The following is a 45,539-nucleotide window of genomic DNA, read 5'->3' on the forward strand; positions in this document are numbered from 1 at the left end:
AGGGAGTCGTCATCCCCGCTTGCGGGGATCCATAGATATAGAATCAAAAGCTGGACTCCCGCGAGCGGGAGTGACGATGGAAATATAAAAACCTAAATCAATAAGGGCCGCACAGAAACGACCTTTAATTTAATAATTAACGAATCATTATCTCTCGCACTTCTGGCCGCACTAACTCACCAGAAAATTCCTCTGCAGACATTTTTTGTTGGCGCCCACTCGCTGTTGCAGGGCATGTACCCGTTGCTCGTAATTGCAGCGCAGCGGCAAGCAATGCTTCGTTCGGGTCGCCCAATTCGCGCGTCAAATCATCGGCCACTTTACAACCTTTGACTTTATCCAAACCGTTATCGGTACTGGACGGAATAAAGCCGTCACTATATTCACCAAAACCTTTGGCATTAATCGCTTTAAATTGAATGGTGTAATAGGTGGTGCCGCAGTTTGGCTGCGGTAAAAAGCCATAGGGTTTGCCGCAGGTGGTATCGCCAATTAAATACACACTCACACCAATACCGCGCAAACTGTTGATAACCAATTCACTTGCCGAGCAAGTGCCTTTAGTCGCCAACACATACACACGCTGTAAATTCAGGGTAGGCAAGGTTAAAGATTTATTTAAACCATAAAGCCCAGTATCCAAAAAGCCCCAGGGATCTTCTTTAGGGCTTTTTGAATTAGCAACATCTTGATAGAACACTTTATTGCGCGTGTTTGCCCCTGCAATCATATAACCCACTTGCGCAGCAACCGAGATGTAACCACCGCCGTTGTAGCGCATATCCACCACCAGATCAGTCACACCAGAATTTTTCAGTGAGTTCACAGCAGTGACCCATTGATCTTGCGCATCAGGAATAAATGTATTGAATTGCACATAACCCACCTTGCTTCCGTTATGGTTAATGGTTTTGGCAACCGAGACGGAATCGGTCGGCAGCGAAGCCGAATCCAAAACAACCTTGCGCGTGGTACTAGCCCCTTGATCGAGAATTTCAAATTCATGCACCGCGTTAATCTGCGAGGGATAAAGTGCATCAACTAGTGTATTAATATTAACGGTTGCAACACTTAAGCCATCGATTGCAATAATTTTTGCACCGCGCTTGATACCTTTATTGGCAGCGGGCGATCCGGTATCGCTATAGGTTACATAAATGGTACGCGGAACATCCCACTCGGTTTTCAGGTTGAGGCCGTAACCGTAGGTAATACCAGCAACCCAAGCCTCTTGATTTTCAGTGGGTTCATAAAAATGAAAGTTATCTTTAGGCGAACCTGATGCGGTTTTTTTACTGGAAACCAAACGCTTAAAATAGGCTTGCGGTGTATCACCGTTGTTAGGATTTACATCCGGCAAATCTTCAAACCACAAATAGGTTTCGTAACTCCAGGAGCGCAAGAAATTTTTCTCTTGCAAGCTACTGCCTTTTTTATCAGGAAAGGGAATGCCGGTAATTTTGCTCGCACCTACACGCGGTGCCGCACAATAGTGTGCAAAACTATTTGATGACTTATAAACTCCCGCTTGCCAAGCATCCGTATTACCGCCATTAGAAATTGGATTACCGCCGCCATCTCCACCGCCACCTCCGCAGGCAGCCAATAAACAGGAGAGGCCAAACGCGAGGCTGAACTTGGCCAAACGAGTGGATGTAAGCAACACAGAAAACGAAGGACGCGAGGTGACACGCAAGTATGAAGAGGATTCTTTCACGAGAGATTTCCTTAATATCCTATAAGCCCGAGTGCGATATGCCAACGGGTAGCTGCAGGATAAAAGAAAATGGCGGATAAAACTATGCCGCAACGCAGACATCATTGAATGGCTGACACACATCCCTGTGTGACGCACAAATTAGAGCTGAGTGGTTACTACAGGCGTCAAATAGACTTTTTTGGTGGAGATATTCGTAGCCTTACCGATAATATCGATTTCACCTTTAAGTCGGATATCTGCTGACGATGCCCCCATCAGCAAATTGATCTTGCCCGGTTCCAGCACAAAATCCATATTGCGATCATAGAAACCCAACTGATTCGCCGAGAGTGTAAAGGTCACCCGCGCCGATTGATTAGGTGCGAGGCTGACACGCTTAAAGCCACGCAATTGTTTTACTGGCTGAGTCACACTCGCAACTGGATCATTGGTATAAAGCTGCACGATTTCATCGCCTGCACGCTTGCCTGTATTGGTGATAGTTACGCTAATATCAACCGATTCATTGGCACTGAGCTTGGTTTTGCTCCACTGCATATCTTTATATGCAAACTGCGTGTAACTCAAACCAAAGCCGAATGGATAAAGCGCATCAGTTTTATCAAATGCATAACCACGTTTTGCTGCAGGCTTGTAATTGTAATAAACCGGCAAGTGACCAACGGAGCGCGGCACACTCACCGGCAATTTGCCACCGGGATTTACCTCACCAAATAAAACACGCGCAAGTGCATGACCGGTTTCTTGGCCCAGATACCAGCCTTGCAAAATAGCCGGTGCGGTTTCAGCCAGCTTGCTAATCGCCAGCGGACGCCCACCGATCAACACCACCACGGTTGGCTTGCCAGTTGCCAATACAGCATCAACTAATTGTTGCTGCTCACCCAACAACTCCAAGCTAGTGCGATCCCCCAGATGGCTTTCAGCCCAAGCCTCGCGCGAAGTTGCTTCGTTATCGCCCACCACTACAATCGCCACATCACTTTTTTGTGCTGCGGCAACGGCTTTGGCAATCATGCCTTTGGTGTCCGCAGGTGTTGCGAGCACCACCTCATCTGTATGCCAGCGCTGTTTGGAGCGTGAATTTGCTGCCGCAGAATCCGCATCGGACGCCCATTTTTCAATCGTCAACAAGGTACCTTTTTCATGATGAAGAGTTACCTCAGTGCCAAGATATTCTTGCAAGCCTTGCAAAATACTGACGGTTTTTTTCGGCACATCGCTGTAGCCACCAAGCAGGGTTTCGTCTACATGCGGACCAATCAAAGCAACTGACTTTAATGCGGACTTATTCAGCGGCAGAATATTTTTTTCATTTTTCAGCAGTACGATGGATTTCTCAGCGAGCATTTGTGCAAAAGCAACATGCTTGGCATTGCCGATAAACTCTTCAACGCCCTCTTCTTTCACATAAGGGTTTTCAAACAAACCGAGCATGAATTTTTCATGTAATACACGCGCAACGGCGGTGTCGAGTTGTTTTACGCTGAGCTTCTTATCTTTTACCAATTGCACCAGGGTTTTGTAAGCATCGCCGTTTGGCGTCTCCACATCAACACCCGCAGTCATGGCCATAAGCGCCGCTTCAGATTTTTCTGCCACCAGATGATGGCGGGAAATTAATTCAGCAATGGCAAAATAGTCACTCACTACCACACCATCAAAGCCCCACTCGCCGCGCAAAATATTTTGCAGCAAATCGACATTTGAGTGTGAGGGGATGCCATCGATTTCGTTGTAGGATGCCATCACACTGCGCGCGCCACCCACCTTGATTGCTGCTTCAAATGGCGGCAGAAAAATTTCGCGCAAGCCGCGTTCACCAACCGGCGCAGGCGCTGTATTTAAACCACCGACAGGCTCACCATGACCAGCCAAATGTTTTAATGTTGCAATCACGCGATTAGGAGCAATACCTTCACCATCACCTTGGAAACCTTTCACACTGGCGACCCCCAACTCAGTGACCAGATAGGGATCTTCCCCCATGGTTTCTTCAATGCGCCCCCAGCGCGGGTCGCGTGCCACATCCAGAATAGGTGTTAATGCTTGATGCACGCCCACGGCACGAATTTCTTGCGCGGCTATTGCGTACATATCGTGAATTAATTGTGCATCCCAGGTGCTGGCCAAGCCTATCGCCTGAGGAAAGCTAGTGCCGTTGCGCGCGGCAAAACCGTGCAGGGCCTCTTCATGAAAAATCGCGGGAATACCCAAACGAGTATTTTCCACTAAATATTTTTGGATTGCATTGGTAAAAGCAACGGTTTGTGCCGGCGTCTTATTAATCGAGATAGTGGCTTTATTTTCAGCGGGGCGAGCCACCTGCCCAATACCCAAACCTAAAATATCTTTTGCATGCTCACCGGTAAACACGCCCGCGTCTGTTTCCAATTTTTGGCGATCTGCCCAGACTGTTTGCAATTGCGCCGCTTTTTCTTCCAGGGTCATACGCTTGAGCAAATCTTTTACCCGTGCATCGATGGGTTTTTCTGGATTTTTATACACCGGCTCTGCCGCTACAGTCGTGGCACTAGCCAAGGCTAGCACCATGCTTGCGATACCTATTTGATAAAACTTTTTTGTCGTTGTGTTCATTGGGTTTTGACCTCGTGTGGTTAACACTTTTACTCATTATTTAGTAAATACACTCTTGCCATTAGCAACAGCGCCTTTAGGGCAACCGTAACAACATCCTTTTTTATTTTTTATTAGATTAAAAAAAAGCCGCCAAGCATCTGGTCAGTAATGAGTCGATGTTTAGCGGCTAAGCTTTGCTAGAAAAACCGGTTAACCCAAAACAATCAGGGTTAACCAATAGGGATTTAACAACCAGAATTAACGAATGTAACGATTGATTACGTTTTCGTATAGCTCCTGACGACCACTTTGCAGAACAATCTCGCCACCTTTATTACCCAAGTCAGCCAGTTGTTGCAAAGTCAGTTTGCCTTGCTCGTAAGCCGCGCCGTTACCTGAATCAAATGATGAGTAACGCTCTTTGCGCATACCTTCCAACGGCGATTGTTGAATCAGGCTATCAGCGATTAACAATGCGCGAGCGAAAGTATCCATACCACCGATATGGCCGTAGAACAAATCGATAAAGTCAGGGGAGTTACGACGCGCTTTTGCATCGAAGTTAACACCACCACCTTGCAAACCACCTGCGCGCAAGAACACCAACATCATCTCCACAGTTTCGTTGATGTTGTATGGGAATTGGTCGGTATCCCATGCGTTTTGGTAGTCGCCGCGGTTAGCATCCAATGAACCCAACATGCCAGCGTTTGCTGCTGCTTGCATATCGTGGCACATGGTGTGGCCAGCCAAGGTCGCGTGGTTAGTTTCCAGATTCAATTTAAAATCCTTATCCAAACCGTGGTGACGCAAGAAACCAATTACTGTTTCTGCATCGAAATCGTATTGATGCTTTGAAGGCTCCATTGGTTTTGGCTCAATGAAGAAATAACCTTTAAAGCCTTGGCCGCGGGCGTAATCGCGAGCCATAGTCAGGAAGCGCGCCATATGCTCTTGTTCGCGCTTCATGTCGGTATTGAGCAAACTCATATAACCTTCACGACCGCCCCAGAACACATAGTTCTCACCGCCGAGTGCGATGGTTGCATCAATCGCATCTTTCAATTGCGCGCCGGCATAAGCCACTACGTTGAAATCTGGATTGGTGGAAGCGCCGTTCATATAGCGTGGGTTAGAAAACAGATTGGCAGTGCCCCACAATAATTTCACACCAGAAGCTGCTTGCTTTTGTTTGGCGTATTCAACGATGGTTTGCAAACGCTGGGAAGTTTCTGCGCGAGTAGCGCCTTCATCGATCAAATCTATATCGTGGAAGCAGTAGTAAGGTGTGCCGAGCTTGGTGATAAATTCAAATGCCGCGTCCATTTTTTCGTGTGCGCGCGCCACTGCATCAGCAGTTGATGACCATGGAAATACTTTAGTGCCTGGACCGAACGGATCGTGACCAGCGCCACAAAAACTGTGCCAGTAACAGGTGGCAAACTTGAAATGCTCTTTCATAGTTTTGCCTGCCACTACACGATTTTCGTCGTAGTATTTAAATGCTAAAGGATTGTCAGAATCAGCGCCTTCGAAACCGATTTTGCCAACACCAGGGAAATATTCTTTGCTACCGATAACAACGCTCATAATTTTCACCTTGAGGATTTTTTTACTAAAACACTATTCAAAAAAATTGTTTATCGCGACTTAATTTTTCACCGAATTATTGCGGCAAAAAGTGAACCCAGTTTTGATAAGCATCCTGATACTGCGCAAGCAATTCTGCCTGCGGTTCAACCACGCTCAAGCGGGTCAAACCGGTAAAAGCTTCTGTTGCTGAAGCGTAATAACCACTGCCCAACGCCGCCGCGCGCGCTGCACCTTCGGCGCCGTCGGTTTCAAACATTTCAACGGCTGCTTGCGTGGTATTGGCAAAGGTTTGGGCGAACACATCGCTCAAAAACATATTGCCTTTGCCCGCGCGCACCACATCGCAACTACCGCCCAAGGATTTCAACACATCAAAACCCTGATTGAGAGAAAACACGATTCCCTCTTGCGCGGCGCGCACCATGTGGCCTAAACCGTGGCGATTAAAATCGAGGTTGCGCAGCTGCGCGCCCAGATTTTTATTTTGAAAAATACGTTCAGCGCCATTGCCAAACGGATGGAATAGCAATCCTTCACTCCCTACCGGCACCGCTTGTGCCAATGAATTTAACTGCGGATAAGACGGTGTTGCACCCGCCTCACCCAAAGTTTGACGCAACCAGGAGTACAAACGGCCGCAGCCGTTTACACAAACCAATACACCGTTGCGATTTTTTTCTTCGGTATTGGTAACGTGTAAAAACGTATTCACGCGAGATTCCACATCTGCTGCGGGCTGATCGGTCACACCGTAAATCACACCCGATGTTCCAGCAGTTGCCGCCACTTCACCCGGCTCCAGCACATTCAAGCTAAAGGCATTGTTGGGCTGATCGCCAGCGCGATAACAAATTTTTACTCCCTCGCGCAAACCTAATTCAGTGGCAGCACTTGCACTGACATGAGATTGCACACCAAAACTCGGAACAAGATCAGGGATCAAATCACTGTCCATTCCCCAGTGCTCCAATAGCTCAGTGGCAACACGGTTTTGTTTGAAATCCCACAGCGTCCCTTCTGACAATCCAGAAGCCGTTGTATTGATCACGCCAGATAATTTCATCGCAACAAAATCACCGGGCAGCATAATTTTATGAATGCGCGCAAAAATATCCGGTTGGTTTTGTTGCACCCAGCGCAACTTTGCTGCGGTGAAATTGCCGGGCGAGTTGAGCAGATGACCAAAACAATAATCTGCCCCCAATTCCGCGAGCGCCGCATTGCCCAGCGGTACCGCGCGGCTATCGCACCAGATAATCGACGGGCGCAGCACTTTTTGGTCTTTGTCTACTACTACCAAACCATGCATCTGGTAGGAGATACCAATCGCATCAATTTGCTTGGGGTCAAAACCTGCGCGCGCAACCAAGCGCGAAAACCCCTGACGGATACAGTCCCACCAGGTATCGGGATGCTGTTCGGCAAAACCCACTGCGGGGCTGTCGATCGCCAATTCAGACTCAGGATAGGAAAGCGCGCCCAGACTCTTACCTGTGTGGCCATCCAACACCGATAACTTGACTGAAGAACTGCCGACATCAATACCAAGAAACAACATAAAGGCTCGCTAATTCAGAGGGTTAATGCGCCCGACCAGTTTTGTCGCAGCGCGATTTGCAAGGTTCAGCACAGGCCTTGTTTAAAACTTGAGCATCCCCATAAACCATATGAACAGAATAGCTTATTGTCCATCTGACAACAAGATAAAAGAGTGTAAATATTTATCAGCACTACATTTTGAGCACCAGAAACAAGCATTGGACGGCAGGCAAATCGCAAAACTGCCGCTATAGTGCACAGAGACAAGGCAGGCTATGGCGCAAAAAACGCGTTAACATGCGCCTCTCGACCATTTTTACACCGGCTTATACAATGCCCATTAAATGAACCTATCGGTCAAAGCTCTACCAACCAAAAGAAACAATCATTCAAGCGCAAGCCCTGAGGACATTGCACGTGCCCAATACCCATATTCCCGGCAGCCAACACTCCCCCGATGCATTAAGCCTAGCGGAGAATGTCATTAAAGCACTCTCTATCGACAACCTGGTGTTTGGGTTGGAAGACGATGATTTGAAAATTCTGCTGGTCAAACAAACTGACCCGCTGCACCAAGGCAAATGGGCACTGCCGGGTGGATGGATTCGCTACGACGAAAATCTGCGCGATGCAGCCTACCGCCTACTGGAAGAATTAACCGGTGTACGCGATCTGTTTTTGGAGCAACTAAAAACCTTTGGCCGGGTTGACCGCTTTCCGAGTGAGCGGGTAGTAACTATTGCTTACTACGCACTGGTGAGTGCAGATAAGTTTTCACTGGTGGCAGGCCAGAGCGCTGCGGATGTGAGCTGGCAAAGCGTGAATAACTTGCCCGAACTGGTGTATGACCACGCCGAGATTATCGAACATGGGCTAAAAGTACTGCGCCACCAAGTTTGCCACCAGCCAATCGGCTTTAATTTGCTGCCCGAAAAGTTCACCCTGCTGCAACTTCAAGCGCTGTATGAGGCAATCCTCAATACCACGTTAGATAAACCCAACTTCCGCCGCAAGATCATGAAGATGAACCTGTTGTCGCCCTGCAATGAAAAACAGCAAGGCGTGCCACATCGCGCGGCAAGCCTTTATCGCTTTGATGCCGAGGCCTACAAACACCTCAGCGAGTCAGGTTTCGCCTTTGAAATCTAACCGGAACAGATTTAACTGGCAGTTTACAATTCGCCATATAGTCATTTAAACCTTATTGCTTTAGTATCTCTTCACTCTGAAATGCCAGTTCACGAGACTGGCATCTTCTCTGTCTCCGACCTCAAACACCTCTCGGCAGCTGCCCGCCATCCGGCAACTGTGATATGGTCGCGCCGTCGAACCAGCGGCAATAACAAACCAGCCCGCAAGGCCGGTATAAAAAGATAATTCAATAATAGGTATATCCATGAACGAGACCTCCAGCGCGAATCAGGCGAATACGCCGTTTATTATTCTCATTAGTGTCATCGCCACTATCGGTGGCTTTTTGTTTGGCTTTGATAGTGGTGTTATTAACGGTACGGTTGATGGACTGCGAACCGCGTTTAACATCAATACCGCCGGCTTTGAAGTTTCATCCATGCTGCTCGGTTGTGCGGTGGGTGCATTCTTTGCTGGTACCCTTGCCGATAAATTTGGGCGCAAAATTATCCTGATCATTTCTGCGGTATTGTTTATTGTGTCGGCTTGGGGCTCAGGCGTAGCAACAGGTTCGATAGAATTTATTATTTATCGCATTTTGGGTGGCTTAGCCGTAGGTGCCGCCAGTGTGATGTGCCCGGCTTATATCAGCGAAGTTGCGCTGGCGAGATATCGCGGCAAACTCAGCTCGGTGCAACAAGTTGCCATTATCACCGGCCTCACCGCTGCGTTTGTGAGCAACTATTTCCTCGCCAAAACTGCAGGCTCATCGCTATCCGTATTCTGGTTAGGCTATGAGACCTGGCGCTGGATGTTCTGGATGGAACTGATCCCTGCCGTTATCTTTTTTGTGGCACTGCTATTTATCCCCGAAAGCCCGCGCTTTTTGATGGCTTCCGGCCAAAAAGATAAAGCAAAAACTGTGTTGATCAAACTCTACGGCACAGCTGAAGGCACCGCAAAAGTCAGCGAAATCGAAGCATCTTTAGCGTCCGACCATCACAAACCACGCCTGTCCGACATTATCGATAAAGCCACCAAGAAAGTTCGTCCGATTGTTTGGATTGGTATTGGTTTGGCAGTTTTACAACAATTTGTCGGGATTAACGTGGTGTTTTACTACGGCTCAGTACTCTGGCAAGCGGCAGGTTTTTCCGAATCTGACTCGCTGTTAATCAACGTAGTCTCCGGTGTGGTCAGTATCGGCGCCTGTTTTATCACCTTTTTTGTGGTCGACAAAATTGGCCGTAGACCGCTGCTTTGGATCGGTTCGCTGGGCATGACCATTACCCTGTCGCTGGTCGCCATTGCCTTTTACGGCGCGCCGCTCGATGAGCAAAATAAACTGATCCTCTCCACCGAAATGGGCACCCTGGCACTGATCGCCGCCAACCTGTACGTGATTTTCTTTAACGTATCCTGGGGTCCGGTAATGTGGATCATGCTCGGTGAAATGTTCCCCAACCAGATTCGCGGTTCTTCCTTGGCGGTTGCTGGCTTGGCGCAATGGGGCGCAAACTTCCTGATCACCTTTACCTTCCCCTATCTGCTCGCCTCGTCACTCGGCTTGCCTGGCGCCTATGGCATTTACGCTTTCTTCTCCGCCTTCTCGATTTTCTTTGTGCTCAAGCTGGTCAAAGAAACCAAAGGCAAAGAACTGGAACAGATGGAAGGCTAAACCGGCAAGGGACGCACATCATCCCACAGCAACAAAAAAGGCGAATCCGCAAGGGTTCGCCTTTTTTGTTGGGGTAAATTGTATTGGAAAAATTGCTTACACTTCTTAAACACTGCAGCTGGTATACAAGCAAATCCAACTTATGGTTTAATTGACCACAACAATAACACCATAAACAGAGAACCATGCCATGCACCAGATCCAACGCTTGATCCCGCTGCTTTTTGTCACCCTCGGACTCACCGCCTGTGGCGGCGGAGGTGGAGGTAAATCACCTTCATCTTCCAGTCCTGCATCATCAACACCAGCCTCATCGGTTGCACCTAGTTCAACGGCAGCATCCTCAGTTGCGCCGTCATCTACCCCTGCATCATCTGTGGCGCCCAGCTCAGTAGCGCCCTCGTCCACGCCTGCCTCATCTATCGCCGCCAGCAGCTCAAGTGCTGCTGCGACTGTGCTAAACCTGAGCATGACCAGCGGCTGGCGCGGCAACGGCACCGGTAATAGCGGCATCACTTACAACAGCGATGGAGTCAGTTTTACCGCTAGTGGCGACAATATCGGCGCAGTGACCGATATAGCCAAACCTATCCTGCTGGAAGATGCAGTGATCAGCATGGTGGTAAATGTCAGCTCGGAATTCAAAGCGAGCGGAGCCAGCCTACAAATTTTTGCGCAGATCAAAGGCGGCAGCTGGCCGGGTGAATGGAATTGCTGGTCAGGCAATGAAACACTGACCGCAGGTGCAGACAGCACTATCACCTGTACCGTGAAAGAAGATGATAAAAAATTCAATCAAACAGATAGCGACGTGCAAATTGGTGTGCAAGCCAAGAACGCACCAACCGGTGTAGTTACTATCAAAAGCACCAAGATAACACTCGCCAGCAGCCAAACCAGTTCGGCAGCAACCAGTAGCACCGCCTCCAGTGCAACCAGTGTTTACTCAGCCAATGTAGATAGCCTGCATGCACTGGCAAGCTTTCCAATTGGCGCCGCCGTCACCAACAATGACTATGCTGCCTACAACATTCTCACCAATGCCTCTGAAAAAGCTGTGGTGGAAAAACATTTTGATCAGATGACCGCAGGCAACATTATGAAGATGAGTTACCTGCAACCAACGCAAGGCAACTTTACCTTCACCAACGCCGATGCCTTTGTGGATTACGCAAAAAGTAAAAACATCAATATTCACGGCCACGCTCTGCTCTGGCATTCAGACTATCAAGTGCCTGGCTTTATGAAAAACTGGAGCGGTTCTGCGGCAGATTTCATCGCTGCGGTAGAGACCCATGTCACCACCATTGTCACCCACTACAAAGCCAAGGGTAATCTGGTGAGCTGGGATGTAGTGAACGAAGCGCTGAACGATAGCAGCCCATCTAACTTCCGTACCGACTCAGCTTTTTACAGCAAGAGCGGCAATAGCGCTGTGTACATCGAAAAAGCATTTCAAGCGGCGCGCGCGGCCGATGCCAATGTGACGCTCTACTACAACGATTACAACATCGATCAAAACAATGCCAAAACCACCAAGTTGATTGAAATGCTGACTGACTTCCAAGCGCGCAATATTCCTATCGATGGCGTCGGCTTCCAGATGCACGTATTTATGGATTACCCATCCATCGCCAACATCAGCGCCGCAATGAAAAAAGTGGTTGATAAAGGCCTGAAAGTAAAAATTACCGAATTGGATGTGGCAGTAAACAACCCTTACAGCGGCAGCTGGCCGGGCAACAAAGTCAGCACCTTTAACAATACCGTTGCACTGGCACAAAAGAAGCGTTACTGCGAAATTGTGAAAGCCTATTTGGATACAGTGCCTGCAAATTTACGCGGTGGTATTACTGTGTGGGGCACCACCGATGCCAATACTTGGCTGAACGATTTATTGAAATCGCCAAGTCAATACAACGGTGAAAAAATTGCTTGGCCATTATTATTTGATAGTAACTACAACGACAAACCTGCACTGCGTGGATTTGCCGATGCATTACAAGGCACAGCGTGCAACTAAGAATTTAACCGTGTTTTAACCTTCATCCCTTTTGGGCAGTTACGCAAGTGGCTGCCCATTTTTTATCTATGCCCGAGGTAAATATATGAAAGCAAAACAACTGACTGGTTTTTTAGCTGCCAGCTGCTTGTCATTAAGTGCGCTTGCCAACGACAACCAAGCAATAAACTTTTATCAATTTACCTATGAAGGCAAAGATGCCGTTTTTGCACAAAAACCGGCGCAGGGCCAATTCCAAAATCCAATTATTGCCGGTTTTTACCCTGACCCTAGCATTACCCGCGCAGGTGATGATTATTATTTAGTGACATCCTCTTTTTCTTATTCCCCCGGTGTGCCCATTTTTCACAGCAAAGATTTGGTAAACTGGAAATCGCTCGGTCATGTATTGGTTACTCCGAAACAACTACCACTCTACAAACAACAAACATCACGTGGCATTTATGCACCAACCATTCGCTATCACAATGGTACTTTCTATTTAATTACCACACTCGTGGATGTGCGCGGCAATTTTATTGTCACCGCTAAAAATCCTGCAGGCCCCTGGTCTGATCCTATTTTATTACCGGAAGTGGGCGGTATAGACCCGGATATTTTTTTCGATGACGATGGCCGCGTATACATCGCCCACAACGATGCTCCTATAGGTGAACCACTCTACGAAGGTCACCGCGCGATCTGGCTGTGGGAGTTTGATCTTGAGAAGAAAAAAATTATTAAAAACTCGGGCCGCATGATTGTAAATGGCGGCACCGATCTGGCAAAAAAACCGGTATGGATTGAAGCGCCACACATCTACAAAATTAACGGCTGGTACTACTTATTGTGTGCAGAAGGTGGCACTGGTTACGATCACAGTGAGGTCGCATTTCGCACCAAAGATCTCAGCAAACCATTTGAACCCTACTCTGGCAACCCCATCCTGACCCAGCGCGATTTAGATATCAATCGCCCGAACCCTATCACCACCGCGGGTCATGCAGATTTAATCCAAACCAAAGAGGGAGAGTGGTGGGCAGTCTTTTTAGCCACTCGCGCCTATGACAAAACTGCGTACAACACCGGGCGCGAAACCTTTTTATTGCCGGTCAACTGGAAAGATGGATGGCCAATTATTTTGGAGAAGAGCAAAGAAATCCCCTATCAAACAACCGCACCCAAAATTACCTCAACCACCAAAGATGCAGAGCCGACCACAGGTAATTTTATCTGGCAGGATAATTTCTCCAGCAAAACACTACAGCATCAATGGGTCAGCTTGCGCACCGCGGATTCACCTTTTTATAAACTGCAAAAGAATAGCATTCAGTTACAAGCATTAACTATAGGGTTGGACGAACTGGAGCAGCCAGCTTTTCTCGGCCGCCGCCAGCAACACACTCAATTCGCCGCCAGCACCGCGCTGGATATTCCAGCAGAAAAAGCCTCCGCAGGCATAGTCGCATTACAAAGCGAAACCGCACATTATTATTTCGGCGCAACGACCAGCAACGGCAAAACGCAATTATTTATTGAGCAAGCCAACCAAGGTGCACCCAAGGTCATCAAGACACTAGTCCCTACCGATATTGGCAAACGTTTAACACTGGAAATTACCGGCAACGCAGGCAAGATAAATTTTTATTACCACAATAAAGATGGCAATAAAAAACCGGTACTGGAAAATGCAAACGCAAAAATCCTGAGCACGGAAGTTGCCGGTGGTTTTGTTGGGACATTGTTAGGTATTCATGCGAGGGCAGAATAATGCGCAGATTTTTTCTCTTCTGTATTTTTTTATTGCTTGCACCAGCCAGTTTCGCACTGGGTGAAAAATCCTGGCTGAGCACATCAGCTGGTCACAACCTGGTGCTGACCGATAACAACAGCAGCGCCGAATTGATTATCGATAACAATGAATTCCCCGGCGTGCTGCGCGCCGCAAAAAATTTACAGACTGATATCGAAAAAGTCAGCGGTAAAAAGCCGGCGCTCACCCATCTCATCGGCGATAAAAAATCATCGCTGGTAATTATTGGCACACTCGGCAAAAGTAAATTGATCGATCAATTGATTGCCGCAAAAAAAATCGATGTGAATAAAATTCGCGACCAATGGGATGCCTATCACGTCGAAGTCATCGAACAACCGTTCCCGCAGGTACAGCGGGCACTGGTGATTGTCGGCGCCAACAAACGCGGCACCATGTACGGTATTTACAGCTTGAGCGAACAAATCGGCGTATCGCCTTGGTATTGGTGGGCCGATGTGCCGGTAAAAAAACAAACCGCTTTGTACATTGATAAAAATGTGCATGTGAGTGAAATCCCCAAAGTGAAATATCGCGGCATTTTTCTCAACGATGAAGCGCCCGCACTCACCAATTGGGTGACTGAAAAATACGGTAACTACAATCACCAGTTTTACGAAAATGTATTTGAATTATTACTGCGTTTAAAAGCGAACTTTTTATGGCCAGCGATGTGGAACAACGCCTTTGCCGATGACGACCCACAAAATATGATTCTGGCCGATGAATACGGCATAGTCATGAGCACCTCGCACCATGAACCGATGATGCGCGCCGACAAAGAGTGGAACCGCTACGGCAAAGGCCCGTGGGAATATTCAAAAAATCCGGAAAATTTGTACAACTTCTGGGTCGATGGAACCAAGCGCAATAAGCCCTATGAGAGTATTTACACCTTGGGCATGCGCGGCCAACAAGATGAACCGATGAGCGAAGGTGAAAATATCGATTTACTGGAAAAAATTGTTCGCGACCAACGCAACATTATTAGCGATGTATTTGGTAAAGATCAGCTTACCAAAGTACCTCAGGTGTGGGCGCTGTACAAAGAAGTGCAAGGGTTTTACGAGCGCGGCATGCGCGTGCCCGATGATGTAATCCTGCTCTGGTGCGATGACAACTGGGGCAATATTCGCCGATTGCCGTCACCCGCTGAGCGCAATCGCGCGGGCGGCGCAGGTGTTTATTATCACTTTGATTATGTCGGTGGGCCGCGCTCTTATCGCTGGATCAATACAGTTTCCATCGCCAAAATTTGGGAGCAAATGCATCTCGCTTACGCCTATGAGGCGAATCAAATTTGGATTGTGAATGTGGGCGATTTAAAACCCATGGAGTACCCGATTGAATTTTTCCTCAACATGGCCTGGAACCCGGAGGCTTGGCCGAAAGAGCGCATTCCAGAATTTGCGACACTCTGGGCCGAGCGCGAATTTGGCAAACGACATGCGCAGGAAATTGCGGCGATTATGACCGGCTATACACGCCACAACTTGCGTCGCAAACCCGAATTGCAAGACGCCACAGTTTACAGCCAACTCAACTACGCTGAAGCCGACCGGGTGACGGCAGAGATAAAATCCTATACCGCGCGAGCAGAAGCGCTCTACGCAAAAATCCCGAAGGAACAGCGCGATGCGTTCTATCAACTCGTGCTCTTCCCTGCCAAAGCGAGCGCGATAGTCACCGAGCTTTACGATGCGCAGGCGAAGAACCATCTCTATGCGCAGCAGACCCGCGCCAACACCAATGAATATGCCGATAAGGTGCGCAGATTATTCGCCGCCGATGCAGCACTGGAGCAGGAGTATCACCAACTAAATGGCGGCAAGTGGAATCATTTTATGTCCCAGCCACATATAGGCTACAGCCATTGGAATAACCCGCCAGAAGATACGCTGCCAGTTACCCACCACTACCAGCCGCATAACTCGGCCGAAATGGGCATAGCCGTAGAAGGTGTAGCATCCGCCTGGCCAAGCCCCGGCAACTACCAATTGGGGCGTTTTGACCCTTTCGGCCAACAACAAAGAACCATTGAACTGTTCAATAAAGGTAAAGAATCGTTCGTCGCTACTGCCAAAGTGAGTGCACCTTGGATTATACTTAGCCACACTAGTATACAAGTTAACTCTGTGGCGCAACTTCAGGTATCCATCGACTGGAGCAAAGCCCCCAGCGGAGAAGCTTCCGGCAACATACAAATTGCAGGTACAGGTTGGGGCAGCGCCAGTATTGCGATTAAAGCGTTTAACCCCGGCATCAAAAAACGTGCACTAAAAGGCTTTGTCGAAGCAGACGGTTATATCGCAATTGAGGCGGAACATTATCAACGCAAAGGCGACGCCCGCGATGACAAGGGGGCAACGCTGAGCTGGGAGAAAATCCCTGAGCACGGGCGCACCCTGTCATCCATGTCGGTTTATCCGATTACTGATACTCGCTTTGCAGTGGCGGAACAGGCGCCCTATTTGGAATATGAGATTTACCTGACACGCGCAGGCACATTTTCGCTCATCGGATTATTTGCGCCCAGCTGGCCGATGATGCCGGGGCAAGGTTTACGCTACGCGATTGCGATTGATGACCAACCAGCGCAGATAATCGATTTAACCGCCGATATGAGCAGCGCCACTTGGGACGAAACCGTGCGCACTAACGTACGCACCAGCCGCAGCGAACACGTGTTTAACAAGCCCGGCACGCACAAGCTGCGCATTTACAGCCTCGACCCGGGAGTGACGCTGCAGAAAATTATGATTGATACCGGCGGCCTGTTACCCAGCTATTTGGGGCCGGAGGAGAGCCGCTTTTACTAACTACATTTAACCAGCAGTAGAGAAGCCATTGAATGAAAATTGTTGATGCGAAAGTGATTGTCACCTGCCCCGGCAGAAATTTTGTCACACTGAAAATTACTACTGATCAGGGCGTTTACGGCATCGGCGATGCAACACTCAATGGCCGCGAAAAAAGTGTGGTCTCTTATCTGGAGGATTATTTAATCCCCGCATTAATTGGCCGCGATCCACAGCAAATTGAAGACATCTGGCAATTTTTTTATCGCGGCGCCTATTGGCGTCGCGGGCCAGTGGGCATGACTGCGCTGGCGGCGATTGATGTCGCGCTCTGGGATATCAAAGCCAAGCTGGCGAATATGCCGCTCTACCAATTGCTTGGCGGAAAAAGCCGTGAGCGCATCCTGACCTACACCCACGCTAACGGCAAAGATTTGGACTCCACGCTCGATGCTGTGCGCAAAGCGAAAGAAAAAGGCTATCAGGCAATTCGCGTGCAGTGCGGCATTCCCGGCATCGAAAAAACCTATGGTGTTGCCAAAGGCGATAAAAGTTATGAGCCGGCAGATGCGGATTTACCTTCGACCGAAGTCTGGTCCACCGAAAAATATTTGAATTTTATTCCCGAAGTATTTGCCGCTGTGCGCAAAGAATTTGGCCGCGACATTCACTTGCTGCACGATGTGCATCACCGTTTAACGCCAATTGAAGCGGCGCGCCTCGGTAAAGAGCTTGAGCCTTACCATTTGTTTTGGATGGAAGATGCAGTGCCCGCCGAACATCAGGAAGCCTTTAAACTAATTCGCCAACACACCACCACACCGCTGGCCGTGGGCGAAGTATTTAACTCAATTCACGATTGCCGCGAGCTGATCCAGAATCAATTAATTGATTACATACGCACGACCATTGTGCACGCTGGCGGTATCACCCATGTACGCCGCATCGCCGATTACGCCAGCCTGTTTAATGTGCGCACCGGCTTTCATGGCGCAACGGATTTATCGCCTGTGTGCATGGGCGCTGCGCTGCATTTTGATTACTGGGTACCTAACTTCGGCATTCAGGAGCATATGGCTCACAGCGCACAGATGGATGAGGTATTCCCTCACGCCTATCAATTTGAGCGCGGCTTTTTTACCCCAGGCGAAGCGCCGGGGCACGGTGTGGACATAGATGAAACGCTCGCCGCCAAATATCCCTACAAGCGCGCCTGCCTACCTGTGAATCGGTTGGAAGACGGAACGCTCTGGCATTGGTAAGATTGTGCTGGCAAACAGCAAAACACAATCCACAACGAGACAATAATTATGACAACACAACAAATCCTGATGTCTAGCCTCATCGCTGGCAGCTTGCTCATCAGCGGCTGCCAAGATAAAACCGCACCTGAGACTAGCACTGCAGCTGCTTCATCCGTTGCTGCTGTAGCGCCCGCACCAACACCAGCAGATCCAGCGCAATTTATCGGTCAACCACTCATCAGCGAGATTTACACCGCCGATCCATCTGCCCATGTGTTTAACGGCAAAATTTATATTTATCCCTCACACGACATAGATACAGGCACCACCTCTGAAGGAGATGGCGATAAATTCGATATGAATGATTATCGCGTGCTCTCTATGGATAGCGCCGATGGCACCGCGACCCTGCACGATGTAGCACTGAAACTGGAAGATGTACCCTGGGCCAGCCGTCAACTTTGGGCGCCTGACGCGGCGGAAAAAGACGGCAAGTACTATTTATTTTTCCCTGCTAAAAACAAAGAGCAGATTTTCCAGATCGGCGTCGCCACCAGCGACTCGCCTACCGGCCCATTCAAAGCCGAACCCGAGCCAATCAAAGGCAGCTTCAGCATCGACCCAGCCGTATTTAAAGACGATGACGGAGCCTACTACATGTACTTCGGCGGCATCTGGGGCGGCCAATTACAGCGCTGGGCCAGCGGCAGCTATGTTGAAGAAGATAAATATCCAGCAAGTAATGAACCCGCCTACAGCCCGAAAATCGCCCGTATGAGCGACGACTTGCTGCAATTTGCCGAAACGCCAAAAGATGTGCAAATCATCGACGGCGGCGGTGTTCCGCTGCTGGGCACAGATACCAATCGCCGCTTTTTTGAAGCAGCTTGGGTACATAAATTTAACGGGAAATATTATTTATCCTACTCCACCGGCGACACCCACTTTATCGCCTACGCGATTGGCGACACCCCCTACGGCCCCTTCACTTACAAAGGCATGGTGTTAGCACCAGTTTTAGGCTGGACCAACCATCACTCAATCGTGAAGCACAACGACAAATGGTATTTGTTCTACCACGATTCACAACTGTCCGGCGGCCAAACCCACCTGCGCAATGTGAAAGTGACTGAGCTAGTTCACAATGACGATGGCACCATTAACACCATTGATGCCTATCTCGACTAGCGTCTACTGCACTGATGCAACAACCCGGAACCCCGCCCGATTAAATCCGGCGGGGTTTTTATTATTTGAAAGTCAAAACACAAAAATTGACTTTTGTCATACTAGGTGAATATTATTTGAACGCCAGCAAATGTCTTATCAATGGCAAATAGCCCTAATAATAATTACTCACACGAGACTAATTCCATGCGCAATCTTCTCATCAAACTGCTAAAAACATTACCCTCAGTTGCCCTTGTTTGCTTCCTATCGCCACTCACTAGTCAGGCGCAAAACACGCTTAATCCTAATTATTTTTATTTGGTCAAAGGCGAGTTAATTGGCCGCAGTATTTCACTCGGCGATCCCAGCAATTGGAGCACAAGCTTGCAAGGGCGCGAGGGAAAATCAGCAAGTAGCAAAGTGGCTGTAGCCCCAACCGACTTTAAAGCGAAAGGCGATGCTATTCAAATAACTTGGTCGCGCAAAAAAATGCAAGGGAACTTGGGGCTCTATGGTAATGCAATTGATTTATCCAAGTTTAAAGACGCTGCATCATTAACTATTGATATGCGTGTCGATGTTAAACCAGATAAGGACGTAAAAATCGGACTGGACTGCGGCTACCCTTGCCGTGCCGAACTGAGCATCAATAAAATGATCAAAACCATGCCCAAGGGTGAATGGTTTTCTCTGCCACTTCCACTGAATTGCTTTCAGAGCGACAATTTTGACCTGAGTAAAATTGTTGGCCCGTTTAGCATTGGAACAGAGGGAAAGTTTACTGTAAGTATCACCAATATCCGCATAGAAAAATTGCCGGATGGTGACAAAGGCTGCGCCGCTAACGAGTAAGTACAGACAGAAAGGGCGCATATCAGTTTTTCTGAATGCGCCCCTACAACCCCAATTGAGTCAGCTATTAGGGGGATGTATTAAAATTATTCCGCTTTACAGTTATCCGCTATATATCGTGTGTGCGTAGGCATAAAATCAATGCACTTATTGATGACCTGCTCGTACGCTTTGAACCTTTCTGCCAGCTCAGCCAAAGGCATTGAATCTACTGCCGGATGGTACTCTTCCGCTTGAATCCCCTGCCCCTCAAAAACGGCGAGCCAACTCGGAGTGCTAAATAACTCCTCGTTTTCTCGATAAATTCGCCCAGTGGAAACATAAAGTTTGATTTTCTCGCGCAAATATTCAGGTATTTCCATGCTGCGACAATAGTTCCAAAAATCAGAATCTGTGCGTTCAGTAGCCTTGTAATGCAAGATTAAAAAATCACGAATGCGCTCATACTCAAAAACCGTATTTTTGTTATATAGCTCTGCACCGTCTTCCATAAAACGCCGCGATGGAAACAAATTAATCAACTTGGAAATTGCTGTCTGAATCAAATGGATGCTCGTAGATTCCAACGGCTCCAAAAAGCCGCTGGAAAGGCCGATTGCAACACAATTTTTATTCCAAAACTTCACGCGGCGACCCGTTTTAAAGCGAATCACACGAGGGTCAGCGATGACGGCGCCATCCAAGTTTTTTAACAGTACTCCTGTTGCCTCATCGTCGCTCATGTACTGACTTGCATACACATGCCCGTTTCCAGTTCTATGCTGTAACGGTATACGCCATTGCCACCCAGCTGTGTGCGCAGTAGCGCGAGTGTAAGGAATTGGCTCTTCAATTTTCTCACAAGGGGCAGCCACTGCACTATTACAAGGAAGCCAATGCGACCAATCTTCAAACCCGGTTTTGAGCGCGCCTTCAATTAACAGGGCACGAATTCCAGTGCAGTCGATAAAGAAATCGCCTTCTATGACAGCACCACCCACAAGAGACAATGATTTTATATAACCACTATTTTCACATAGCTCAACCGAAGAAATTTTGCCTTCTGTACGAACAACGCCACGAGCCTCTGCATAACCTCGCAAGAATTGCGCATAACGGCCCGCATCGAACTGAAATGCATAACCAAAATCAGACAGAGGTGAACCATTGATATTGAGCGGTCGAGTAAACTTTTTGTGCCGCGCCGCCATGGTGGCAATAGAGTAACTTTCCAAACTCGAGGCTAATCCGCTACTTTTTAGTTTTAGCCAGTACTGATGAAATGGAAACGCATTTATGTCTTCACCATAAGAACCAAATGGGTGAATATAACTCTGACCTATTTTTTTCCAGTTAATAAACTCAATCCCCAACTTAAATGTTGCCTGAGTTTTTTTCATGAATTCATTTTCGTCAATTTCCAGAATTTGATTAAACTTTTGGATATGAGGAATTGTTGCCTCGCCCACACCAATAGTTCCAATCTCTTCCGACTCGACTAGATGCACATCATAATTAGTACATCCCAGCACCTTACTAAGCGCCGCGGCAGTCATCCAGCCCGCTGTACCACCACCGGCAATGACTATTTTTTTAATTTTATTATCACTCATAATATCCACACTGAAATCCAGAGTAAGGGTAGTTACTTAAGTATTGCGTACTTACCTAAAATCTCATCTTCATCAGAAAGTTGGGCAGCCAGATTTGAATTCACCATGCGCATTTGACCCAAACGCTTAACAACCAATTCCAAATTGCAGCCATTTAATAGAACATCGTGCTTTTCAGGCCAATAGTTATTCCCCAACAACAACGATACCCATGAGCCAGGCATCCAAGTTTCGTATTCTTCGAACGCCAACTTGCCTCGCTCTTTAAATAGGCTAAGTTTTCGCTGTAGCTCAGCGGTGCGCGGAATTTTGCTAGTGCAAGACCAAAACCCAGAAGATTCGGCGGCACCTAATAATAAATTGAGCTGCTGATAATCCAGCACTCGAGCATATTCATCGGATGTCAACTGATTATATTGTTGCGCAGAAAAATCGTTCACACCCGCAGCGGAATACAAATCAATAAAGCGTAAAACACCACTTTGTACATGATGTAAATAAGAAAAGGTAAGCTCGGTAAAATTACCCGCAGCGGCACCTATTGCAAGGCAGTTTTTTACCCAAAATCTTTCCCTTCTGCCAGGCACGATAGTCAATGGCTGCACAGCATCCGACAACTCAACACCAGCGAAATTTATTGCAGCGGTCATTGCTGCATCATCAGACTCATACTCGCTGTTATAGGTTAGCGAGTACAACGTTTTATCTTTCAATGGAATCGATTTTAGCCAGCCCCCGCGACACACTGACAAATCAGTACACAATCCTGACTTGGCTGCACCGCCTACAAGATCGATCTGCTTATTAACGGGCAATTCTTTATCCCATTTTAAAAACTTATCGCCTGGCAACTGCCGCACTAAAACCGAATCACTGCCACTACAATCAAAAAAGAAATCTCCACCAACCACTTCGCCAGAAGTCAGCACTAGCGCTTTAATATTGCCATCGGCATCAAGATTTAAATGATCCAATTGGCCGCAAATCACTTCCAAGTGTTTTCTCACAGCACATGTTTGCATCAACTGGCTATATTGCGAAAGATCAACATGCAAGGAGTAATCTAAGTTAAAACCCTGCTCAACTAAGTCTTTATTGAGAAACCCAAACTTTTTTGCTGCGGCAGCTTGCGCGGCTAAAGAGTACGCATCAAAAGCCGTTGTATCACCGCATTGATGTAACAAAACTGCATATTGATGAAAATCAATACCATCAAGCATGCTGCCGTAATTACTAAAACCATGAATAAAGTTTTGCCCCGGTTTGGACCAATTTTTATACAGTGCTCCAAGCTTAAACGTGGCCGATGTTTGCCCCATAAGCTCCCGCTCAGAAATCCGCATACTGGCATGAAACCGGCGTAAAGAAGTAAATCCCGAGTCAGCGATCGAAGGCTCTTTCGTATTCACGCCAGGGTTAACAAGCACAACTTTGAGAACATCTACCGTATAAGCATTTGTAAGCGCGGCAGCCGTAACCCAGGCGCTCACGCCTCCGCCATAAATAACAAGTCGATGAGAGGTCATTGGCGCCCTCCGTATAAACTCATTAACGCCCTCGGACGCCCATTTGTTTTAGCTTGATGCTGCTCTAGAAATACGTGATGCGCAGGCATTTGCATCGCAGCGCGATCAATAAGCGCCTCTATTTCCAACATTGTTTTTTCCAACTGTGAATTAGTCATCCAATTAACGCGTGGGTCATAAGCACTCGGCACCACTCCCTGCCCGAGATATACGGCAACCCAACTAGGCTCCAAAAATAATCCCCCCTGATATTCAACCACATGCCCACGCTCGCGAAACAGCGCCATTTTATGAGCGAGCTCATCGGGAATTGACATGTTTCGGCAATAATCCCAAAAAGGAGCATCGTTACGCTGGGTCGCATGATAGTGGAGAATAAGAAAGTCCCTGACTCGCAAATACTCCATATCCATTAAACGGTTAAACTCATCGACTCCGGCTAAATCAAATTTTTTGTCTGGAAAAAACTCTATCAACTTCATTATTGCAATTTGAATTAGATAGATACTTGTCGATTCAAGCGGCTCGAGAAATCCACCCGACAAGCCAATTGCAACGCAGTTTTTATTCCATGCTTTTTTTCGCTTTCCAGTAGTAAATTGTAGAAACTTAGGATCGGCAATCAACTTTCCATCGATATTACTCATCAAGGTATCGCAGGCGTCTTGATCAGTTATAAACTCACTGCAATATACATGGCCATTACCCGTGCGATGGCGGAGCGGAATCCGCCAACGCCATCCAGCAACTTGTGCAATTGCCTTCGTGTAGGGCAATAGCGCCCCGTCCAACTCGGAAGGCGCAGCAACAGCTCTATTGCACGGCAACCAGTGGCTCCAGTTTTCATAGCCTGTTTTAAGTGTTTGCTCTATGAGAACTCCGCGAAAGCCAGAACAATCAATGAAGAAGTCGCCGCCGATTACCGCTCCAGTTTCAAGCTGCACCGAGCTAATTTCGCCATTATCGCGCTGATTAACTGCAACCACTTTTCCTTCTTCACGGACGACCCCAAGGTTTTCACTGTATTTTCTTAGGTAGGATGCATACATACCGGCATCTATATGGAAGGCATAAGAATAGGTCGAAAAAACTGACCGCTCATCACTCATGGGGAACATAAACTTTTGTTGTGCTGCTGCAACAACAGGGAGCGAATAATAATCTATGGACTTACCCAATCCCTGAAAATGCTGCCTTAGCCAGTAATGATGAAATGCAACGCCATTGATTTCCCGGCCATACTCACCAAATGGGTGAATATATGCATCGCCCATCTTGCCCCAATTAGAAAACTCAATGCCCATTTTATAGGTTGCATTGGTTGCCGCCATAAATTCAGCTTCATCAATTCCAAGGGTTTGGTTAAAAAAGCGCAAATGCGGCAGCGTTGCTTCACCCACGCCGACAGTACCAATAGCCTCAGATTCAATTAATGTAATAGCGTAGCTTTTATTTTTGAGAAAGTGAGCAAGCGCAGCCGCTGTCATCCAACCAGATGTTCCTCCACCAATAATTACAATTTGTTTTATTTGTTCTTCCTGCATGGACTAACCCCACTAAAGAATTGTTATAAGCAAAAAAAAATGCACACGGCAATAATGCCGTGTGCATCCTTAGCTCTCAACATCAACAATCCTGAATTAGAACTGACCCTTCAAGACAATTGAGAAACGACGATCATTGATAAAGTAGTTACGAGGAATAACCGAACCTTCTTGAGTAACTTGCATTTTGGTCCAAGTAACCTCATCCATCAAGTTCGAACCTTCCAAACCAATTTTGAAGTTGTCATTGATAGTATAGAAAATCGAGCCATCTAACTGACCAGACGCCTGAGCATAAATTGGCAGCTTAGTAATAACGTCACGTGTAGTTAACAAATAATCTGAGCGCCAGTTATAGGCCAAGCGAACAGATAAATCGTCTTTTTCATACATACCCACGATGTTATAGGTAGTTTCCGACATGCCTTGCAATGGCAAATCACTAAAGGCCGGAGTGAAGCCAGCATCAGCGCTACCCGGTGGATTTGCAGGGTCAATGTTGCTGTTTGGCGATGTACCACTTACATCCAACAGAGTTAAGTTCAATTGCAGACCTAAACCATCAAACGGTGCTGGCAACATATCATAAAACTGCTGATAACCCGCTTCAAAACCAGTAATAGAGGCATCAACATCTTTGTTAACCGGCAAATCCATCAATACGTTGCGAGTAACGCCATTGTTAGTTACTGTGGTTTCCACTGCTTCATTAGCAAAGAAGTTGCTCATGTCTTTGTAGAAAACACCAGCAAAGACAGAGCCAGCATCCGCAAAATACCATTCAACCGCAGCATCGTAATTAGTAGACTCCATTGGTTTTAGGTTGGGATTGCCTCCACTACCCTTGTACTCAAAGGTTACATTAGTTGGCGGTAAAGATTCACTAGGGCGAGTTAATGTAGGAGTTGCACTGATGGAGGTGTAATTACGCAAGTTACCGATATCAGCAAATGAAATAGCCTCCGAGACCGCAAAACGCGCTTGCACATCATCAGCTATTGAATAACGCAAGTTAAGACTAGGCAAGGCTTTAGTAAATGAAGCAGTAACTGTGCCGATGCTAAGGGCGCCATTGCTGAATTTTTGATCTTCTGCAAGTTGAGCCGTATTACAGCTTACACATTTCGCAATAGCATCGGATAGATTAGCATCCCACTTAGCAGGTAATGCGTTACCGCCAGTAGACTCCGTCTCAACTTTAACTAAACGCACTCCGACATTACCGGTCAAACGCTCTTCGCTATCTGCAAAATTAGCCTGCAGATAAATAGCTTGGTTGCGCTCAGTCGTATTGGTCAACTCGGCCAAAGTATAAAGGCCGCCATCGTGGGCGGCATCTCTGTAACCTGCCGGTTTATAACCAAACGGCCTAGTTGCCGCAAGAAAATTGTCGTAATTAGTAATTAGAGCCTCGGAGGCAGCCAAAAATTGCCCGCCCTCTACACCGCTCTTATTGCCCTTACGGAAATGGCCACCTGCATAACTAAACTGATCGAAAGCAATATTATGATCGTAAGAAACACCATTTTTGCTGTTACCGTCCCACGGAGTATTATCCTGTAAGCCAGTAAAATACTTGCGGCCATTCTTTGGTTCCTCCCCCGCCCAGTTCTCAGAGAGATTACCCCAATTGTATTGCGACCATTTAACGTCTTGCTGGCGCTCTGAGAAGCGGACACCAGCCTCAACAGATTGCAGCCAGCCATTATCAACTTGATATTCAGCATCTAACTTAATCGCAAACTCGTCGCCTTCGCTGTCTTCAAGGTGATCCATTGCTGAACGCCAATAATAGTTGGCAGGATCAGTAAAAAATGCCTCCGAGCTAACGCCAGCATCAGGTGAAGTCATAAACACAGTAGGACGATCAGAGGTGAAATCGAACTCAGTATTGGCACGCACACCGCTCTGGATACTCAGATCGATCGAATCAGTGGATGCTTTCACATACTGCACATCACCAGTCAACTTCAACTCATCTGACGGAGTGAACTCAAGACGGAACGAAAAGTCTTCAACCTTAGAATTGGTATCTGAAAAGCGTGAAGTGGTGGTGTAGGAGTCAACATTGTTGACTTCACCCTTAGTCACATAAAGCCCATTGGCTGAGAGATTGGAATAAGTGCCAATTTTATCGTCTGACTCTATGTTGTGCTCTAACCAATTGCGGCCAGAATCAGAGTAGACATATTCAACTGTAGCAAGCAATGTATCATCAGGATTGCGCCATTGCCCTACCAAGGATCCGCCATTACGCTCGCGTTCCTGAATTGCCGAGGTAATACGACCATTGATCGGAGCAAAACGTGTGATCGTTTGACCATCTACCATAACATTGGTGTTTTGAAATCTCTCTTCTGCTGTTAACTCTCCATTGCCATCAATGTTATTACCAACCTGTCCATAAGCAACCCCATCAGTGCGACTAGTTAACTCAGAGGTAGCCAAACTAATCAAGAAACCAAACTCCCCTGCATCGGTATCCCATCGATCACTGAACAAACCTGAGATGCTTGGCTTTGTCTCTTCAGACAAGTCGGCGTAGTTGGCTGCAGCGCTAAATGCTAACTGACGATCCGAAGAGTCGAACGGCTTACGGGTATTCAAATTAATTGTGCCGGAAATCCCGCCTTCAATCATTTTAGCGCTTTGACTTTTAAAGACTTCAACCTTCGCCATTAACTCTGGCGGAACATCTTGAAAGCTAAGGCCGCGACCGCTGTTAGCCGAAAAAGAGTCACGACCATTAAATTCACTGCGAGTTTGCGGCAGACCACGAAGAGTCACACCGCTACCTTCGATAGAAAAGTGGTCAGGGTCATTTCTACCAGCAAAACGCTCGATAGAAACACCAGGCACACGCTGCAGTGACTCGAGAACACTTTTATCAGGCAATGAACCAATGTCAGATGCAGAAATAGCATCAACAACAGTCGATGACTCACGTTTTATATCTTGTGCGTTTTGCAAGCTTGCACGCACACCGGTAACCAAAACCTCTTCGGTGGCACTGCTATTAGCTGGCGCATCTTGCGCGAAGGATGGTGCACCCATCGCCATAATGCAGACAGCCAACATAGATTTCTTGAACTTAGTAGCTTGTTGTGGATCTTTTTGATTCTTATGGAAAACCATAGCCAACCCCTTGTTTAATATTATGATCAGGTAATTTTTATCGTGTCTCGCATGCCCTGTCAGGCAATAAGGACTTATTGAGTTTGTATCAAGAGCCTCATTAGTCAAATCATCTTGCGTTGATGCAGACAAAAAACAGCAAGATAACCACATCCTAACCTGCAAACCACATTTGTGTCCATATGACTATAAGCCAAAAAGGCACATTTTTGATTGATTATTTTGCAAATTGACAGCGCTATCAATTGAGATGCCGCAAATCAATTATCTATGATTAATGGTTTTGCAAATAAAAAAGCCCACTTCGATGAGCGGGCCTTTAAATAACAGAAAAAATGATTTCTATGCCAAAAAAGGATGGCGCAACACTATAGTTTCAACTCGATCAGGGCCAGTCGAGACAATATCGATTGGCGCCTTAATCAGCACTTCCAAGCGGCTAATATAGGCGCGGGCGTTAGCAGGCAATTCAGCCAAAGTTTGAGCACCCACGGTAGATTCGCTCCAACCAGGCATTTCTTCATAGATTGGCTTGATACCAGCCCAGCCATCCGCATCGTATGGCATACCAACAATAGGATTGCCTTTGGCATCTTGATAGCCAACACAAATTTTCACGGTTTCCAAACCATCGAGCACATCAAGTTTGGTAAGGCAAATACCCGTAACACTGTTAATGCGATTAGCATGACGCACAGCAACCGCATCAAACCAACCACAGCGACGCTTGCGCCCGGTAGTGGCGCCAAACTCATGGCCTTTTTTGCCCAGATACTCACCAATCTCACAACCCAACTCAGTAGGAAACGGACCTGAACCAACACGGGTGGTGTAGGCTTTGGTGATACCGAGAACATAATCGAGATACAGCGGGCCGAAACCTGAACCCGTGGCGGTACCACCAGCGGTGGTATTGGACGAGGTCACAAAGGGATAGGTGCCATGATCGATGTCCAGTAGTGAACCTTGCGCACCTTCGAATAGAATACTTTCACCATTCTCACGTGCAGCATGAAGAAACTCAGTTACATCAGCCATCATCGGCAATAATTGCTCAGCCCAGAGTTTGCAATCAGCCATGACGGTATCGAAATCAACTGCTTCCACTTTGAAATAGTTGGTCAGTACAAAGTTGTGGTAGCTGAGAATCTCTTTGAGCTTAATAGCAAAGCTATTTAAATCAACCAAGTCACCCAAGCGCAAGCCGCGACGCGCAACCTTGTCTTCATAGGCTGGGCCAATACCGCGGCCAGTAGTGCCGATTTTCGCATCGCCACGCGCCAGTTCACGCGCCTGATCCAAGGCAACGTGATACGGCAAGATTAACGGACAAGCGGGCGACAGACGCAAATTTTTACGCACTGAAACACCGGTCTCCTCCAAGCCTTTGATTTCTTTGAGCAGAGCTTCAGGCGATAAGACCACACCATTACCAATCAGACAGGTAACGCCTTCGCGCAAAATGCCAGAGGGAATCAAGTGAAGTACGGTCTTTTTGCCATCGATCACCAAGGTGTGACCGGCATTGTGGCCGCCTTGAAAACGCGTCACCAGGGAGACCTGATCGGTCAACAAATCCACGATCTTGCCTTTACCTTCGTCACCCCATTGGGTGCCTAATACCACGACGTTCTTGCCCATGACTGGTTTAACTCTCTGTGCTGAATAAAAAAAGAAAATTGACGAATTTAAAGTGCTACGACCTGGTAGCGGCCATCAAATAACAGTAATTGGCGATCACAACCCAACTCGACAAGATTAGCGCCATGATTGACTGCGATAACCCGCTGACCTTGCTGACGCAGGGCTTGAATCATCTGCCACTGTTGCGCATCACCCGTTTCAATCACGGCGATGGCAGGAACACCAACTTTGGTGAGCAAACCCAATTTACTGATAGCGGTGATATCGACCGCAAAACCTGTGGCAGGACGGGCGCGCCCAAACACCTCGCCAATATGATCGTAACGACCACCGCTAGCGATAGGATTGCCATAGCCAGGTGCAAACGCGGCAAAAACCAAACCGGTTAAATAGTGATAACCGCGCAGCTCGCCCAAATCAAAATACAACTCAGCAGCGGGATAGCGCTGCTCGATAATACGCGCGACCTCATCCAACTGATCGACCGCCACTTGTGCAGCCTTTACGCCATTAAATAATTCGCGTGTTTTATGTAAGACTGTTTTATCGCCTGCCAAGGTTGGCAGCACTAAAAACAACTCGGCTTTGGCAGCTTCAGTAATATTGGTAGCAACCCAAGCGCGAATCTCGGTTGTCGCTTTGCGCTGCAACAACTCAAAAAAAGTATCTTCCTGGATTTTGCTCAAACCGGCATCTGCCGCAATCGCGCGATAAATTCCGACATGACCTAAATCGATATGCAAGCGAGGCAAACCCGCCACCTGCAAGGACTCTAACAAGAGTGAAACCACTTCGATATCCGCTACCACACCCGGCTCACCATAAAACTCAAGCCCAGCTTGAATAGGTGTGCGAGTTGCTAACGGATTTTTAGGCCGTGTGTGAACTACATGGCCGGCATAACACAGGCGATTGGCGCCGGTGTGATTAAAACTGTGGGCATCCATGCGCGCGGTCTGCGGGGTGATATCGGCACGAATGCCTAAGGTGCGACCACTCAATTGATCGGTCACCTTAAAAGTAAGCAAATCAACGTCGCGCCCCAGGCCGATAAGCAGTGAATCGGTATACTCCAGCAGCGGCGGGATAACCATGTCGTAGCCCCAAGTGCTGTACAAATCCAGCAAGCGGCGACGCAAACTATCTATGGCTTTGGCCTCGGCGGGGAGAATTTCCTCCACTCCGTCCGGTAATAGCCAACGATCAGCGTAGGTCATAAGCGACTCTAGTTAAATACAGGTTAGGTGCAGAGTTGAATGCGAATCAGGTAAGCACACATAAAAAAACCGAGCGCCTGGCTCGGTTGCGGCATTTTAACACTGTTTGGCGGGGGAATTGTAGGCCAATTACAACAAGTTAATCCCCCCAAAACCAAATCGCCCGCAGAGCGGGCGATTGGATAAAAAAACAAGGCCTAGTTTTTACCCTTGGGATCTTTCAAGTAGCGGAAAAAGTCGCTTTTGGGGTCAACCACCATCAAATCTTCTTTACCACTAAAACTCTGACGATAAGCATTCAGGCTGCGCACAAAACTATAGAACTCAGGGTCTTTGTTGTAGGCGCCAGCAAAAATAGCCGCCGCCTTGGCATCACCTTCACCGCGGATACGCTCTGCATCGCGATAGGCATTTGCCTCAAGAATAGAAACCTGCTTGTCGGCATCTGCACCAATCACTTCAGCCTGCTCTTTACCTTGCGAGCGATATTCACGCGCTTCTTTTTCGCGATCCGCCGCCATGCGCGCAAATACAGATTGACTGGCTTCAGCCGGGAAATCGATACGTTTTACCCGAATGTCTTTCACTTCAATACCGAGTAACTTTACCGCATCAACATTGATGCTGGCAGTGATTTCACTCATCAACTCGTCACGCTTACCCGAGACCACATCGTGCAAAGTGCGGCGACCAAACTGGTTACGAAGCCCATCCGCCACACGTTGTGACAAGCGGTTTTCAGCGATCATTTCATCGCCGCCGGTAGCTTTGTAGTAAGTCTCAACATCACTCACCTGCCATTTGATGAACGAGTCCACCATGATGCGTTTGTTCTCGACGGTAAAGAAACTTTCAGTGGCCATATCGGCAGTCAATAAACGCCCGTCAAACTTGCGCACTTTTTCTGCAAAAGGCAGCTTAAAGTGCAAGCCAGGTGGCACATCAGCCTTCACTAAACGACCAAACTGCAACACTACGGCGCGCTGATATTCAGTCACCACATACATCGAGTTCGAACCGACCACCAATGCGATCAATATAACAACGATGGAAACGATACCTTTCTTAGACATTAGCGCATCTCCCGACGAAGAAGGGGCTTGGTCGCGTCAGCTGGCTGCGCCGTGCGACTATTAAAATTCTCAGACTGAACTTGAGGTTCACTCGCCTGCGCGCGATTACCCATGCGATCCAAAGGCAAATAAAGCATGTTGTTACCACCAGCCACATCAACCATCACTTTGGATGAGTTCGCCATCACTGTTTCCATGGTTTCCAGATACAAACGCTGGCGCGTCACTTCAGGCGCACGCTTGTACTCAGCCAATAAGCTTTCAAAACGATCTGACTCACCCTCTGCCCGCGCAACTACTTCGGCGCGATAGGCTTCAGCCTCTTCGATCATACGCTGAGCGCGGCCGCGAGCCTCCGGGATAATGCCGTTGGCATAGGCTTGCGCCTGATTCTTAAAGCGCGCTTCATCTTCTTTTGCTCTGATCACATCATCAAATGCAGAGCGCACCTCTTCAGGAGGGCGAGCATCCTGGATGTTCACCGTATTCACCTGAATGCCAGCGGCATAAGCATCAAGATAAGCCTGCAGACGCAGTTTCACTTCTTCTGCGATCTTTTGACGCCCTTCCGATAACACCTGATTCAATTCACTGGAACCTATTACGTGACGCACCGCTGAATCCGTTGCATGACGCAGACTGGTCTCCGGATCACGTACATTCAATACAAATGCCCTGACATCAGAGACGTTGTACTGCACCGAAATCGGCAGTTCAACAATGCTTTCGTCTTCAGTCAGCATCAAACCACGAGACGGATACTGACGCTCGCCGGTGACGTTGACGATAACCACCTCGGTTATTAGAGGCGCATTCCAGTTCAAACCTTCCGTTTTGATTTCAGAAAAAGCGCCAAACTTAAGCACCACAGCGCGCTCTTTAGCATCGACTTGATAAACCCCGGCGCCAACATAAAACAAAGCGATAATAACGGCACCAATCGCAAATAAAGGCCCAAAGCTAGCACCACCAGATGATCTTCCACCACCTGAGCCGCCACCAAACATGCCGTTTAGCTTGTCTTGCAGTTTTTTAAATGCCTCATCAAGATCCGGCGGGCCATCGTTATTCTTGCCGCTGTCGCGCCCACCCCAAGGATCCTTATCTTTTCCCGGTTCATTCCAGGCCATAGTTTTTCTCCAGATAGAAAGTAAAGCTGTGTTGGGGATGAATCACGAATTTACAACTCCCGGGATAAATCATCGGGCTCGGGTAAACTTTGTTCATCCCAAATCAAATCCTCATACACCAAAGACGCAGCACTGAGAATTCGTAATAAATCACTTTTGGGCACACGAATCTGTAACAGACTGGCGCCATCATCACGGTAATGCTCCGCCACTACCGCCTGCTGGGTGTAGAGCATAGCGCGCAAACGCCCTTGTGTGGGCGCTAACACCAGACAACCATTCACCACTTCCTTGCCGAGCAGTTCAGAAATCGCCTGGGTCAGCAACTCGCAACCCAGATCAGCCTGCGCAGAGAGCCAGACAGCAACAGGTTTGCCGGTTGCATCGCGATCTATCTGTGGCTCAGCATCGGCAAGCAAATCTATTTTGTTATACACGCGAAGTTGGGGCAAATCGGCTGCGCCAATCTCTTCCAGCACCAACTCCACTTGCTCGGTATTGCGCATACGCTCTTCCGCTGCGGAATCTATCACATGCAAGAGTAAAGTTGAGTTACTTGCCTCCTCCAATGTCGCGCGAAACGCTTCCACTAACTTATGTGGCAGATGACTGATGAAACCTACAGTATCCGCCATAACGACGGCACCTATATCGGATAATTCAATCCGGCGCATAGTAGGATCGAGTGTGGCAAACAGTTTATCCACCGCATACACGTCTGATCCGGTAAGGCGATTAAACAATGTTGATTTACCGGCATTGGTATAACCCACCAAGGACACTGTCGGTATTGCAGCGCGCTGACGGGAGCGGCGCCCTTGATCGCGCTGGGAACGCACTTTTTCCAGGCGCTGCTCGATCATACTGATACGATTGCGCAGCAAACGCCGATCTGTCTCCAGCTGGGTTTCACCCGGGCCGCGCAAACCAATACCGCCCTTTTGCCGCTCAAGATGCGTCCAGCCGCGAATCAAGCGCGTTGCCGTATGGCGCAACTGCGCAAGCTCCACCTGCAACTTACCTTCAAAAGTGCGCGCGCGCTGGGCAAAAATATCCAGAATCAAACCAGTCCGGTCGAGTACGCGGCACTGTAGCACTTGCTCCAAATTGCGCTCTTGGCTGGGAGTCAATGTGTGATTAAAAATCACTAGCTCGGCTTTATGTTCAGCAACCAAATCGGCCAGCTCTTGTAGCTTGCCGGTACTGATAAGAAACTTGGCGGTGGGAGTAATGCGGGTACCGCCAGTAAGAAAGGCTACCGGATCGCCACCTGCGGACAATACCAGCTCTTCAAATTCGCGGGGGTCTTCGGCATCTTGGCCGTGAGATAAATTCAGGTGAACCAGCACTGCCAGTTCACCCGATTCAGGGCGATCAAAAAACAATTAGCGACCTCGAGATTGTATCAATGATTTGATAATTACTCGGCCTGCTCGTCTTCTTCGCCTTCGATACCACCTGCTTCGTTCAGCAGAGGTACGCGTACTGCGCGTGATGGAACTACAGTGGAGATTGCATGCTTGTAAACCATTTGGCTTACAGTGTTTTTCAACAGCACGACAAACTGATCAAATGACTCAACCTGGCCTTGTAACTTAATGCCATTTACCAAATAAATGGACACAGGCACGCGCTCTTTACGCAGAACGTTCAGGTAAGGGTCTTGTAAGCTATGCCCTTTTGACATGTTTATCTCCTAGGGACAATAAAAATTATAGTAATTACCCACCCAAAACACCTAGTACATCGAGTAAGGAGGAGGTGGAAGAAAGCATGAAAATCTGACTAGGGTTCTCACGTAGGCATTATATGGCTGCGGAGCCTATAAAATTCAAGGCGCAACGCACAATTTCTTCCTTTGTGAGTGAAATTCCCTGTTCAGTCTCAGTGTATACCCAGTGTAGTTCACTATTTGATGTTGTCGACCAGCCGCGCAACCAAGTGAATTGTCGCTTAGCTAATTGACGTGTGGCGATAATTCCGCGCTCGCTCATTTCACTGTAGCTCAAACAGCCCTCGAGATAATCCCACACTTGGCGATAACCCACTGCGCGAATTGCAGGCAAATCCGGATGTAAATCACCGCGCTCATACAAGCCTTTCACCTCATCAACCAATCCGCTACCGAGCATTTTTTCAAAACGTGTAGCGATACGCTGATGCAGAACAGAACGATCGCGCGGCGCTATGGCCAATTGGCACACATTGTAGCGCTCGCAAAATGATGGCGCGGAGGATGATTGATGCTGAACTTGTCGCAATTGCGCCATAGTTTTACCGCTTACACGATACACTTCCAATGCGCGACTCACCCGTTGCGAGTGATTGGGATGGATCTCTGCCGCAGTCTCTGGATCAACCAATGTGAGCTGCGCATGAATATGCGGCCAACCAAACTCTTCTGCCTCGCGCTCAATTTGCGCGCGCACTTCTGCATCTGCCGCAGGCATTTCGGCCAAACCATCGAGCAGCGCGCGAAAATAGAGCATAGTGCCACCCACCAGCAGCGGAATTCTCCCCTGCGCATGAATCGCTTGAATTTCGCGCTCGGCATCCGCTAAAAAATCGGCGACTGAATAAGGCTCAGCGGGATCGCGAATATCAATCAGGCGATGCGGCGCCAACGCCTGCTCTTGCGCAGAGGGTTTGGCCGAGCCCACATCCATACCGCGATAAACCAACGCGGAATCCACGCTGATTAACTCCACCGGCAAATGTTGGCGCAGCGCAATCGCGAGATCGGTTTTGCCGGAGGCGGTTGGCCCCATTAAAAAAATCACCGGCAATTTGTTTGCTGTTGCACTCATTGGCTATTGCCCACGCATAAACATTTTGTCGAGATCATCGAGCGATTGCAGCAGCCAGGTGGGGCGGCCGTGATTGCACTGACCGCTGCGTTCAGTTGCTTCCATATCGCGCAGCAATGCATTCATTTCAGGAATGGTTAATTTGCGATTGGCACGCACCGAACCGTGACAGGCCATGGTGCCGAGAATTTCGTTGATGTGATGCTGGATGCGCTCACTGCTGCCGTGTTCGATTAAATCGGACAATACATCGCGCACCAACTGCTCTACTTTGGCGCGATTCAAAATCACCGGCAGTTGGCGGATGAGTAATGTCTCTGGCCCGGCGCGCTGCAATTCAAAACCGAGCGATTTAAAAATATCGTGAAAGTTTTCAGCGCAATCCGCTTCTTTTTCACTGACGGCAATACTCTCTGGCACCAACAGCGGTTGGGTTTGAATGCCGCCGCAGGCAAAGGATTCTTTCATGCGCTCGTAGGTGATGCGCTCGTGCGCCGCGTGCATATCCACCACAATTAAGCCCTGCGCATTTTCCGCCAGAATATAAATGCCTTTGAGTTGCGCGATGGCATATCCCAACGGTGGGATTTCTTCGTCAGCCGTCTCGGGCAAACTATAGGTTGCCGCCGTGTTTGCAGGGCGATGCAGTTCACCATAAGCGCCCATCTGTTCCCGCACATCAGCAGGAGAAATCGCTGCAGGTTGATAACTCGCCGGGTAGTTATTGCTTGCCGATGCAGCGCGAAAACCCATCGTCTCCTGGCCCTTAAATTCACCAGCGGCAAGACCTTGAATGGGGCGCGCCGATGAAAGCGCAAACGGATTTACACCGGGAGTTTCATCGGCGCCTTCACCCAATTCGCGTTTTGCCAGCGTATCTTCCGGGCGCACTTTGGCGAGTGCGCGATGCAAACTTGAATAAATAAAATCGTGCACGCTGCGATTATCGCGAAAGCGCACTTCGTGTTTGGTGGGATGCACATTCACATCCACCGTCGATGGATCCAATTCCAGATACAACACAAATGCGGGATGACGGCCGGGATATAAAACATCCTGATAGGCCTGACGCACTGCGTGGCTGACCAGCTTGTCGCGAATCGCGCGGCCATTGACAAAAAAGTGTTGCAGGTCGGCCTGACTGCGGGAAAAGGTCGGCAGCGCAACCCAGCCCCACAGACGCAAAGAACCTCGCTCTATATCGATATGCACCGCGTTTTCCATAAACGCTGGGCCACAGACTTGCGCCACGCGGCGCTCCTGCTCCAATTGCGAATCGCCCGCGCGCCAGGAATAAATCGCGCGGTTGTTGTGGCGCAAATTAAATGCGACATCAAAGCGCGAAAGCGCCAAGCGTTTTACAACATCTTCAAGGTGAGTGTATTCGGTTTTATCGGTGCGCAAAAATTTGCGGCGTGCAGGGGTATTAAAAAATAAATCGCGCACTTCAACCGTGGTGCCGCGCGGATGGGGCGCTGGCGACAACTGGGTTTCCATATCGCGCCCTTCGGCCACCACTTGCCAGCCGGCACTGTCTTCGTTGGTGCTGCTGATTAAGGCCAGACGCGCGACCGAGCTGATACTCGCCAGCGCTTCGCCGCGAAAACCCAAGGTTGCCACGGCTTCGAGATCATCCAATTCGTAGATTTTACTGGTGGCATGACGACTGAGTGCAAGCGGCAAATCGTCTTTATCGATACCACCGCCGTTGTCGCGCACGCGCATGAGTTTAATTCCGCCTTCCTCGACATCAATCTCCAAGCGCGTTGCGCCTGCATCGAGCGAATTTTCCAACAGTTCTTTGATGACAGACGATGGCCGCTCCACCACTTCACCTGCGGCAATTTGGTTCGCGAGGCGCGGGCTGAGTAATTTAATTTTTCTCATGGGATGCAAATCACGTGAAGATATCAGGATGTCGGAATTTTAAGCGTCTGACCAATTTTTACCGTGGCGTTTTTCATGTTGTTGTGGCGCTGGATGGCGGCAATGCTCACCCCATAGCGCGAGGCAATGCGGGAGAGAGTATCACCTGCTACCACTTTGTGCTGGCGCGGCGCGGCGGGCGGTGGCGTGTAACTCGGGCGCGCGACTGGCTGGCTGGCAACGGCGGTACCGCCAGCGGGGATTTTTAACGTCTGCCCTAAATTCACCGTGGTACCGCGCAGATTGTTGTGCAGCATCAAGCTCTGCATAGAAACGCCATAGCGCGCCGCAATGCCGGACAAACTATCGCCCCGCGCTACGGTATGCTGCCGCTCAAAATCTTTCAGCGCACCAGATTCCAATTGCGCAGCCACATAGGTTCCCGCAGGTGGGTGCTGATAAAAATGCTGTTTGATACCCTTGAAGACCGATTGCGCCATTTGTTTGCGATATGCCGGGGTCGCCAACTTGCGCGCCTCATCCGGGTTGGAAATAAAACCCGTCTCAACCAGAATGGAGGGAACATCCGGCGACTTAAGCACCATAAAACCTGCCTGCTCTACATGGCGTTTATGCAAATGTGCAAGGCCGCCCATGGAGCTCAGTACGTGATGCCCCACCTGCAAACTGGAGTTGAGTGTTGCGGTCATCGACAAATCTACCAGCACACCGGCGAGCACCTGATCTTTATCGCCGAGACTGATATCACCCACACCGCCAATCAAATCCGACTCGTTTTCGCGCTGCGCTAAAAACCGCGCGGTTTCCGACGTCGCACCATTTTGCGAAAGCGCAAATACCGAAGCGCCGCGCGCACTGGCTTTGGTAAAGGCGTCGGCGTGGATGGAGACAAACAAATCCGCTTTCATATTGCGCGCCAAGTCGCGACGTTTTTTAAGCGGGATAAAATAATCGCCAGTGCGGGTTAACTTGCCGGTAAAGCCCGGCTGCGCATTTATCGCAGCAACCAACTCTTTGGCGATCGCGAGGGTAACTTCTTTTTCGCGCAGACGATTCGGCCCCATGGCGCCCGGGTCTTCACCGCCGTGCCCGGCATCCACTGCGATCACAATAAAACGTTTGCCGCTGAGATCGGCACTGGCGGTAGTAACAGGAGCGGGAGCAGGAGCACTCACTGCGGGTTTGTCTTGCACCGCGACAGATTTAGTGGTGGGCGGAATTGATGGCGCTGCAGTCGCAACAGTGGTCGAATTTGCCGGCGTGACCTCATCGTACAAATCGATCACCAAACGGTCGTGCATGCCAGCGTGGGCCTTGAGCGCAAAACTGTTGGGCGCGACCTTGGCTTTTAAATCCAGCACTAGACGCAAATCTGTTTTGTTGTGCACGTAGCTGCGGATCACCATCACCGGAGTATCGGCGAGCGGCAGCTTGGCGAGATCACCCAGCAATTTACTGTTGGGCACATCGAGAATGATACGGTCGGGGTTACCGGCAAGGGTGAGGCTGTGCTGCACTGGAGCATCCAAGTCTAACACTATGCGGGTGTGATCGGGAGCGCGCCAAACACGCACACCATTGACGTTAGCCGACTGGGCGGCTTGAGCAACCAACAATACGCCCAAGCAGCAAATAGCACTCAGCCAGCGAAAACAAACCATAGACGATCTCATTAACTTCAATAACAAACTGATTCTAATTAGAGGGTGAAGGCTAAATACCCTTGCGCAGGTGCTGCAAATAAGAGCACGCAAGTGCGCACAAGTTCGCACTCTACCGCAAAACCCCGTTTTCGCTCTAGCACAATCGCCAAGGCGATCACTTAGCAACCTGGAAAAACAGCACAGTTTTCCCCCGATTCTGTGAACCAGACACGACTATACTCACCGCTGTATCTGCATCATAACCACCACAAAAAAACTTACCGGTGCTCACCTATGCCATCAGCCAGCCGTACCAACTTGTTGCCCTATTCGTTTGCCGCACTTGGCTTAACTCTGGTGAGCATGCCCAGCTTGGCGATCAGCTATGGCATTTACGATTCCCGCGCACTCGCCATGGGCGGCTCTGCCACCGCCATCGGCAGCCATGCACAGGCGGCGTTTTACAACCCGGCGCTACTGGCATTTCACGATAAAGAAGAGGAAGAAGGTCGCGATGGCCGAGTCTATTTGCCCAATTTAGTGCTGCAGGTATCCGACGCCACGGAAGCGGCAATCAATGCCATTGACGATGAACTGGACACCCAGCTCAGCGGCGCAATTAACCGATTTAATGCTGCGCCCAGCCTCGACAGTGCCGGGCAAGTCGCCAGCGCAGCGCAGGACCTCAACGATGCGCTGGATGATATAGCCAACCAAGAGCTGAAGATCGACAGTTTTATTGGTTTCAACATTAGCGAGCCCAGCAACCGCGAAGGTGGGGCATTTTATTTTGGCGCGCGCCTGATCGGCGGCGGCCTTGCCAATGTCAGCGAAGCCGATAGCGCCCTGCTCAAGGACTATATCGAGTCCATGAACAAAGTCGCCGCCGGAGTTGACCCTGCCACTGTCGCCGCAGAATATCCGCAACTGATCAACACCAACGGCCAGTTGATCGACCCAACCCGCACCCTCACCTCCAATGCCGATATCAGCGCGCTCGCCATTAGCGAATGGGGCATGGCGATGGCCAAACAATTTGAGTGGGGCGATTATGGCCTCGCTATCGGCATCACCCCCAAACTGATGCGAGTCGATGCCTTCCGCGATACCGCCGACTTTAATGACAGCCTGGGCTCTGCCGATGAAGGCGTTGATAAATTTTCGGACACCCAAGCAACCCATATCACGCTCAATGCCGACTTCGGTTTAGCGGCCACCATCAAAGAACACTACCGCGTTAGCCTCACACTTAAAGATGCGTTTGAAAAAAGTTTCACCACCACCCAAGCGCCAGATCCTCTCACCGGAGAAGAAGCGCCTGAACTCAGGGTTACACTCAGTTCGCGCGCGCGCCTCGGTGTGGGTTATGTGACTGAGAACTTCAGTGTGGGCGTAGATTACGATTTAGACCAAGCCACCCCCATGGCCAATGAAGCGGGCACACAAGAGTTAAGCCTGGGCGCAGAATATGTTCTGTTTGATGCACTCGCCCTGCGCGCCGGATATCGCCAAGACCAAACCGGCCTGCGCGACAATTTAATCAGCGGTGGCGTGGGTTATCAGTGGAGGCGTTTTGTGATGGATATCGCCTATGCCAGCGGTGGCGATTATCGCGGCGGCGGCTTGCAGTTGGGCTGGACGTTTTAGTACCCCAGCTAACCTTTCATGAACTGGCTGATATCAAATGTTTGCGCTGCATGGGCGCACATAAACTCAATAAACTCGGCCTCGGGTAATGGGCGGGCGATGACATAACCTTGAGCTATATCACAGCCATCTTTTTTCAGCATTTGCAACGTTTGATCATCTTCCACACCTTCCGCGACAGTCACTAGCCCAAGCTCCCGCGCCATTAAAATGGTTGAGCGAACTATGCTGTGATTGCGCGGATTATCGAGCATATCGCCGACAAAACTGCGGTCGATTTTTAGTTCGCGAATGGGAAACAAACTTAAATAGGAAAGCGACGAATAACCCGTACCAAAATCATCGACCGAGGCGTAAATACCTCGCTCACTCAACTCACCCAAGACTTGCTGTACGCGCTGCGGATCGGATGCCACCGAGGTCTCGGTCAGCTCCAGTTTGATATCGCTGGGCAGCCCCTGATAGCGCACCAGTGTCTGGCTCACAATTTCCGCCAGATTGGTTTCAATTAAATCGTAGGCGGCGATATTAATGCTGATGCAGCAGGGCAAATAACGTTTGCGCAATAGAACCGCTACACGCACTGCCTCATCGATCATCTGCTCGGTCACCTGCTCGATCAAACCGGAATTTTCCAGCAGCGGAATAAATACGTTGGGTGGCACCAAGCCCAACCGCGGATGCTGCCAGCGCACCAGCACTTCAGCTGAGGTAATTTTGCCAGAGCGCAAATCCAACTGCGGTTGGAACACCGGGAAGATACCCTGCACATTGCCATCGATAAAAATGGAAATAATATCCAGATCGACCCTGCTGGGTTCCATCGCCGCTTCATAGGCGAGCCAGCGACGATGACGCACTTCGCTCATCGCCAAAGCGGTCTCCGCATGACGCATTAATTTTCCCGCTGAGCGACCATGCTGCGGCCAATAGGCAGAGCCGCCGACAAACTGCGAACTCAGCCCCGGATCAGACTCTGCCATGGCGCTACTTAAATGCTCGAACAGCGCCAGCGCATTGCCTTTATTCAGAAACAACGCAAATACACCGCGCCCCAGATAAGAACAAAATGCATCCTCCAACTTGATGAGATGACTGGCCAACGCGCTCACAATCATCTCCGCCCGCGAAAAACCGAAGGTGCGCACAATCACATCCAGATCGACCAGCTTGAGCACTAAAATTTCTTTTTCTTGTTTGACCGGTTGCTGATGGGAGTGAAAATAATCATCCAACTGGTCAATAAAATAAGGCAGCTTGGCCAAGCCGGTTTGCGCATCAAACTGCGCAGCTCGGCGCAGCTCCTGCTCTGCGCTCTCGCGTTGCACCAGCGCCTCGCTCAACTCGTGAGTGCGCATTTCAACCTTGCGTTTTAAGCTCCAATACCAACTGCCACCCAGTGCAAGTAAAGCCAGTAACAAGGCAAAGCCAGTAGAGAAAAAACTCAGCCAGCGATTATTGCGCTGCGCTGGCTCCAACTCGTTGTGCCACTTTTGATAGAGAGTTTGATACTGACCATTGGCGATGGTGGCACTCAAAGAATCCTGCAACCACTCGGCCAATTCTGGTTTATTTTTATTGACCGCAAATGCGTAACCGCGCGACCAAAACGGTGGCCCCATTCGCTCCAACTTCCATTCGTGCTGGCGCAACAAACTTTCAGCCGCCAAGCTGGCAAGCACGGCGTAATCCGCCTTACCCTGCAACACCGCCTCTATCGCCGTAAGCGTATTGGAGGTAAGCACCAAGTTAGGTTTATTAACTAAATGACGTAATTGTTGATGGGCGAAGGACTCTTCTTCCAAGGCTACAGTTTTATCAACAAGGCCATCTATTGATGAAACCCGCATCGCGCTGGGCAACGCATAAATCGCATGGGAGGAATAGAGGTAGGCTTGAGTAAAAATAAATTTTCGCGAGCGCTCCAGCGAATAATACATAGGTACTACATCTAAACGCCCCTGCTCCAGCGCATGTACTGTATCCGGCCAATTGCCTAGTTGATGCACCGCTTTACTACCGCCGATGCGCGCCACTTCGCGCGCCAATTCGATGTTAAAACCTTTGATTTGATTTTTTTCCAACCACTCAAGCGGCGGATAGGCGAGATCACCGCCAAACAAAATTTGCGCGGGTGGCTCATAAGCGGAAACGGAACGCGGCAGACACACACCTAAAAAACACAAACACACCAGCAATTGCTGGCAACTGCGCGCCAAAAAGAAATGACTCAGGCACATCCTTAAACACCCAAAAAAATGGCGACCAACCACTGCTTCGCCGAAAGATCCATTAAGCCTAGGGCATGAATGGGGTTTTCACCAACAAAGCAGCAACACAAGGGCGGGATAACAAAATCAGGTAGGAGGGAGCAGCGCCGCGAGTGCCGCACTATCTGTGCGCAAGTTAAGACTGCGCCCGTCACCGGCAACACTGATAGCAACTACCAGATCCGGCACCGGCAATACACCTTCACCGCGCGCGGGCCATTCAATCAAGCACAAGGTGTTAGCGGAAAAATAATCGCGGATACCCATGTACTCCAACTCTTCCGGATCGCCGAGGCGATAGAGATCGAAGTGATACACAGTGCGCGCCGCAAATTCATAGGCTTCAACCAGCGTATAAGTCGGGCTTTTTACCGCACCGGCATGGCCAAATGCGCGCAAGATCCCGCGGGTGAGCGTGGTTTTACCGGCGCCCAGATCCCCCAGTAAATGCACAGTGAGTGCACTGGGATATTGCGCAAATACACGCCCCAGTTGTTCACCCAGAGCGACCATTGCGGCCTCGTTGTCAGCAATGTAAACGGCTTGATGAGTAGGCATTTGCTAACCTCGCAAGCTAGAGCAATTGGCCAAGGTAGGGGATTAAATCAGTCGCCAGTAAACTGCGCTGGCCAAGATCTTCCGCCGCCAGATCCGCCGCGCAAGCGTGCACCACTGCCCCCAAACGCGCTGCATCGTGGCTACTCAGCCCCTGGGCGATTAAGGCCCCCACAATGCCAGACAGCACATCGCCCATGCCGCCGCTGGCCATACCGGGATTGCCATCAGTCACCACACCGATAACACCATCATTCGCTGCCACCAAACTGCCGGCACCTTTTAAAATCACACTGGCGTTATAGCGCGCGCTAAGCGCCCGCACTGCGGCAAAGCGGTCTGCCTGCACTTCGGCGGTGGTGATGCCCAACAAACGCGCCGCCTCAGCGGGGTGCGGGGTGAGCAGCCAAGGGCGATGTTGTTGCTGCGCCGCGGCAGGTACCACACGGCCTTCCGCGAGAATATTCAGCGCATCGGCGTCCAGCACCAGCGGCAAGCCGGATTTGATTGCCTGTTGCAGCATTTGCTCTGACCAAGGCGTGCGGCCAAGGCCGGGGCCAACTACCAGCAGTGTCGGCTGTGCTAACAATGGCTCCAACTCCTGCCCCGAAACAACACCGCAAGCCATCACCTCTGGGCGGCGTGCAAGAATTGCCGCCACATGCTCCGGGCGTGTCGCCACACTGACTTTACCAGCGCCAGAGCGCGCTGCCGCTTCAGCGGCCATCAGCGCGGCACCGCCGTAACCTGTATCGCCACCAATCACCATCACATGGCCAAAATCGCCTTTGTGCGCATCGGCAGCGCGTGCGGGCAGCAGGTCAATTAGGGTATTAAGGGATAGACGTTCAACATCGGATGTGATCGCATCATAAGTAACAGCGGGGACATCCAGATTAGCAAGGACTAACTCACCAGTCAGCGCAGCACCGCGCCCGGTAAGTAAACCGCGTTTGATGGCGATAAAAGTAATGGTCAATTTCGCTGCAACCGCTACACCGGCAACCGCGCCGGTATCGGCATTCAGGCCAGAGGGAATATCCAGCGCGAGCACCGGCAAACAGCTGTGATTGATCTGCTCGATCGCCGCAGCAAACTCGCCTGAGGGTGCACCGCGCAAGCCTATGCCCAGCAGCGCATCCACAATCACACCGCTCGTGGGCGCAGCCGCTTGCACAAAAGGCACCATGGCCACGCCCTCTTGCAGGGCAAAATCGTAAGCTTGGCGCGCTTCGCCGCTGAGTTTGTCCGGCGCGGTCAACTGAATCACTTGCACCGGCAACAAACGCTGCGCCGCCAGCGCTGCGAGCACATAACCGTCGCCGCCGTTATTGCCGGCACCGCAGTAAATACTGATCAACTCCGGCGCAGGAAAGCGCTCAAGCAGCAGCTCAAACGCTGCCCGCCCCGCCCGTTTCATCAACTGAATCGCGGGAATACCACCGGCTATAGCGGCTGCATCCAACGCATAAACGTCATTGGCGGTGTACAAAATAGGAGATGAAGCGGTAATTTTCATGAGTTGCGACCATTAGGGGCAGGAATGGGGCGCGATTATACGCAACTTGCCCAAGTGCCGCTAAGGCTTCGCCATATGGGTTAAGAAGGGCTTCGCCGTATTGGTCAGCAGCGGCTTCGCCGGAATGGCAGAGAAAATGCAGCAGCCTCTGCCAAGTTGACTATATTGAACAAGTGTTTTTATTGATTAGAACATCCCAACTCTGCTTTGGAACCACATGTCTGAATTTA

At 49.3% G+C, this 45,539-nt stretch carries 31 protein-coding genes; 9 read left to right on the forward strand and 22 right to left on the reverse strand.

Annotated elements, in window-relative coordinates; all coding sequences use genetic code 11:
* Positions 1 to 136 precede the first annotated feature (136 nt).
* The 4 genes from AWU77_RS04530 to AWU77_RS04545 form a co-directional block, all read right to left on the reverse strand.
* Positions 137 to 1,717: a S41 family peptidase gene (locus tag AWU77_RS04530; protein ID WP_193747496.1), complete on the reverse strand. Its 1,581-nt coding sequence runs from the start codon at positions 1,715 to 1,717 to the stop codon at positions 137 to 139.
* 141 nt (positions 1,718 to 1,858) lie between these two features.
* Entirely contained in the window at positions 1,859 to 4,318 is a 2,460-nt protein-coding gene (locus AWU77_RS04535; protein ID WP_062059757.1) for a glycoside hydrolase family 3 N-terminal domain-containing protein, read from the reverse strand.
* A gap of 240 nt (positions 4,319 to 4,558) precedes the next feature.
* Positions 4,559 to 5,890 (reverse strand): xylose isomerase, encoded by a 1,332-nt coding sequence (gene xylA, locus AWU77_RS04540; protein WP_062059759.1) that lies wholly within the window; start codon positions 5,888 to 5,890, stop codon positions 4,559 to 4,561.
* Positions 5,891 to 5,966: 76 nt separating this feature from the next.
* Positions 5,967 to 7,451, reverse strand: coding sequence for a xylulokinase (locus tag AWU77_RS04545; RefSeq protein ID WP_062059761.1), 1,485 nt, complete (start codon positions 7,449 to 7,451; stop codon positions 5,967 to 5,969).
* 398 nt (positions 7,452 to 7,849) lie between these two features.
* On the opposite strand from AWU77_RS04545, the gene AWU77_RS04550 reads away from it, so the two are divergent.
* On the forward strand, positions 7,850 to 8,581 hold the full coding sequence (locus tag AWU77_RS04550; RefSeq protein WP_084618059.1) for an NUDIX domain-containing protein: 732 nt from the start codon (positions 7,850 to 7,852) through the stop codon (positions 8,579 to 8,581).
* Positions 8,582 to 8,641: 60 nt separating this feature from the next.
* On the opposite strand, the gene AWU77_RS04555 is transcribed toward AWU77_RS04550, so the two are convergent.
* On the reverse strand, positions 8,642 to 8,830 hold the full coding sequence (locus tag AWU77_RS04555) for a hypothetical protein (RefSeq protein ID WP_062059763.1): 189 nt from the start codon (positions 8,828 to 8,830) through the stop codon (positions 8,642 to 8,644).
* On the opposite strand from AWU77_RS04555, the gene AWU77_RS04560 reads away from it, so the two are divergent.
* On the forward strand, positions 8,829 to 10,241 hold the full coding sequence (locus AWU77_RS04560; protein WP_062059765.1) for a sugar porter family MFS transporter: 1,413 nt from the start codon (positions 8,829 to 8,831) through the stop codon (positions 10,239 to 10,241). The two genes, AWU77_RS04555 and AWU77_RS04560, sit on opposite strands and share 2 nt — an antisense overlap.
* A 147-nt stretch (positions 10,242 to 10,388) precedes the next feature.
* On the opposite strand, the gene AWU77_RS20880 is transcribed toward AWU77_RS04560, so the two are convergent.
* On the reverse strand, positions 10,389 to 10,712 hold the full coding sequence (locus AWU77_RS20880; RefSeq protein WP_304413291.1) for a hypothetical protein: 324 nt from the start codon (positions 10,710 to 10,712) through the stop codon (positions 10,389 to 10,391).
* Between AWU77_RS20880 and AWU77_RS04565 the strand changes: the two genes are divergently transcribed.
* From AWU77_RS04565 to AWU77_RS04590, 6 genes are all read left to right on the forward strand, one after another.
* On the forward strand, positions 10,696 to 12,264 hold the full coding sequence (locus AWU77_RS04565; protein ID WP_304413292.1) for an endo-1,4-beta-xylanase: 1,569 nt from the start codon (positions 10,696 to 10,698) through the stop codon (positions 12,262 to 12,264). The genes AWU77_RS20880 and AWU77_RS04565 overlap by 17 nt on opposite strands.
* Before the next feature lie 85 nt (positions 12,265 to 12,349).
* A complete protein-coding gene (locus AWU77_RS04570; protein ID WP_062059769.1) occupies positions 12,350 to 14,014 on the forward strand; it encodes a glycoside hydrolase family 43 protein in 1,665 nt (554 codons plus the stop codon).
* A complete protein-coding gene (locus AWU77_RS04575; protein WP_062059771.1) occupies positions 14,014 to 16,875 on the forward strand; it encodes a glycosyl hydrolase 115 family protein in 2,862 nt (953 codons plus the stop codon). Before AWU77_RS04570 ends, AWU77_RS04575 begins: the two co-directional genes overlap by 1 nt.
* Before the next feature lie 32 nt (positions 16,876 to 16,907).
* Positions 16,908 to 18,116 carry a D-mannonate dehydratase ManD gene (gene manD / locus AWU77_RS04580; protein ID WP_062059773.1) on the forward strand — a complete coding sequence of 403 codons (1,209 nt, stop codon included), beginning with the start codon at positions 16,908 to 16,910 and terminating at the stop codon, positions 18,114 to 18,116.
* A gap of 48 nt (positions 18,117 to 18,164) precedes the next feature.
* Entirely contained in the window at positions 18,165 to 19,286 is a 1,122-nt protein-coding gene (locus AWU77_RS04585; protein WP_084618061.1) for a glycoside hydrolase family 43 protein, read from the forward strand.
* 186 nt (positions 19,287 to 19,472) lie between these two features.
* On the forward strand, positions 19,473 to 20,120 hold the full coding sequence (locus AWU77_RS04590) for a putative glycoside hydrolase (RefSeq protein WP_062059811.1): 648 nt from the start codon (positions 19,473 to 19,475) through the stop codon (positions 20,118 to 20,120).
* Positions 20,121 to 20,206: 86 nt separating this feature from the next.
* Here the strand turns inward: AWU77_RS04590 and AWU77_RS04595 are convergent, their stop codons facing one another.
* The 13 genes from AWU77_RS04595 to AWU77_RS04655 form a co-directional block, all read right to left on the reverse strand.
* A complete protein-coding gene (locus tag AWU77_RS04595) occupies positions 20,207 to 21,712 on the reverse strand; it encodes a tryptophan halogenase family protein (protein WP_062059813.1) in 1,506 nt (501 codons plus the stop codon).
* A gap of 32 nt (positions 21,713 to 21,744) precedes the next feature.
* Entirely contained in the window at positions 21,745 to 23,238 is a 1,494-nt protein-coding gene (locus AWU77_RS04600) for a tryptophan 7-halogenase (RefSeq protein ID WP_062059775.1), read from the reverse strand.
* A complete protein-coding gene (locus tag AWU77_RS04605; protein ID WP_062059777.1) occupies positions 23,235 to 24,782 on the reverse strand; it encodes a tryptophan halogenase family protein in 1,548 nt (515 codons plus the stop codon). Before AWU77_RS04605 ends, AWU77_RS04600 begins: the two co-directional genes overlap by 4 nt.
* 96 nt (positions 24,783 to 24,878) lie before the next feature.
* Positions 24,879 to 28,049: a TonB-dependent receptor gene (locus tag AWU77_RS04610; protein ID WP_193747497.1), complete on the reverse strand. Its 3,171-nt coding sequence runs from the start codon at positions 28,047 to 28,049 to the stop codon at positions 24,879 to 24,881.
* A 210-nt stretch (positions 28,050 to 28,259) separates the two neighbouring features.
* Positions 28,260 to 29,558, reverse strand: a complete 1,299-nt coding sequence (locus AWU77_RS04615) for an adenylosuccinate synthase (protein WP_062059780.1) — start codon at positions 29,556 to 29,558, stop codon at positions 28,260 to 28,262.
* A 47-nt stretch (positions 29,559 to 29,605) separates the two neighbouring features.
* Positions 29,606 to 30,778, reverse strand: a complete 1,173-nt coding sequence (locus tag AWU77_RS04620; protein WP_062059783.1) for an ATP phosphoribosyltransferase regulatory subunit — start codon at positions 30,776 to 30,778, stop codon at positions 29,606 to 29,608.
* Between the two features lie 197 nt (positions 30,779 to 30,975).
* Complete coding sequence (hflC, locus tag AWU77_RS04625; protein WP_062059785.1) at positions 30,976 to 31,851, reverse strand: protease modulator HflC; 876 nt, start codon at positions 31,849 to 31,851, stop codon at positions 30,976 to 30,978.
* Positions 31,851 to 32,981, reverse strand: coding sequence for an FtsH protease activity modulator HflK (gene hflK / locus AWU77_RS04630; RefSeq protein WP_062059787.1), 1,131 nt, complete (start codon positions 32,979 to 32,981; stop codon positions 31,851 to 31,853). The genes hflC and hflK overlap by 1 nt, the downstream gene beginning before the upstream one ends.
* Before the next feature lie 50 nt (positions 32,982 to 33,031).
* Positions 33,032 to 34,366 (reverse strand): ribosome rescue GTPase HflX, encoded by a 1,335-nt coding sequence (gene hflX / locus AWU77_RS04635; RefSeq protein ID WP_062059789.1) that lies wholly within the window; start codon positions 34,364 to 34,366, stop codon positions 33,032 to 33,034.
* Between the two features lie 35 nt (positions 34,367 to 34,401).
* Positions 34,402 to 34,668, reverse strand: coding sequence for an RNA chaperone Hfq (gene hfq / locus AWU77_RS04640; protein WP_039912679.1), 267 nt, complete (start codon positions 34,666 to 34,668; stop codon positions 34,402 to 34,404).
* Between the two features lie 118 nt (positions 34,669 to 34,786).
* Positions 34,787 to 35,788, reverse strand: a complete 1,002-nt coding sequence (gene miaA, locus AWU77_RS04645; RefSeq protein ID WP_062059791.1) for a tRNA (adenosine(37)-N6)-dimethylallyltransferase MiaA — start codon at positions 35,786 to 35,788, stop codon at positions 34,787 to 34,789.
* A 3-nt stretch (positions 35,789 to 35,791) separates the two neighbouring features.
* Complete coding sequence (gene mutL / locus AWU77_RS04650) at positions 35,792 to 37,675, reverse strand: DNA mismatch repair endonuclease MutL (RefSeq protein ID WP_062059793.1); 1,884 nt, start codon at positions 37,673 to 37,675, stop codon at positions 35,792 to 35,794.
* A 23-nt stretch (positions 37,676 to 37,698) separates the two neighbouring features.
* Entirely contained in the window at positions 37,699 to 39,336 is a 1,638-nt protein-coding gene (locus AWU77_RS04655; RefSeq protein WP_238582304.1) for an N-acetylmuramoyl-L-alanine amidase, read from the reverse strand.
* Between the two features lie 276 nt (positions 39,337 to 39,612).
* Between AWU77_RS04655 and traF the strand changes: the two genes are divergently transcribed.
* Positions 39,613 to 40,965 carry a conjugal transfer protein TraF gene (gene traF / locus AWU77_RS04660; protein ID WP_062059797.1) on the forward strand — a complete coding sequence of 451 codons (1,353 nt, stop codon included), beginning with the start codon at positions 39,613 to 39,615 and terminating at the stop codon, positions 40,963 to 40,965.
* Between the two features lie 8 nt (positions 40,966 to 40,973).
* Here traF and AWU77_RS04665 read toward each other — a convergent pair whose 3' ends face one another.
* The 3 genes from AWU77_RS04665 to AWU77_RS04675 all read right to left on the reverse strand — a co-directional run bounded on the left by AWU77_RS04665 (position 40,974) and on the right by AWU77_RS04675 (position 45,309).
* Positions 40,974 to 43,205: a bifunctional diguanylate cyclase/phosphodiesterase gene (locus tag AWU77_RS04665; protein ID WP_062059799.1), complete on the reverse strand. Its 2,232-nt coding sequence runs from the start codon at positions 43,203 to 43,205 to the stop codon at positions 40,974 to 40,976.
* 117 nt (positions 43,206 to 43,322) lie between these two features.
* Positions 43,323 to 43,793, reverse strand: a complete 471-nt coding sequence (gene tsaE, locus AWU77_RS04670; RefSeq protein ID WP_062059801.1) for a tRNA (adenosine(37)-N6)-threonylcarbamoyltransferase complex ATPase subunit type 1 TsaE — start codon at positions 43,791 to 43,793, stop codon at positions 43,323 to 43,325.
* Between the two features lie 16 nt (positions 43,794 to 43,809).
* Positions 43,810 to 45,309 carry a bifunctional ADP-dependent NAD(P)H-hydrate dehydratase/NAD(P)H-hydrate epimerase gene (locus tag AWU77_RS04675; RefSeq protein WP_062059803.1) on the reverse strand — a complete coding sequence of 500 codons (1,500 nt, stop codon included), beginning with the start codon at positions 45,307 to 45,309 and terminating at the stop codon, positions 43,810 to 43,812.
* Positions 45,310 to 45,539 lie beyond the last annotated feature (230 nt).

The sequence above is a fragment of the Cellvibrio sp. OA-2007 genome (assembly GCF_000953825.1).
In the GTDB taxonomy this organism is placed as follows: domain Bacteria; phylum Pseudomonadota; class Gammaproteobacteria; order Pseudomonadales; family Cellvibrionaceae; genus Cellvibrio.

What these genes read in the sequence shown, in the direction of transcription:
- AWU77_RS04535 (WP_062059757.1), bottom strand. Translation starts at nt 4,318, where the DNA reads ATGAACACAACGACAAAAAAGTTTTATCAAATAGGTATCGCAAGCATG.
- xylA (WP_062059759.1), bottom strand. Translation starts at nt 5,890, where the DNA reads ATGAGCGTTGTTATCGGTAGCAAAGAATATTTCCCTGGTGTTGGCAAA.
- AWU77_RS04545 (WP_062059761.1), bottom strand. Translation starts at nt 7,451, where the DNA reads ATGTTGTTTCTTGGTATTGATGTCGGCAGTTCTTCAGTCAAGTTATCG.
- AWU77_RS04560 (WP_062059765.1), top strand. Translation starts at nt 8,829, where the DNA reads ATGAACGAGACCTCCAGCGCGAATCAGGCGAATACGCCGTTTATTATT.
- AWU77_RS04555 (WP_062059763.1), bottom strand. Translation starts at nt 8,830, where the DNA reads ATGGATATACCTATTATTGAATTATCTTTTTATACCGGCCTTGCGGGC.
- AWU77_RS20880 (WP_304413291.1), bottom strand. Translation starts at nt 10,712, where the DNA reads ATGCTCAGGTTTAGCACAGTCGCAGCAGCACTTGAGCTGCTGGCGGCG.
- AWU77_RS04570 (WP_062059769.1), top strand. Translation starts at nt 12,350, where the DNA reads ATGAAAGCAAAACAACTGACTGGTTTTTTAGCTGCCAGCTGCTTGTCA.
- AWU77_RS04575 (WP_062059771.1), top strand. Translation starts at nt 14,014, where the DNA reads ATGCGCAGATTTTTTCTCTTCTGTATTTTTTTATTGCTTGCACCAGCC.
- manD (WP_062059773.1), top strand. Translation starts at nt 16,908, where the DNA reads ATGAAAATTGTTGATGCGAAAGTGATTGTCACCTGCCCCGGCAGAAAT.
- AWU77_RS04585 (WP_084618061.1), top strand. Translation starts at nt 18,165, where the DNA reads ATGACAACACAACAAATCCTGATGTCTAGCCTCATCGCTGGCAGCTTG.
- AWU77_RS04590 (WP_062059811.1), top strand. Translation starts at nt 19,473, where the DNA reads ATGCGCAATCTTCTCATCAAACTGCTAAAAACATTACCCTCAGTTGCC.
- AWU77_RS04595 (WP_062059813.1), bottom strand. Translation starts at nt 21,712, where the DNA reads ATGAGTGATAATAAAATTAAAAAAATAGTCATTGCCGGTGGTGGTACA.
- AWU77_RS04600 (WP_062059775.1), bottom strand. Translation starts at nt 23,238, where the DNA reads ATGACCTCTCATCGACTTGTTATTTATGGCGGAGGCGTGAGCGCCTGG.
- AWU77_RS04605 (WP_062059777.1), bottom strand. Translation starts at nt 24,782, where the DNA reads ATGCAGGAAGAACAAATAAAACAAATTGTAATTATTGGTGGAGGAACA.
- AWU77_RS04615 (WP_062059780.1), bottom strand. Translation starts at nt 29,558, where the DNA reads ATGGGCAAGAACGTCGTGGTATTAGGCACCCAATGGGGTGACGAAGGT.
- AWU77_RS04620 (WP_062059783.1), bottom strand. Translation starts at nt 30,778, where the DNA reads ATGACCTACGCTGATCGTTGGCTATTACCGGACGGAGTGGAGGAAATT.
- hflC (WP_062059785.1), bottom strand. Translation starts at nt 31,851, where the DNA reads ATGTCTAAGAAAGGTATCGTTTCCATCGTTGTTATATTGATCGCATTG.
- hflK (WP_062059787.1), bottom strand. Translation starts at nt 32,981, where the DNA reads ATGGCCTGGAATGAACCGGGAAAAGATAAGGATCCTTGGGGTGGGCGC.
- hfq (WP_039912679.1), bottom strand. Translation starts at nt 34,668, where the DNA reads ATGTCAAAAGGGCATAGCTTACAAGACCCTTACCTGAACGTTCTGCGT.
- miaA (WP_062059791.1), bottom strand. Translation starts at nt 35,788, where the DNA reads ATGAGTGCAACAGCAAACAAATTGCCGGTGATTTTTTTAATGGGGCCA.
- mutL (WP_062059793.1), bottom strand. Translation starts at nt 37,675, where the DNA reads ATGAGAAAAATTAAATTACTCAGCCCGCGCCTCGCGAACCAAATTGCC.
- AWU77_RS04655 (WP_238582304.1), bottom strand. Translation starts at nt 39,336, where the DNA reads ATGGTTTGTTTTCGCTGGCTGAGTGCTATTTGCTGCTTGGGCGTATTG.
- traF (WP_062059797.1), top strand. Translation starts at nt 39,613, where the DNA reads ATGCCATCAGCCAGCCGTACCAACTTGTTGCCCTATTCGTTTGCCGCA.
- AWU77_RS04665 (WP_062059799.1), bottom strand. Translation starts at nt 43,205, where the DNA reads ATGTGCCTGAGTCATTTCTTTTTGGCGCGCAGTTGCCAGCAATTGCTG.
- tsaE (WP_062059801.1), bottom strand. Translation starts at nt 43,793, where the DNA reads ATGCCTACTCATCAAGCCGTTTACATTGCTGACAACGAGGCCGCAATG.
- AWU77_RS04675 (WP_062059803.1), bottom strand. Translation starts at nt 45,309, where the DNA reads ATGAAAATTACCGCTTCATCTCCTATTTTGTACACCGCCAATGACGTT.